The sequence below is a fragment of the Maricaulis alexandrii genome (assembly GCF_005871165.1).
Classification (GTDB): domain Bacteria; phylum Pseudomonadota; class Alphaproteobacteria; order Caulobacterales; family Maricaulaceae; genus Maricaulis; species Maricaulis alexandrii.
In genome coordinates this window covers 163823-218174 of sequence record NZ_SWKP01000005.1, presented here as the reverse complement: position 1 = coordinate 218174, position 54352 = coordinate 163823, and the positions used below count along the sequence as shown (strand labels likewise).

At 63.5% G+C, this 54352-nt stretch carries 60 protein-coding genes (1 of these 60 only partly in view); 25 read left to right on the top strand and 35 right to left on the bottom strand.

Annotated elements, in window-relative coordinates:
* Window positions 1-4: 4 nt before the first annotated feature.
* Entirely contained in the window at window positions 5-829 is an 825-nt protein-coding gene (locus FCS99_RS04475) for a LytTR family DNA-binding domain-containing protein (RefSeq protein ID WP_138510876.1), read from the bottom strand.
* Between the two features lie 118 nt (window positions 830-947).
* Here FCS99_RS04475 and FCS99_RS04470 point away from each other — a divergent pair, with 118 nt between their 5' ends.
* Together FCS99_RS04470 and FCS99_RS04465 are read left to right on the top strand one after the other, a co-directional pair.
* Complete coding sequence (locus FCS99_RS04470) at window positions 948-1490, top strand: YybH family protein (protein WP_138510875.1); 543 nt, start codon at window positions 948-950, stop codon at window positions 1488-1490.
* A gap of 172 nt (window positions 1491-1662) precedes the next feature.
* Window positions 1663-2337: a helix-turn-helix transcriptional regulator gene (locus FCS99_RS04465; RefSeq protein ID WP_138510874.1), complete on the top strand. Its 675-nt coding sequence runs from the start codon at window positions 1663-1665 to the stop codon at window positions 2335-2337.
* A 3-nt stretch (window positions 2338-2340) separates the two neighbouring features.
* Here the strand turns inward: FCS99_RS04465 and FCS99_RS04460 are convergent, their stop codons facing one another.
* The 4 genes from FCS99_RS04460 to FCS99_RS04445 are packed head-to-tail and all read right to left on the bottom strand — an operon-like array spanning window position 2341 to window position 4807.
* Window positions 2341-2799 carry a VOC family protein gene (locus FCS99_RS04460; protein ID WP_138510873.1) on the bottom strand — a complete coding sequence of 153 codons (459 nt, stop codon included), beginning with the start codon at window positions 2797-2799 and terminating at the stop codon, window positions 2341-2343.
* Between the two features lie 10 nt (window positions 2800-2809).
* Window positions 2810-3373 carry a hypothetical protein gene (locus tag FCS99_RS04455; protein WP_138510872.1) on the bottom strand — a complete coding sequence of 188 codons (564 nt, stop codon included), beginning with the start codon at window positions 3371-3373 and terminating at the stop codon, window positions 2810-2812.
* Window positions 3374-3382: 9 nt separating this feature from the next.
* Window positions 3383-4231, bottom strand: coding sequence for a methylated-DNA--[protein]-cysteine S-methyltransferase (locus FCS99_RS04450; RefSeq protein ID WP_138510871.1), 849 nt, complete (start codon window positions 4229-4231; stop codon window positions 3383-3385).
* 9 nt (window positions 4232-4240) lie between these two features.
* Window positions 4241-4807: a DUF2244 domain-containing protein gene (locus tag FCS99_RS04445; RefSeq protein WP_138510870.1), complete on the bottom strand. Its 567-nt coding sequence runs from the start codon at window positions 4805-4807 to the stop codon at window positions 4241-4243.
* A 71-nt stretch (window positions 4808-4878) separates the two neighbouring features.
* On the opposite strand from FCS99_RS04445, the gene FCS99_RS04440 reads away from it, so the two are divergent.
* Window positions 4879-5502 carry a LysE family translocator gene (locus FCS99_RS04440; protein ID WP_138510869.1) on the top strand — a complete coding sequence of 208 codons (624 nt, stop codon included), beginning with the start codon at window positions 4879-4881 and terminating at the stop codon, window positions 5500-5502.
* Window positions 5503-5528: 26 nt separating this feature from the next.
* Entirely contained in the window at window positions 5529-6230 is a 702-nt protein-coding gene (gene nth, locus FCS99_RS04435) for an endonuclease III (RefSeq protein WP_138510868.1), read from the top strand.
* Here nth and FCS99_RS04430 read toward each other — a convergent pair.
* Window positions 6227-7111, bottom strand: a complete 885-nt coding sequence (locus tag FCS99_RS04430; protein ID WP_138510867.1) for an ATP-grasp domain-containing protein — start codon at window positions 7109-7111, stop codon at window positions 6227-6229. The two genes, nth and FCS99_RS04430, sit on opposite strands and share 4 nt — an antisense overlap.
* 110 nt (window positions 7112-7221) lie before the next feature.
* Between FCS99_RS04430 and FCS99_RS04425 the strand changes: the two genes are divergently transcribed.
* The 3 genes from FCS99_RS04425 to hslV all read left to right on the top strand — a co-directional run bounded on the left by FCS99_RS04425 (window position 7222) and on the right by hslV (window position 11157).
* Window positions 7222-8229: an adenosine kinase gene (locus tag FCS99_RS04425; protein ID WP_138510866.1), complete on the top strand. Its 1008-nt coding sequence runs from the start codon at window positions 7222-7224 to the stop codon at window positions 8227-8229.
* Between the two features lie 203 nt (window positions 8230-8432).
* Complete coding sequence (locus FCS99_RS04420; protein WP_233352685.1) at window positions 8433-10502, top strand: putative bifunctional diguanylate cyclase/phosphodiesterase; 2070 nt, start codon at window positions 8433-8435, stop codon at window positions 10500-10502.
* Window positions 10503-10596: 94 nt separating this feature from the next.
* Window positions 10597-11157 carry an ATP-dependent protease subunit HslV gene (gene hslV / locus FCS99_RS04415; protein ID WP_138510864.1) on the top strand — a complete coding sequence of 187 codons (561 nt, stop codon included), beginning with the start codon at window positions 10597-10599 and terminating at the stop codon, window positions 11155-11157.
* A gap of 190 nt (window positions 11158-11347) precedes the next feature.
* Here the strand turns inward: hslV and FCS99_RS04410 are convergent, their stop codons facing one another.
* From FCS99_RS04410 to FCS99_RS04400, 3 genes are all read right to left on the bottom strand, one after another.
* A complete protein-coding gene (locus FCS99_RS04410) occupies window positions 11348-11722 on the bottom strand; it encodes a winged helix-turn-helix domain-containing protein (RefSeq protein ID WP_138510863.1) in 375 nt (124 codons plus the stop codon).
* Window positions 11709-12299, bottom strand: a complete 591-nt coding sequence (locus tag FCS99_RS04405; protein ID WP_138510862.1) for a hypothetical protein — start codon at window positions 12297-12299, stop codon at window positions 11709-11711. Before FCS99_RS04405 ends, FCS99_RS04410 begins: the two co-directional genes overlap by 14 nt.
* Window positions 12300-12486: 187 nt before the next feature.
* Complete coding sequence (locus tag FCS99_RS04400) at window positions 12487-12906, bottom strand: VOC family protein (protein ID WP_138510861.1); 420 nt, start codon at window positions 12904-12906, stop codon at window positions 12487-12489.
* Window positions 12907-12986: 80 nt separating this feature from the next.
* On the opposite strand from FCS99_RS04400, the gene hslU reads away from it, so the two are divergent.
* A complete protein-coding gene (gene hslU / locus FCS99_RS04395) occupies window positions 12987-14294 on the top strand; it encodes an ATP-dependent protease ATPase subunit HslU (protein WP_138510860.1) in 1308 nt (435 codons plus the stop codon).
* On the opposite strand, the gene FCS99_RS04390 is transcribed toward hslU, so the two are convergent.
* Genes FCS99_RS04390 through FCS99_RS04380 form a run of 3 tightly spaced genes read right to left on the bottom strand, consistent with a single transcriptional unit; the run spans window position 14284 to window position 16726 of the window.
* Window positions 14284-14862: a Smr/MutS family protein gene (locus FCS99_RS04390; protein WP_138510859.1), complete on the bottom strand. Its 579-nt coding sequence runs from the start codon at window positions 14860-14862 to the stop codon at window positions 14284-14286. The genes hslU and FCS99_RS04390 overlap by 11 nt on opposite strands.
* Window positions 14863-14868: 6 nt before the next feature.
* Window positions 14869-16113, bottom strand: a complete 1245-nt coding sequence (gene mltA / locus FCS99_RS04385) for a murein transglycosylase A (protein ID WP_233352654.1) — start codon at window positions 16111-16113, stop codon at window positions 14869-14871.
* The gene (locus FCS99_RS04380; protein ID WP_138510858.1) at window positions 16097-16726 is read right to left on the bottom strand and encodes a Tim44/TimA family putative adaptor protein; all 630 of its coding nucleotides are present in this window, start codon (window positions 16724-16726) and stop codon (window positions 16097-16099) included. Before FCS99_RS04380 ends, mltA begins: the two co-directional genes overlap by 17 nt.
* Window positions 16727-16912: 186 nt before the next feature.
* Here FCS99_RS04380 and secB point away from each other — a divergent pair, with 186 nt between their 5' ends.
* Window positions 16913-17440: a protein-export chaperone SecB gene (gene secB / locus FCS99_RS04375; RefSeq protein WP_138510857.1), complete on the top strand. Its 528-nt coding sequence runs from the start codon at window positions 16913-16915 to the stop codon at window positions 17438-17440.
* Between the two features lie 4 nt (window positions 17441-17444).
* Here secB and dnaQ read toward each other — a convergent pair whose 3' ends face one another.
* Genes dnaQ through FCS99_RS04350 form a run of 5 tightly spaced genes read right to left on the bottom strand, consistent with a single transcriptional unit; the run spans window position 17445 to window position 21035 of the window.
* On the bottom strand, window positions 17445-18143 hold the full coding sequence (dnaQ, locus tag FCS99_RS04370; RefSeq protein WP_138510856.1) for a DNA polymerase III subunit epsilon: 699 nt from the start codon (window positions 18141-18143) through the stop codon (window positions 17445-17447).
* Window positions 18144-18179: 36 nt separating this feature from the next.
* A complete protein-coding gene (gene coaE / locus FCS99_RS04365) occupies window positions 18180-18767 on the bottom strand; it encodes a dephospho-CoA kinase (RefSeq protein ID WP_138510855.1) in 588 nt (195 codons plus the stop codon).
* Window positions 18764-19612 carry a shikimate dehydrogenase gene (gene aroE, locus FCS99_RS04360; protein ID WP_138510854.1) on the bottom strand — a complete coding sequence of 283 codons (849 nt, stop codon included), beginning with the start codon at window positions 19610-19612 and terminating at the stop codon, window positions 18764-18766. The genes coaE and aroE overlap by 4 nt, the downstream gene beginning before the upstream one ends.
* A complete protein-coding gene (locus FCS99_RS04355; protein WP_138510853.1) occupies window positions 19609-20199 on the bottom strand; it encodes a Maf family protein in 591 nt (196 codons plus the stop codon). Before FCS99_RS04355 ends, aroE begins: the two co-directional genes overlap by 4 nt.
* Window positions 20196-21035: a pyruvate, water dikinase regulatory protein gene (locus FCS99_RS04350; RefSeq protein WP_138510852.1), complete on the bottom strand. Its 840-nt coding sequence runs from the start codon at window positions 21033-21035 to the stop codon at window positions 20196-20198. The genes FCS99_RS04355 and FCS99_RS04350 overlap by 4 nt, the downstream gene beginning before the upstream one ends.
* 458 nt (window positions 21036-21493) lie before the next feature.
* On the opposite strand from FCS99_RS04350, the gene hemE reads away from it, so the two are divergent.
* From hemE to rho, 4 genes are all read left to right on the top strand, one after another.
* Complete coding sequence (gene hemE / locus FCS99_RS04345; RefSeq protein ID WP_138510851.1) at window positions 21494-22528, top strand: uroporphyrinogen decarboxylase; 1035 nt, start codon at window positions 21494-21496, stop codon at window positions 22526-22528.
* A gap of 15 nt (window positions 22529-22543) precedes the next feature.
* The gene (gene hemH, locus FCS99_RS04340) at window positions 22544-23599 is read left to right on the top strand and encodes a ferrochelatase (RefSeq protein ID WP_138510850.1); all 1056 of its coding nucleotides are present in this window, start codon (window positions 22544-22546) and stop codon (window positions 23597-23599) included.
* Window positions 23596-24051: a CopD family protein gene (locus FCS99_RS04335; protein ID WP_138510849.1), complete on the top strand. Its 456-nt coding sequence runs from the start codon at window positions 23596-23598 to the stop codon at window positions 24049-24051. Before hemH ends, FCS99_RS04335 begins: the two co-directional genes overlap by 4 nt.
* A 233-nt stretch (window positions 24052-24284) precedes the next feature.
* Window positions 24285-25589, top strand: coding sequence for a transcription termination factor Rho (gene rho, locus FCS99_RS04330; protein WP_138510848.1), 1305 nt, complete (start codon window positions 24285-24287; stop codon window positions 25587-25589).
* A 77-nt stretch (window positions 25590-25666) separates the two neighbouring features.
* On the opposite strand, the gene FCS99_RS04325 is transcribed toward rho, so the two are convergent.
* Both FCS99_RS04325 and FCS99_RS04320 read right to left on the bottom strand, forming a co-directional pair.
* Window positions 25667-26641, bottom strand: a complete 975-nt coding sequence (locus FCS99_RS04325; RefSeq protein WP_138510847.1) for a quinone oxidoreductase family protein — start codon at window positions 26639-26641, stop codon at window positions 25667-25669.
* A 3-nt stretch (window positions 26642-26644) separates the two neighbouring features.
* On the bottom strand, window positions 26645-27535 hold the full coding sequence (locus tag FCS99_RS04320; protein WP_138510846.1) for a glycerophosphodiester phosphodiesterase family protein: 891 nt from the start codon (window positions 27533-27535) through the stop codon (window positions 26645-26647).
* 150 nt (window positions 27536-27685) lie between these two features.
* Here FCS99_RS04320 and FCS99_RS04315 point away from each other — a divergent pair, with 150 nt between their 5' ends.
* Window positions 27686-28312, top strand: coding sequence for a glutathione S-transferase family protein (locus tag FCS99_RS04315; RefSeq protein WP_138510845.1), 627 nt, complete (start codon window positions 27686-27688; stop codon window positions 28310-28312).
* A gap of 6 nt (window positions 28313-28318) precedes the next feature.
* Here the strand turns inward: FCS99_RS04315 and FCS99_RS04310 are convergent, their stop codons facing one another.
* Window positions 28319-29017 carry a dienelactone hydrolase family protein gene (locus tag FCS99_RS04310; protein WP_138510844.1) on the bottom strand — a complete coding sequence of 233 codons (699 nt, stop codon included), beginning with the start codon at window positions 29015-29017 and terminating at the stop codon, window positions 28319-28321.
* 53 nt (window positions 29018-29070) lie between these two features.
* Here FCS99_RS04310 and FCS99_RS04305 point away from each other — a divergent pair, with 53 nt between their 5' ends.
* The 6 genes from FCS99_RS04305 (at window position 29071) to FCS99_RS04280 (ending at window position 35016) form a co-directional block, all read left to right on the top strand.
* Entirely contained in the window at window positions 29071-29322 is a 252-nt protein-coding gene (locus FCS99_RS04305) for a DUF6489 family protein (RefSeq protein WP_138510843.1), read from the top strand.
* Between the two features lie 13 nt (window positions 29323-29335).
* On the top strand, window positions 29336-30652 hold the full coding sequence (gene mnmE / locus FCS99_RS04300; RefSeq protein ID WP_138510842.1) for a tRNA uridine-5-carboxymethylaminomethyl(34) synthesis GTPase MnmE: 1317 nt from the start codon (window positions 29336-29338) through the stop codon (window positions 30650-30652).
* A 134-nt stretch (window positions 30653-30786) separates the two neighbouring features.
* Window positions 30787-32646, top strand: coding sequence for a tRNA uridine-5-carboxymethylaminomethyl(34) synthesis enzyme MnmG (mnmG, locus tag FCS99_RS04295; RefSeq protein ID WP_138510841.1), 1860 nt, complete (start codon window positions 30787-30789; stop codon window positions 32644-32646).
* A complete protein-coding gene (gene rsmG, locus FCS99_RS04290) occupies window positions 32647-33270 on the top strand; it encodes a 16S rRNA (guanine(527)-N(7))-methyltransferase RsmG (protein ID WP_138510840.1) in 624 nt (207 codons plus the stop codon). It abuts the gene before it with no gap.
* Entirely contained in the window at window positions 33260-34099 is an 840-nt protein-coding gene (locus tag FCS99_RS04285) for a ParA family protein (RefSeq protein WP_138510839.1), read from the top strand. The genes rsmG and FCS99_RS04285 overlap by 11 nt, the downstream gene beginning before the upstream one ends.
* Window positions 34096-35016 (top strand): ParB/RepB/Spo0J family partition protein, encoded by a 921-nt coding sequence (locus tag FCS99_RS04280; RefSeq protein WP_138510838.1) that lies wholly within the window; start codon window positions 34096-34098, stop codon window positions 35014-35016. The genes FCS99_RS04285 and FCS99_RS04280 overlap by 4 nt, the downstream gene beginning before the upstream one ends.
* Here the strand turns inward: FCS99_RS04280 and holA are convergent.
* The 4 genes from holA to FCS99_RS04260 are packed head-to-tail and all read right to left on the bottom strand — an operon-like array spanning window position 35013 to window position 39696.
* The gene (gene holA, locus FCS99_RS04275) at window positions 35013-36065 is read right to left on the bottom strand and encodes a DNA polymerase III subunit delta (protein WP_138510837.1); all 1053 of its coding nucleotides are present in this window, start codon (window positions 36063-36065) and stop codon (window positions 35013-35015) included. The two genes, FCS99_RS04280 and holA, sit on opposite strands and share 4 nt — an antisense overlap.
* Window positions 36062-36562 (bottom strand): LPS assembly lipoprotein LptE, encoded by a 501-nt coding sequence (gene lptE / locus FCS99_RS04270; RefSeq protein ID WP_138510836.1) that lies wholly within the window; start codon window positions 36560-36562, stop codon window positions 36062-36064. The genes holA and lptE overlap by 4 nt, the downstream gene beginning before the upstream one ends.
* 5 nt (window positions 36563-36567) lie before the next feature.
* A complete protein-coding gene (leuS, locus tag FCS99_RS04265) occupies window positions 36568-39165 on the bottom strand; it encodes a leucine--tRNA ligase (protein ID WP_138510835.1) in 2598 nt (865 codons plus the stop codon).
* 33 nt (window positions 39166-39198) lie between these two features.
* Window positions 39199-39696 carry a DUF3576 domain-containing protein gene (locus FCS99_RS04260; RefSeq protein ID WP_138510834.1) on the bottom strand — a complete coding sequence of 166 codons (498 nt, stop codon included), beginning with the start codon at window positions 39694-39696 and terminating at the stop codon, window positions 39199-39201.
* 266 nt (window positions 39697-39962) lie between these two features.
* Between FCS99_RS04260 and FCS99_RS04255 the strand changes: the two genes are divergently transcribed.
* Together FCS99_RS04255 and FCS99_RS04250 are read left to right on the top strand one after the other, a co-directional pair.
* Window positions 39963-41186: a porin family protein gene (locus FCS99_RS04255; RefSeq protein WP_138510833.1), complete on the top strand. Its 1224-nt coding sequence runs from the start codon at window positions 39963-39965 to the stop codon at window positions 41184-41186.
* 104 nt (window positions 41187-41290) lie between these two features.
* Window positions 41291-41734 (top strand): NtrZ family periplasmic regulatory protein, encoded by a 444-nt coding sequence (locus tag FCS99_RS04250; protein WP_138510832.1) that lies wholly within the window; start codon window positions 41291-41293, stop codon window positions 41732-41734.
* Window positions 41735-41742: 8 nt separating this feature from the next.
* On the opposite strand, the gene FCS99_RS04245 is transcribed toward FCS99_RS04250, so the two are convergent.
* Window positions 41743-42330: a thiamine phosphate synthase gene (locus tag FCS99_RS04245; protein ID WP_171036235.1), complete on the bottom strand. Its 588-nt coding sequence runs from the start codon at window positions 42328-42330 to the stop codon at window positions 41743-41745.
* A 28-nt stretch (window positions 42331-42358) separates the two neighbouring features.
* Here FCS99_RS04245 and FCS99_RS04240 point away from each other — a divergent pair, with 28 nt between their 5' ends.
* Window positions 42359-43036 carry a YggS family pyridoxal phosphate-dependent enzyme gene (locus FCS99_RS04240; RefSeq protein WP_138510830.1) on the top strand — a complete coding sequence of 226 codons (678 nt, stop codon included), beginning with the start codon at window positions 42359-42361 and terminating at the stop codon, window positions 43034-43036.
* Here the strand turns inward: FCS99_RS04240 and FCS99_RS04235 are convergent.
* A complete protein-coding gene (locus FCS99_RS04235) occupies window positions 43033-43533 on the bottom strand; it encodes a L,D-transpeptidase family protein (protein ID WP_138510829.1) in 501 nt (166 codons plus the stop codon). The genes FCS99_RS04240 and FCS99_RS04235 overlap by 4 nt on opposite strands.
* A 254-nt stretch (window positions 43534-43787) precedes the next feature.
* Between FCS99_RS04235 and FCS99_RS04230 the strand changes: the two genes are divergently transcribed.
* On the top strand, window positions 43788-44474 hold the full coding sequence (locus tag FCS99_RS04230) for a response regulator transcription factor (protein ID WP_138510828.1): 687 nt from the start codon (window positions 43788-43790) through the stop codon (window positions 44472-44474).
* A 5-nt stretch (window positions 44475-44479) separates the two neighbouring features.
* Here FCS99_RS04230 and xth read toward each other — a convergent pair whose 3' ends face one another.
* The 6 genes from xth to FCS99_RS04200 all read right to left on the bottom strand — a co-directional run bounded on the left by xth (window position 44480) and on the right by FCS99_RS04200 (window position 51260).
* Window positions 44480-45292, bottom strand: a complete 813-nt coding sequence (xth, locus tag FCS99_RS04225; protein ID WP_138510827.1) for an exodeoxyribonuclease III — start codon at window positions 45290-45292, stop codon at window positions 44480-44482.
* A gap of 23 nt (window positions 45293-45315) precedes the next feature.
* Window positions 45316-45924: a hypothetical protein gene (locus FCS99_RS04220; protein ID WP_138510826.1), complete on the bottom strand. Its 609-nt coding sequence runs from the start codon at window positions 45922-45924 to the stop codon at window positions 45316-45318.
* A gap of 334 nt (window positions 45925-46258) precedes the next feature.
* Complete coding sequence (locus tag FCS99_RS04215) at window positions 46259-46948, bottom strand: LolA family protein (RefSeq protein ID WP_138510825.1); 690 nt, start codon at window positions 46946-46948, stop codon at window positions 46259-46261.
* 57 nt (window positions 46949-47005) lie between these two features.
* Entirely contained in the window at window positions 47006-47848 is an 843-nt protein-coding gene (locus FCS99_RS04210; protein WP_138510824.1) for an NHL repeat-containing protein, read from the bottom strand.
* Between the two features lie 62 nt (window positions 47849-47910).
* Entirely contained in the window at window positions 47911-48837 is a 927-nt protein-coding gene (locus FCS99_RS04205; RefSeq protein WP_138510823.1) for a DMT family transporter, read from the bottom strand.
* Window positions 48837-51260 (bottom strand): FtsK/SpoIIIE family DNA translocase, encoded by a 2424-nt coding sequence (locus FCS99_RS04200; protein WP_138510822.1) that lies wholly within the window; start codon window positions 51258-51260, stop codon window positions 48837-48839. The genes FCS99_RS04205 and FCS99_RS04200 overlap by 1 nt, the downstream gene beginning before the upstream one ends.
* Window positions 51261-51372: 112 nt before the next feature.
* On the opposite strand from FCS99_RS04200, the gene FCS99_RS04195 reads away from it, so the two are divergent.
* A complete protein-coding gene (locus FCS99_RS04195) occupies window positions 51373-52647 on the top strand; it encodes a UbiH/UbiF/VisC/COQ6 family ubiquinone biosynthesis hydroxylase (protein ID WP_138510821.1) in 1275 nt (424 codons plus the stop codon).
* Window positions 52648-52660: 13 nt separating this feature from the next.
* On the opposite strand, the gene FCS99_RS04190 is transcribed toward FCS99_RS04195, so the two are convergent.
* The 3 genes in view from FCS99_RS04190 to FCS99_RS04180 are tightly spaced (at most 35 nt apart) and all read right to left on the bottom strand, a layout consistent with a single transcriptional unit that may run on beyond the window.
* On the bottom strand, window positions 52661-53188 hold the full coding sequence (locus FCS99_RS04190) for a DsrE family protein (protein WP_138510820.1): 528 nt from the start codon (window positions 53186-53188) through the stop codon (window positions 52661-52663).
* A gap of 35 nt (window positions 53189-53223) precedes the next feature.
* Window positions 53224-54219 carry a Gfo/Idh/MocA family protein gene (locus FCS99_RS04185; protein ID WP_233352652.1) on the bottom strand — a complete coding sequence of 332 codons (996 nt, stop codon included), beginning with the start codon at window positions 54217-54219 and terminating at the stop codon, window positions 53224-53226.
* Window positions 54216-54352, bottom strand: partial view of a gamma-butyrobetaine hydroxylase-like domain-containing protein gene (locus FCS99_RS04180; RefSeq protein WP_138510819.1) — the final stretch only. It continues 166 nt past the right edge of the window; 137 of the gene's 303 nt are visible here — the last part of the coding sequence; the start codon falls outside the window, past its right edge — the gene reads right to left on this strand; it ends in the stop codon at window positions 54216-54218. Before FCS99_RS04180 ends, FCS99_RS04185 begins: the two co-directional genes overlap by 4 nt.

The window sequence follows — 54352 nt, the reverse complement described above, 5'->3', positions numbered from 1 at the left end:
GGCCTCATTCCGGACTGCGCGCCAGCCAGCCGCGCGCCCGGACCGCCTCGGTCCGCGACCGGCTGACCGGGACGGTTTCCCCGCTTGTCAGGGTGAGCTTGATGTCCCGGTTCTGGCGGCGGGCCTGGGCCACGGCGCGATCTGCGACCCACCAGGACCGGTGAACCTGTTCGCCATCCTGGCCGTGCAGTTTTTCAAGGGCATCGGAGAGGCGGCCGCGGACATAGTGGCGGGTCCGGGCCGTCCGGATTTCCAGATAATGGTCCTCGGCCCGCACGAAGAGCAGATCCTTCGCTTCCCAGCCCGTCTGCCAATCCCCCAGGCCGGGTGAGACCAGCAGTCCCGGCGCCCCGTCTTCCGGCGGTGCCAGGACGACGCGTCCGGCAAAGCCCCGTTTCAGGAGCAGAACCAGAAGCGCGATCGGCATGACAACCGGAGCGAGGAAGACAAAGAAATCGACCAGCGGATCATTGGCCTTGGGCAGAAGCGGCGTCGATTTCAGAGCGTGCAGTTCCAGGGTCAGGGCCAGATTGCACAACAGAACCGCAAAAATGAGGCTCGCCCACCGCCAGGTCCGGGTCCGGGGCACGAGCCGGGACAGACCGTATTCGATCAGCCAAGGCTGGGTCAGCATCAGGAAGGCCACGACAGTCCAGAGCGCCAGCCGGTGCGGCACGCCCAGCTCGTCCGTATCGAACGCGCCGGCGGTGGAAAACGCGAAGGCGAGCACCGCCACGCCCAGGCCGAGATAGCCCAGCTGCTGCCAGAGCGGGAGGGGCCGAACACGGCCTTCCGCCATTGGCGGACCCTTCGCGACATATCCGGACACTTCACGACTCCCGGGGCGAAACCGCCCGGGCACGCACGCTAGGTCCGGGCATCGCTGTCCCGGCCTGGATGTGCCGGGATGCTGTTCAAAGACCTATCGGACTTACCAGGAGTTTTCCATGCAGCTTTACCGCCTTTACCTCATTCCACTCACCCTGCTCACCCTTGCCTGCCTGGCCAGCGTGCCGACAGACGCCCTGGCGCAGGAGCGCCGCCAAGTGCCGGAGTTCACCCTGCATGGCGAGCCGGCCCGGCCCGGCGACGAGGCCGAGTTGCGCGCCTTCCTCGAAACATTCCGGGACCGCTGGGCCGACCAGGACACGGCGGGACTGATGGCGATGCACACGCCGGATACGGAATGGATCAATGCCTATGCCCGCATGTTCCAGGGTCGCGATACGCTGGGCAATTTCCTGGAAGAGCGCCTGTTTCCGGCTTTTGATCCGGACGTATCGCGGGACGAGTCCGCCCTGATGCAACTCATCTCCATCCGTTTCCTCGGACAGGACGGGGCCGTCCTCCACCTGTACACGGACAGCCAGCGCGGCGTGTCCCGCAATGGCGGGGAAAGCGCACGTCGGACGCATTTCCACCTCGTCCTGCAGCGGGAGGGCACGGACTGGCGGATCGCCCATACCGCCATCATGGATGCCCGCAGCTGACGGGCACAGACCGGGACCGGGCCGGGCGTCCGGGACGTTCGGCCCCGCTCCTGTCAAGTCCTGACATTCGAGCCGTTGTTGCACGTGAAACACAGACGGACGGGCCAGACTTGCCAGTCCAGCCAGAAGCTGACATCTTCCCGACACGAACAAATGGTTTCAGGGGGTGTCAGTGCGTCGTGCCGAACGTCTCATCCGGATCGTCCAGGCCTTGCGCGAAGCCGCGCCGGGCGCGGTGACAGCCCATGAGCTGGGCCACAAGTTCGAAGTCTCCGAACGGACCATTTATCGCGATATCGCGCACCTGATCGGATCCGGCGCGCCGATCGATGGCGAGGCCGGGGTCGGCTATGTGCTGCGACCCGGTTTCGACCTGCCGCCCCTGACCTTCTCCTATGAGCAATTGGACGCGCTGGCCCTGGGCGCCCGCCTGGTCAAGGCGACCGGCGACAAGGATCTGGCCGCTGCGGCGGCAGAGGCCCTCGCCAAGATCGAACGTGCCCTGCCGGACACGCATCGCCAGCGCCTGCGCTCGACCCCGCTCTTTGCCAGCTTCCTGGACGAGACCGTTCGCCCGGAAGCCTTCGGCCCGGTGCGCAATGCCATCGCCAACAAGCGAAAGCTGCGCGTGGTCTACAAATCCCTGTCGGACGAGCTGAGCAAGCGGGTCATCCGTCCGCTCGCCCTGACCTGTTTCGGCCGCGTCTGGCTGCTCTCGGCCTGGTGCGAGCTGCGCCAGGACTTCCGCCATTTCCGCACCGACCGCATTGAGCGGCTCACCGTGCTGGCGGAAAGCTTCGAGGATGAACCGGGCAAGCGGTTCGAGGACATGCGGGACGCGGCCTGAGGCCTACCAGCTGCCGGTATTCTCCATCGACGCCCAGGGTTCCTGCGGCGGCAGGGCACCATTGCGCTGGAGGAGTTCCACGGAAATCCCGTCCGGCGAGCGCACGAAGGCCATGTGGCCGTCGCGGGGCGGGCGGTTGATCGTGTAGCCCATGTCCATCAGGCGCTGGCAGGTCTCATAGACATTGTCCATGCGGTAGGCGAGATGACCGAAATTGCGGCCGCCCGAATACTCTTCCGGGTCCCAATTATGGGTGAGTTCGACACAGGGCAGGCCTTCCGGCAGCGGACCGCCTTCATACCCGGCCGCGGCGACATCTTCCGGTGTGGCCAGGAAGACCAGGGTGAAACGGCCGGCCTCGATATCCTTGCGGCTGACCTCGGTCAGGCCGAGGCCTTCGCAATAGAAGCGCAGGCTGGCGTCCAGATCCGAAACACGGACCATGGTGTGCAGGTAACGCATGATGTGTCCCCTATTCGCTGTCGGGTTTTGACGACCGCGTATCCGGTCGTGCCTTCACCGCCCATTTGGGGCGTTTGCGCGGAATGGCAACATCGTCGAGCGGTTCGCCGCGCGCGCGGGCCAGGGCCGGATTGAAGGGTTCCGGGCGCCGCGCATGGTGCAGGCGGGCCATCAGGAACCCGCACAGGGCCCAGATGCCGCAGAAACCGAAGAACATGTAGAACATCCAGGGATAATAGCCCTCATCATACCAGGGCCCGGCCTCCAGCCCGAGCACGAGAATGGGCCAGAGCGCGACCAGACCGAGCGCGGCCGGCGGCGTCACCAGGATGGCCAGCACCAGAGCGCCGGCAATGTAGAGCGCCCAGCGCGGCTCATAAGCGGCGACATAGAGGCGCTCGAACGTGGCGGCATCCACGCCTTTCACCGTTTTCGGCTTGGTGTCACAGCGTTCGGCATATTCGATCCGCGCATCCTCCATGAGGCGGCGGCGCGAGGCGACCCAACGGATGAGGAAGGCAGCGGCGGCCAGAAGACCGATGACCGCAGCCAGGAAGAGCGGATGATCCATCATCCGGGCAATCTAACTTGCTGCGGCCTCATAGGCGAGCATGGCGCGCTTGCGTTTCACACCCCAGTGATAGCCGGTCAGCCGGCCATTGCTGGCCAAGACGCGGTGACAGGGTATGAGCCAGGAAATCGGATTGGCCCCGACAGCCGCCCCGACGGCCCGCGAGGCCTTCGCGGTGCAGACCGTCTCGGCGATCGCCTTGTAACTGGTTGTGGCCCCGGCCGGAATGTCCAGAAGGGCGCGCCAGACCTGTCGCTGCCAGGGCGTGCCATAGAGCGCCAGCGGGATCGGATCGCTGTCCCGGGGCGTAAAGATCCGCTCCGCCCATTGCCGGGCCAGATCATCATCCCGGGCATAGTCGGCAGCGGGATAGCGGCTGCGCAAATCCTCGAACCCGGCCTCCACATCCGGATCGGCAAAGGCGAGGGCGGACAGGCCGCGCGGCGATATCAGGAAGACCGCATCCCCGAACGGGCTGGGCGCCACGCCCCAGACAAAGCTGAGACCGGCCCCGCGCCGTTTCGCATCGCCCGGCGTGACGGCTTCATGCGCGATGAAGAGATCATGCAGCCGGCCAGGGCCCGACAGGCCCGCATCGAACGCGGCATCCAGAAGATTGGCCCCGTCATCCAGCGCCGAACGCGCCGCCTGATGGGCCAGGGCCCCGACATATTTCTTGGGACTCATCCCGACCCAGCGCGTGAAGACCCGCTGGAAATGGTGCGGGGAGAGGCCGGCAGAGCGGGCCGCCGCATCCAGATCGGGATGGGACTGCCAGTTCTCGCCGAGGAATTCGAGCGCGTCGGCAATCCGGTCAAAATCGCGGCTCGACTCATCGAGCGTGTAGGACATCGTGTTCATGCCGCCAATTTACGCCCCCGGCACACCGGCTCCACCCGTTTCTTGCGGCCGCTCCGACAGGGATTGCCGGGCCGCGAGAATGGCCTTTTCAAGCGCCTTGGCGAAACTGCCGCGCTCGGGCGGGCTGAGAAACTGGCCCAGGATGAGCGCGCGGCCATGGGCGGTCAGGGCGATCTGGGACTGGTGGGCCTTCGGATTGATCAGGCGCAGTGTCACCCAGGCCGTAGGCAGGCGATAGCGGCGCCGGTGCCCGGTCGGCAATTGGCGCACCACTTCGATATCACGCGCATCGACGCGGACATATTCCCGGGCGCGGCCGTCGCGATAGGAGATTTTGAAGGCCAGCCAGACCAGGAAGACGTCCAGCCCGAAAAAGGGCAGGACCGGCCAAGCCCCCATCATCATGTAGAACAGGCCCGCACTGAAGGAGATCACACTGATCGCGACCATGAGCGCGATGAAGGCGGGATTGGCCAGGGAGCGGTTGGGCGCGATTTCGGCGTCCATGAAAACCGGTCCATCATGCCGGGTGACGCTTTCGGCCTCGGCCGGCCAGGTTTCGATGATCGTCTTCATGGGCTTCAGGATAGGCCGCTGGCTGAAAAATGCCACGTGACGGGGACGGCAATTCTGCCTAAGCGTCAGACATGGGGGATCTCCTGGCAACACTGGCCGCGTTTTCACTCACCGTGCTGGTGATCGAGCTGACGCCTGGCCCCAACATGGCCTGGCTGGCCGTGTTGAGCGCGGATCGCGGTCGCAAGGCCGGATTCGCCGCCGTTCTCGGCGTCATGCTGGGCCTCAGCCTGATCGGGGGGCTGGCTGCGCTGGGACTGGCGGCCATCGTCACGCAGACGCCCTGGCTGTTCGCCCTCTTGCGCCATGCCGGCACGCTCTTCCTGCTCTATTTGGCCATTGAAGGCTGGCGCCATGCCGGGGAAAGCTCACCCATTCACCTGTCGGAGACCCTGGGCAAGCATTTCCGCCACGGGCTGATCATCAATCTGCTCAACCCCAAGGCAGCGCTCTTCTTCCTGGTCGTCCTGCCCGAATACATCCTCGCCGACCGGCCGGCCCTGCCGCAGGCGCTGGGCCTGACCGCGATCACGGTTCTCGTCGCCACCGGCATCCATGTTGTGATCGTGCTTCTGGCCGCCCGGGCCGCGGCCTTCCTGCAAACACCGCAGAGCACACTCTGGTTCCGGCGGGTTCTGGCTGTATTACTGGCGGGGATCGCGATCTGGCTCTTTCTCGACACAGCCCCCGTCTGACCGGACCCCGTTTTCTGGAGATCCCCATGCCGCCCGCTGCCAAGCCCCGGAAAAAGCCCGCCAAACGCCTGCCCCGTGGTCTCAACCGGGAACAGGCCCATGACCTGATGGCGCGTCTGGCCCAGGACCGGCCGGCCCCGCGTACCGAACTGGACTATACCAATCCCTACACGCTGCTCGTCGCGGTCGCCCTGTCAGCCCAGGCCACGGATGTCGGTGTGAACAAGGCCACCAAGCTCCTGTTCCAGGAAGCCGACACGCCGGAGAAGATGGTCGCGCTGGGCGAGGATCATGTGCGCGACCGGATCAAGACGATCGGCCTGTTCCGCAACAAGGCCAAGAATGTCATCGCCGTGTCCCAGCTGCTGATCGAACGCCATGGCGGCGAGGTCCCCGCCGATCAGGCCGCCCTGGAAGCATTGCCGGGCGTCGGCCGCAAGACCGCCAATGTGGTGATGAATGAGGCCTTCGGCGTCCCCACCATTGCCGTGGACACCCATATCTTCCGCGTCTCCAACCGCACCAAGCTGGCACCGGGCAAAGATCCGCTGGCCGTGGAGCTGCGCCTGGAGAAGATCGTGCCGGACGAGTTCAAGCAGGGCGCCCATCACTGGCTGATCCTGCACGGCCGCTATGTCTGCAAGGCGAGAAAGCCGGAATGCTGGCGCTGCCCGATCGAGGATTTGTGCGCCTTCAAGGACAAGACGCCGGCGCCGAAAGGGGTCTAGCCCAGCATCCGCCCCAGCGCCCGGGCAAAGACCTCACCCATTTGCGGGCCCTGTTCGGGATAGAGATAGGGTTCGATCAGTTCGCACTCGATGAGGGCCAGCTCGCCATCCAGGCCGCGCAGCATGTCGACGCGGGCATAGAGCGGCTTGCCGGGCAGGCAATCCAGCACGGCGCGGGCCAGCTCCAGCTCATGCTCGGACGGATGGTGGATCTCTTCATGCCCGCCATATTCCGACTGGACGCGATAATCGCCCTTCGCCGGGATTTTCCGGGCACAGTGCGAGAATTCCCCACCAAAGAAGAGGAAGGCGAACTCCCCCTCTTCGGACACGGCCGGCAGGAAGGGCTGGATCATGCAGTCTGCGGGCGGCAGCGTGTCCGCCTGCGGCAGGGCCTCGCCCTTACGGACCCGCGCCTGACGCCAGGCGCCAGCCCCCAGAACCGGTTTCACGACGATGTCGTCCGCTGCCAGTTCATCAAAGGCGGCTTCGATCGTCGCCGCATCCGCCTTGTCCGCCCAGACCGTCGGGATCATCGGTGCACCGCGTTCCGCCAAATCCTTGAGATAGATTTTCCGCATGTTCCAGCGCATCAGATCGAGCGGGTTGAGCAGGCACGTGGCCGCATCCGTCCGCTCGAGCATGGCCATGAAGGCGTCCGGCTTTTCCATATAGTCCCAGCACGTACCCACCATGACCGCGTCGAAGGCTGACGGGTCATAATCGGGTGCATCCCAGATCGCCGGTACAAGGTCGATCCCGGCTGCACGGCAAGCCGGCTGCAGGGCGCCGATTTCATGCTCGTATTCGAAATAGTCCAGGCGCGCGTCCGGGTGGTCACGGAACATGCAGGCTGCGGTGAGAAAGGCGACTTTTTTCATGCCCCAGCGCTTAGCCAGCGCCCGCCATGGCGGCAAGCCTTGTTATTCCCCGGCGCTGCGTTTACCCATCGGGACAAGACTTTCCCCATTGGCAACAGAACGGATGTTTCATGTCCCAAGCCCGCTTTGATGTGCTCGCCGTCGGCAATGCCATTGTCGATGTCCTCTCGCCTACCACGGACGATTTTCTGGCCGCCGAGGGCATTGCCAAGGACGCCATGACGCTGATCGACGAGGATCGCGCCCGCACGCTCTACAAGGCGATGCAACCGGGCACGGAAGCCTCGGGCGGGTCTGCGGCCAACACGGTGGCGGGAATTGCCTCCCTGGGTGGCAAGGCGGCCTATATCGGCAAGGTGGCCGACGACCAGCTGGGCGACATTTTCACCCACGATATCCGCGCCATCGGCGTGCATTTCGATACGCCTTCCCTGAAGGACGGACCGGCGACGGCCCGTTGCCTGATCAATGTCACGCCGGACGCCAGCCGTTCCATGTCGACCTTCCTGGGCGCCGCTGCCCTGGTGACGGAAGAGGATGTGGAAGCCGGAGCCGAAGACCTGAAAGCCGCCGAGATCGTCTATCTGGAAGGCTATCTCTTCGACCGGGAAGAAGCGAAGCGCGCCTATGTCGCCGCGGCTGAAATGGCTGCTGCCGCCAAGCGCAAAACCGCCCTGACCCTGTCGGATGTGTTCTGCGTGGAGCGTCACAAGGCCGCCTTCCGCCACCTGGTCGCTAACCATATCGACATTCTCCTGTCGAATGAGGCCGAACTCCTGGCTCTCTATGACACCGATGACTTCGACACGGCACTGGCCGCTGTTCGCAAGGATGTCGCCATCGCGGCCGTGACCCGGTCGGAGAAGGGCGCGGTCATCACGGCCGGTGATGAGACCACCACGGTTCCCGCTGCTCCTGTCACGCAACTTGTTGATACTACTGGGGCTGGCGATCTTTTTGCCGCCGGCTTCCTGCTCGGGATTGCCCAAGGCCGGAGCCTGGAAGATGCGGGTAAAATGGGGGCGATTTCGGCCGCTGAAATCATCTCCCACTATGGTGCCCGTCCGGAAAAGAGCCTGAAATTGCTCGCCGAACAGTCCGGAATTGCCTTTGATTAAAGGGCAATCCGGCATTTGGCTAAAAACTTAATGAAACAACTCCGGCATTTTAACCACAATTCAAGTGCTTGCTGTCACTGTGCACCCTGAGATCGGGTGAGAAGAACCTCTCACCCATGTTTTTGGTGGTAAAGCGCGCTCCTTGGGGGGACGCGTGCTCAGGGGTAGACATGGCACCCATCCGCAAAGCGGTGTCGCGAGTGATGCGTTCCTTGGTGATGAAGTTCACGCTTCTCACCGGTGCCTTGATCTTCGCGACCACACTCATGCTGATGACGCTGGAGAATGTTTCGGCCCAGCGTGAAACGCGCAACCTGCTGGTTGATCGCTCACTGGCTTCATTGCAAGCCACGGCGACCCGCTTGGCCGGAGCCGTTTCCGTCAACAATTCCAACTATATCGACCTGTATGTCGACGAGCTGATTTCCAGCGTCGGCGCCAATGAAATGTATGTCCTCAACAATCGTCGGGAAGTGCTGGGCGAGGCCTATTCCGACGGCCGTTCCGAGGGCCAGCTGCGCGCCGCCGATCTGGCCGTGATGGCCTTGGGCGCCGGGGACCTGCGCTATTCCCTGACGGATGGCGTGCTGGAAATGGCTGCGCCGGTCTATACCGAGGAGCGCCGCCTGGTCGGCATCGTCTACGCCAAGCGGGAACTGGTCGAACTGGTCGCTTCGCGCAATGCCGCCCTGCGCCGCCAGACCCTGATCGCGCTTTTCGCCCTGGGCATTTTCCTGCCGCTCGCCGCCCTGATCGTGGGCCGGGCCCTGAAACCGGTCCAGACTCTCACGGATGCTGCCCGTCTCGCCTCATCCAAGACGCTGGACATGCGCATTGATGTGAAGACCGGTGATGAGCTGGAAGTGCTGGCGAATGCCTTCAACCGCATGTTTGCGCGCCTCGACGGCAATCTGAAGCGGATCCACCGCCTTGCCTATGTCGACATGGTCACCGAATTGCCAAACCGCGAACGCTTCCGCAAGGAAACCGAGCGCGTGGCCCGCAAGGCCCTGGAAGACGGGTCCTCCGGTGCCGTGCTTTTCCTCGACCTCGACCGCTTCAAGCGCGTGAATGACAGTCTGGGTATCGGCGAGGGCGACCGCCTGCTGGAAATGGTCGGCCGGCGCCTGTCCGAAGTGACCCGCGGCTGCGACATGGCCATGGGTCTGGAAGAACCCTCCATGGTGGCCCGTCTGGGCGGCGATGAGTTCACCGTGCTTCTGCCGTCCATCCAGGACAGTGCCGATGCAGCCCGCGTCGCCAACAAACTGGTCGATGCCATCCGCCTGCCTTTCGAAATTTCCGGCCACCAGGTTTTCCTGGGCGTGTCCGTCGGTGTTGCCGTCTTCCCGCAGGACGGGGCCGATCCGGAAACCCTGATGCGCCACGCCGACCTCGCCATGGCCCACGCCAAGCGTGCCGGCGGGTCTGCAGCCCAATTCTTCGAACCGACCATGAACCAGTCCGCTTTCGAGCGTCTGGTGCTGGAAAACGAGCTGCGTGATGCGGTCAACCAGGACCAGCTGGTCGTCTTCTACCAGCCCAAGGTGCTGATGAAGGACGGAACCTGCGCCGGGGCCGAAGCGCTCGTGCGCTGGCAGCACCCGACTGCCGGACTGCTCTCGCCGGGCGCCTTTATCGAAGCCGCCGAAGAATGCGGCCTGATCGGGGAGATCGGCGACTGGGTCCTGCGCCGGGCCTGCCTGCAAGCCGCCGAATGGCGCAAGCAGGGCCTGGAAATTCCGGTGGCCGTGAATGTTTCCGCCATGCAGTTCGAGCGCGACGGCTTCGCCGACTCCGTGCTGGAAGCGCTGGAAGCCGCCCATCTGCCGCCGCACCTGCTGGAACTGGAATTGACCGAATCCATCGCCATGGAGAACCCGGAACGGGTGATCGAACAGGTCCAGCCGCTGCGTGATCGCGGTGTGAACTTCGCCATTGATGATTTCGGGACCGGTCACTCCTCCCTGTCCTATCTGACGCGCATGCCGTTCGACGTGTTCAAGATCGACCAGTCCTTCGTGCGCGACATGACGACCGACCCGCATGCCCGCATCGTGGTCGAGACCATTCTGGCCATGGCCAAGTCGCTGAAGCTGGAAACCGTTGCCGAAGGCGTGGAGACCACCGAGCAGATGCAGATGCTGCGCCTGCAGGGGGCGACGCTGGCCCAGGGCTTCCTGTTCGGACGCCCCATGCCGTCAGCCGACTTCGTCGAGTTTGCGACCGACAGCCGTGAGGCTCCGGGCAAGGACCGTGCGGTCAACGAATAGGTCCGCTTTCAGCGTCGGGACTTGATCCCTACCGCGCACTCGGCCACATGCTGGACAGGTATCCCTGTGATCAGAGGCCGAGATGACGCAATCCATGACCCCCGACTACGCCGATGCCACTCAATGGCGCGGCACCACGATCATCGCCGTGCGCAAGGGCGGCCGCCTCGTGGTCGCCGGTGACGGACAGGTCTCGATCGGCCCGACCGTGATGAAGGGCAATGCCCGCAAGGTCCGCCGCCTTTCCAGTGGTCAGGTGATTGCCGGCTTCGCCGGGGCCACGGCCGATGCGTTCGCTCTTTTCGAACGCCTGGAAGGCAAGCTGGAACAATATCCCGGTCAGCTCGCAAGGGCCTGTGTCGAGCTCGCCAAGGACTGGCGGACCGACCGTTATCTGCGCCGCCTGGAAGCCATGCTCATCGTCGGCGACAGGACGGAAACTTTTCTCCTGACCGGTGCCGGCGATGTCCTGGAACCGGAGGACGGCGTCGTCGCAGTCGGATCCGGCGGCAATTACGCCCTCTCCGCCGCCCGCGCCATTTTCGAATACGAGGAAGACCCGGAAGTCATCGCCCGCAAATCCATGGAGATTGCAGCGCGGATCTGCGTCTACACGAACGAAAACCTGACGGTGGAAATGCTGGGCGCAGACTAGCGGCGGACCCGTCGGAATAGTCTGAATGCCAAGACGCCACCGCTGAAGAGCGCCACTGCGACCCAGAGCCCGAAGATAATCGCAGTGCGCATCGCGGTATCCGGTTGATGGACCAGGGGCCAGTACAACAAGGTCACAAGGGCAGACACCGCAGCCAGTACGGCATTGAAGATGATCGAACGGGGGCGGATCATGGTCGGAAGTCCTTGTTTTTGTCGCGCGGCCGGGCGGGCCGGTGAGCGATGAGGGCCAGAAACCGGCGCAGGGTTTCGGCCTGTGTGGTCAGGCGCGCCGCGCCCTCCTCGGAAATGCGCAGTGTGGTTTTCGGACGCTTGCCCTGGAAGCCTTTCTCGATACTGACCAGGCCCGCCTGGTCGAGTTTGGTCAGATGAGTGGAAAGATTGCCTTGGGTCAGGCCCGTCTGATGCATCAGCCAGGTGAAATCAGCGCTTTCAACGGATGACAGGAGCGCCAGGACGGCCAGTCGGGCAGGCTCGTGGACGAGCTTGTCCGATGACAGGACGTCCCGGATCTCCGGCAGGATCGACGTCTCAGACCGCTTCATCCGTCACCTCGGGAAAGTCTCTGAAAAATCGAACCAGCAGAACGAGACCAGCGATCAACACGGGAAGGCCAGCCAGGACCAGAAGCCAGCCGGGCTGTTCCACACCCGCCCAGCTCCCACCCAGTGCGGTTCCGATGGCGAGCAGGCCGTAGACGAGAAAGCGTCTCGCTCCAATGATCAGGCCGCTGAACAATCCGGTGCCGACCAGTATGGCCGGTATCGCAACGGCGAAATCCGTGGACCCACCCGCTGTACTCCCTGTCGTTTTCACGAAGACGACAAAAGCCAGTTCGGTCAGGGCGACTCCGGCCCCGAACAGGACCCAGCCGGTCAGGGCGCGCCGGGTCTGCGCCGTTTGCGACACCCCGAAGTTCGGCGCAGCCAGGCGCGGCTCGACCAGTTTTTGCCGCCCGATCTTCCAGAAAGGGAACAGAACGGCCGGAACGAGCGCGCCCAGCACGACCTGGTCAATGAGCCAGAAACATCCGATCAGGGTCAAACCGACACCCACCAGGACATCCAGCCAGCCATCGTCAAAAGAGCGCCGGTAAAGGGCGCGGGTCAGGGGAGTCGTCATGGTCACCTCCTTGGATGGAGGATTATGTTTGTATTACAAACCAAATTGCAAGGCAGACTTTATGTCGCAGGCGATAAATGTTGATTTATTCAAGATAAAGCAATGAGTTAGAGACAGAAAATCGACAGCCTTGTACCGGACGACCCGCCTGATAGGCCGGAAGTCCGGTCAAAAAGGGGTTCGTCCGTCAGCGTGCAAAGATCTGCGCCTCATCCCGGAAGCTCTTGAACTCCAGCGCATTGCCGGCCGGGTCGCGGACGAAGAAAGTGCCCTGCTCGCCGGCCTCACCCTTGAAACGGACATAGGGTTCGATGATGAAGTCCGTGCCGGCGGCCTCGAAACGGGCGGCGAGGGCTTCCCAGTCGGCCCAGTCCAGCAGAAGGCCGAAATGCCGGACCGGGACCTGTTTGCCATCAACCGCACCGGCCTTCACCGAGGCACATTCCTCAGGAGCGAGATGCGCCACGATTTGGTGGTCGAACAGGTCGAAATCGACCCAGTTCTCACTGGACCGGCCCTCCGCGCACCCCATGAGATCACCGTAGAAAGCGCGGGCGGCGGTCAGATCATCAACCGGAAAGGCGAGGTGGAAACGCGGACGGGCCATGCTTTTAATGCCTTTCGGGGCTGGTTTCGGGACGCCCTCCTGATTACATCAAGACAAACCTCAGGCGATATAATTTCCTCATGACCGACTTTACTCCCCGCGAAATCGTTTCCGAACTCGACCGTCACATCGTCGGTCAGGCCGATGCCAAGAAGGCGGTCGCCATTGCCCTGCGCAATCGCTGGCGGCGGCGTCAGCTGGAAGAGACGCTGGCCGAAGAGGTCACACCAAAGAATATCCTGATGATCGGACCGACCGGTGTCGGCAAGACCGAGATCTCCCGCCGTCTGGCCAAGCTGGCCGGTGCGCCCTTCATCAAGGTGGAAGCGACCAAGTTCACCGAGGTCGGTTATGTCGGTCGTGATGTGGACCAGATCGCCCGGGATTTGGTGGAAGTCGCCATCACCATTGTCCGCGAGAAAAAGCGCGAAGAAGTGAAGGCCAAGGCCCATACGGCTGCGGAAAACCGCGTCCTGGAAGCCCTGGTCGGACCGGGCGCGAGCGAGAGCACGAAGGACAGTTTCCGCAAACGCCTGCGGGCCGGTGAACTGGACGACAAGGATGTCGAGATCCAGCTGTCGGAAACCTCCTCGCCGATGCAGATGCTGGACATTCCCGGCATGCCGTCCGGCGGCGCCGGCGTGATCAATCTGGGCGATATTTTCGGCAAGGGCTTCCCCAAGAAGACCAAGTCGGTCCGGATGAAGGTCAAGGACGCCTATGAGCCGCTGATCGAGGAGGAAGCCGACAATCTGCTCGATGATGCGCAGATCACGGCTGATGCGATCAAGCTGGCGGAGAATGACGGCATCGTCTTCCTGGACGAGATCGACAAGATCGCCGCCCGCTCCGATGCCCGCGGCGGGGACGTCTCCCGCGAAGGGGTGCAGCGCGATCTCCTGCCCCTGATCGAGGGCACGACCGTGGCAACCAAGCATGGCGCGATCAAGACGGACCATATCCTCTTCATCGCCTCGGGCGCCTTCCACGTCGCCAAGCCCTCGGACATGCTCCCGGAGTTGCAGGGCCGCCTGCCGATCCGTGTCGAACTGAACGCGCTGACCGAAGCCGATTTCATCCGCATTCTGTCGGAACCGGAAGCCAATCTGGTGACCCAGTACACGGCCCTGATGGGCACGGAAGGCATGACGCTGGACTTCACCGAGGATGCGATCAAGGCGCTGGCCAAGCTGGCCGCCGACGTCAATTCAACGGTGGAGAATATCGGCGCCCGCCGCCTGCAGACCGTTATGGAGAAGCTGGTGGAGGAAATCTCATACACCGCGTCGGACCGGTCCGGGGAAAGCGTGACGATCGACGAGGCCTATGTTGCCGCACATGTCGGCGAGCTGGCCAAGAATGCCGACTTGTCCAAATTCATTCTTTAGGCCGCACCCGCAAGGTCACGTAATACGCGCCACTACCGCCATGGCGGACATGCGCCGGCGCGCATCCTGACACTTGCTGACGAAATTCCGGAAGGCCCAGCCATTCCGGCAGTTTGCGCCTGAGGACACCGGGCTCGTCCGGGTAGTCCCAGGGCTCGCTTTCCCGCTCCCGGGCCTTCAGCCCCTTGCCAGTGATGACCAGCACGGTGCGATAACCACCGGCATAGGCCATGGCGATGAAATGACGCAGGGAGGACAGGGCCTGGGCCTGTGTCAGGCCGTGCAGATCGATCCGCGCATCAATGTCCACACGCCCGCGCCGGACCCGCTTTTCGGTGCTGCGGTCATGCGGGACGGGCGGATGATGGATGGCTGCTTCCTGCGGCTTGTGCGGCCGGGGCAGGCGCGTGCGGATGGGCGTTTCATCGGGCGTGGGTTCTGGCGCTGGCTGGACAGGCTCGTCCTTGTCCAGCTGCTCCATCCGGTCTGCGGACAGAGGTGTCACCGAACGGGCCACTTTCTTCCAGAGGGCTTTCTCCTCCGGTCGTATGGTCCGCTTGCGGGCCATGCCGGGTCAGACCGGGTCCTGCGCCGCGAACAGGCGCGCCACAACCGTGTGCGGCAGAAGGAGGATCCAGCCTGCATCGCTGCGCGTGCTGCCGGCCCGGCGTTCAGCCGTTTCGCCCCAACCCCAGAAGAAGTCGGCCCGAAGCGGACCGGTGATCGCACCGCCGGCATCCTGGGTCACGACCAGGCCCGACCAGTCACCCAGCTCCGGCAGGGCCGAGGCTTCCAGCCAGACCGGAACGCCATGGGCATGGTGCGCCGGATCCACCGCAATGGAGGCCATCGGCGTCAGGGCAACACCGGATGACCCGTTCGGACCCAGGTCCGGATCGTCCAGCATCTGGGTCTGGAAAAAGACGTAGCGCGGATTGACCGCGAAAAGTTCCGCCGTGGCCTCGGGACCGTTCTCATTCAGCCAGGCTTCGATCCCAGACTTGGAGGCCGCATGGGCTTCCAGCTCGCCGCGTTGGATCAGTTCCCGTCCGATCGAGCGGTAGGGCAGACCATTATGGGCGGCAAAGGCGGCGCGTTCCTGGTGACCATCGGGAAAGACCAGCCGGCCCGACCCCTGGATCTGCAGGAAGAAGACATCGATCGGCCGGCCCCAGGCGAAGACTTCGCCGGCATTCTCGGCTTCGATCTCGGCGCGATCCTTGTAGAGCACAAGGCGCCCGTCCTCGACCTCGCCCACAATCCGGCGCCCGGACAGATCCGGATCAAACAGGCCCAGATCCACGGTGACCAGATCATCCGGCCGGCGCCGCAGGGGCTGGGTGAATTCACCGCCCGCCTGCTCGCGCACTTCCACAAAGGGTTCGTAATAGCCGGTCAGCCGGCCGGTCAGCGCGGTTTCACCCGTATCCGGATCGACGGCGCGGGCCCGGGCCGGTGTGAAATGGGTTTCAAAGAAGGCCCGGATCGACTCCGGTGCGTCCGGCACACTGTCAGCCGCGCCGCAGGCCGGACGCCATTCGCCGACCGTGCCTGCCCAGGCGGCCCGCGCGCTCAGCGGGTCGGCATCATCCCGGCGCGTGATCCGGGCACAGCTGCGACGGAAGGCCGACAGGGCCGGTGCCAGATCGCTTTGCGACCAGGACGACATCGCCGCCCAGTCCACGGGCAGAAAGTCCATCGCTTGCGGGGTGAAGACCGGTTCGTCCGGCTGTTCCGGCTCGGGTTCCGGACGGGGTTGGCAAGCAGCCAGAAGGAGCGCGGCGCCGGCCGCCAGGACGAATTCAGGCCGTCGCAACACGGACCAGGACCCAGTTCGGATTGGCAGTATCGGTGCGGCGCTCGAACACCCAGTCCTCGTGAACCGTGGCCAGGCGGGAAAAATCACCGGCGATGGCCTTGCCGTCAGCATCGAGGGTTTCCGTGGCGATCTCGGCATCGAAATGCACCTTGATCGTGGCGGTGTGATCCGCATGGCCTGCTTCGATGATCTCGGCCTTGCGGATGCGTTCAATGTCCGTGCGGACGGTCTCGCCCTTGACCTCACGCTGGGCGATGGCCGCCTCGTAGCGATCATAGACTTTCGGGGCGAGCAGGCCCTTGAGGGCCTCGCGATCCCCCTTGGCAAAGGCCATGACAATCATCTCATAGGCCTTGCGGGCGCCATCGAGGAAGAGTTCCGGATCAAAGCTCTGGTCGGCCTGGGCAATGGCTTCCAGGCCCGCGGCGGCCGGTCCTTCGAAAGCCGGGCGCAAATGTCCCGACGCGTCCGGTTTGGACGGGTTGGCCCCGTCCAGATCCCGCGATGCCGGTGCTTCCATATGCCCTTCGCGTCGGCCCAGGACGGAGTAGAGCCGAATGGCAAAAAACACCGCCACAGCACCAAAAAGCACAGTTGAAAAGAGCTCGAACATCGGGTCCGCCTGTCAGGGGTTGCTTGATTGCCCCTGAATATAGGGCGGATTGCCGGTCACGTCAGCCACCCGGGTGCGGTGCTCCTGCCTTGCCGCAACGGGGTCTGCGTGCTAACCGCCCGGGCTAGTTTTGTTCAGCCCGCTTGCGGGTTGTTGCCGTTTCACATGACCCATCCGGGGATCCACATGACCGACGCACCGTCCACGCCCGCCGACAATCAAGCTCCGACCCAGCCGCAACTGCGCGTCCTGGCCCAGTATGTGAAGGATTTGTCCTTCGAGAATCCGGGCGCGCCCGACACGCTGCGTCCGGGCCAGCCGGCTCCGGGCATTGACCTGTCGATCGACGTGAAAGCCCGGTCGCTGGGTGAGGATACGTTCGAAGTGGCCCTGTCCATCTCGGCCCGCGCCTCGCGCGACCAGGAAAGCAAGGACGTCGTCTTCATCGCCGAGCTGACCTATGCCGGCCTGTTCCAGATGGCGAATGTGTCGGACCAGGAACGCGAGCCGCTTCTGCTGATCGAATGCCCGCGCCTGATCTTCCCGTATGCGCGCCGCGTTCTCGCTGACGCCACCCGCGACGGCAATTTCCCGCCGCTCATGCTTGAGCCGGTGGATTTCTCGCAGCTCTACCGCCAGCAGCTGGCCCAGCGTGCCGCCGCCGCTCCGGGTTCCGAGCCGAACGGCAATGGCGACCCGGCGGCTGCCAACTAGGCCGTCAGTTCAACGTCAGGACTTTCCAGAGCGCGTTTTCGCCCATTTCGTCGACAAAGGCGGAATGGGCGGCGCGCTCTTCGTCTTTCAGGCGGGACGCCAGCGCCCGCGGACGGGCCGGGCGGGCCGGAAAACTGACCTTGCCCTCGCCGGATGATTCCGCGCCCTTGCCGGACAGGTCGAGCACCTGGGTGCGGCCGCCGGTCAGTTCCAGATAGACTTCCGCCAGCAATTTGGCGTCGATCAGGGCACCGTGAACATTCCGGGTTTCCAGGGAAATGTCGAAACGCTTGCAGAGCGCATCCAGCGAGACATAGGAGCCGGGAAATTTGGCGCGGGCGATCCGCGCCGTGTCCTTGAACCGGTCATCGGGATAGATGTCGATTCCCAGCCGGGCGAGCTCCATATTGATGAAGCCACGGTCGAAGGGCGCATTGTGCGCCACCATGACCGCATCCCCGACAAACTCGACAAAGTCCTGGGCGATCTCTTCGAAAAGCGGCTTGTCCTTGAGGAATTCCGTGGTCAGGCCGGTGATCTTCACCACTTCGTCCGGCACGTCGCGCTGCGGATTGACCCAGGTGTGGAAGGTGCGCCCCGTCGGGATGCAGTCGATCACTTCGACACAGCCCAGTTCGGTGATCCGGTCGCCGGTCTTCGGGTCCAGGCCCGTGGTCTCGGTATCGAAAACGATTTCCCGCATATCCACCCCGTTTATCGCCGGCGGACCGGGAGCACCCTATCCTGCCAACTTCTTGACAATTGCGCTCACCTGTCGGCGAGCATCGTCAAAACCGCCCGAAGTTTCAACGATATAGTCTGCCTGGTCCAGTTTGACCGAATCAGGTGTCTGACGCGCGATTATGGCGTCCAGCTTCTCATCCGTCATGCCCGGACGCTGCAGGACACGCGCCCGGCGCTCATCCTGCGGCGCATGGACAACAACCACGGCATCAACATGCTCATGCCCGCCCGTTTCGAACAGGAGCGGCACATCCAGGATGACAAAGGGGGCGCCGGCCTTTTCCGCCTGGGTCAGGAAATGCTGCCGGGCCCGGCCAACCAGCGGATGGACAATGGCTTCCAGGGTTTCAAACCCGGACGGGTCCTCCCGCAAGCGGGCCGACAATATCTCCCGGTCCACCGCGCCTTCATGAACCACGCCTGGAAACGCCGCTCCGACCGGTTTCACGGCCGCACCGCCCACATCATAGAGTTCATGCACGATGGCGTCGGAGTCGAAGACCGGTACGCCCTGTTCGCGAAAGAGCTTGGCGGTCGCGGACTTGCCCATCCCGATGGAGCCGGTAAGGCCGACAATCTTCACGCCTCGTCCCCCAATTGCGCGACCAGGGCCGGCCGGACCGGTGGCAGGATCGGGGCTTCGCGACCAAAAAAGGCCCGGAAGCTCGGCCGCGCCTGACCGATCAGCATGTCGAGCCCGTCCACACCGGTCAGTCCTCTCTGGCGGGCCCCCTTCAGAAACTCGGTTTCCAGCGGTGTGTAGACACTGTCAAAGGCGACCGATCCGGGCTTGGCCCGTTTCCAGTCCAATTGAAGCGGATCCACTCCCTTGAGTCCCAGCGAAGTGGCATTGATGACCAGATCGGCTTCGGCGAGGACATTGTCCTTCTGGTCCCAGTCCACGACGGCCGCCATGGGCGCGATTTCATCAACCAGGCGCTCGGCCCGTGATTTCGACCGGTTGGACAGGATCAGGCGCGAGATCCCGGATGTCAGGAGCGCATAGACCAGCGCCCGGGATGCGCCGCCAGCCCCCAGCACCAGGGCGGTGGACTGCCGGTACTTTATTTTGGCAGGTTTCAGGGCTGCCAGGAAACCGGCCGCATCCGTGTTGTCCGCATGGATTTTGCCATCCGCGAATGTCAGGAGATTGGCCGCTCCGATTTCGCGGGCCGCCTTGCTCGCCGTGTCCGACAGGGCCAGGGCCGCTTCCTTGTGCGGAAGGGTCACATTCAACCCGGCGATATGGGATTCGGCGATACCCTCGACGAAGCTATCAAACCCGGCGGCCGGAACCGCAAAAGGGGCATAGAGGGCATTCAGATCCAGCGCCTCGATCCAGAAGCGCATCAGGGCGGGCGACAGGGAATGGGCGATCGGGTCCCCGACCACACCCGCCAGCCGGGCCGATCCGCTGATCCGGCTCATGAGGGCAGCACCCCTTCCTCCCGCAGCACGGCCAGAAGGGGAAGAAGCGGCAGACCGATAATGGCGTAATAATCACCCTCGACCCGCTCGAATAATTGGGCGCCCAGGCCTTCATAGGCATAGGCGCCGACACTGGCGGTCAGGGCCCAGCCGGCCTTTTCCAGATAGGACTCCAGGAATTCATCCGAAAAATCACGGACATGAAGCGCGGACGTTTGCTGCCAGGTCCAGACTTTCCGGCCATTCCGGAACAGGGCGAGACCGGAATGGAGATGATGCGGTTTGCCGCGCATCGCTTTCAGCCGGTCGCGCGCCAGGCCGGCATCCGGCAATTTGTCCAGCAATTGGCCATCCAGTTCCATGGTCTGGTCCGCGCCGAGAACCAGCGCGTCCGGATGCTGGCGCGACACGGCTTCGGACTTGGCCTCGCCCAGCACCAGCGCCATTTCAGCCGGCGTCAGATCGGCCCGCTCCGCCTTGATCACAGCCTCGTCCACATCCGGCTTGATGATCTCGAACGGGATTTCGGCATTTTCCAGGACCTGGCGCCGGATCTGGCTGCCGGAGGCGAGGACAAAACGCGTCATTTGGACTGGTTCCGCTTTTCGGTGAGAAGATTGATGATTTTGGCGGCCGTTTCCTCGATCGAGCGGCGGGTCACATCGATCGTCGGCCATTTGTATTTGGCGTAGAGACGCTTGGCATGAAGGATTTCGTCCTTCACCGCGAAATCATCAATGTAATCGGTATCCCGGTCTTCATTCAGGGACAAAAGCCGGTTCCGCCGGATCTGGACGATCCGCTCCGGCGACGCGGTCAGGCCGACCACAAGCGGGTTTCGCAGGGAATAGATCGCTTCCGGGATCGGCACGCCTTTCACCAGCGGAATGTTCGCCGCCCGGAAACCGCGATGGGCGAGATAAATGCTGGTCGGCGTCTTGGAGGTCCGGCTGACACCCAGAAGCACGATGTCCGCCGCTTCATAATCATCGCCCTGGCCATCATCATGGGCCATGGCGAAATTGAGCGCGTCGATCCGCTTGTAATACTCCGCATCCAGGGAACGCTGGGCGCCGGCGCGGCTGGCCACGGGGCGACCGAGATAGGCAGACAGGGTGGCCAGCATGGGATCGAGCACGGCAATCGCCGGAATGCCCAGCTCGACACACTTGGTTTCCAGCTCGCGGCGCAGATCCGGATTGACCACGGTATACATGACGATGCCCGGATAGGCCGCGATCTCGTCGAAAACGCGCTCCATCTGCCGGGATGAGCGCACCAAGGCATACAAATGCTCAAGCGGGCTCGTCCCTTCGAACTGGGCCACCGAGGCGCGCATGACTTCCATCAGGGTTTCCCCCGTGGAGTCGGACACCATGTGGATATGGAAACAGGTTTCGATGCTCTTGGTCGGCACACTCATCCGGCTTGCGTCCCCTGTTTCGCGTTTACGCTCTGTTAACAAGTTGGGAAAACTCCGGACAAATCCGGCGCCCTCCCAGACCCCTGTGAGTATTACCGGGTCTTACCCGCGGCAACCAACAAGACTTTCCACATGGTGCGGGCCTGTTGGCAAGCCTGTGGACGCATAAACCCAATTCACCGCCATTTTCGCTTTTCACACTGATAATTCACACCCGACAACACGATCAAGATTTTGAATTTTCGTAGATAAATCTGGTTTTCCAAACCCTGTTGGAAACAGGCTGTGGATGCCTTTTCCGGCAAAGCGAATATGTCGATTACGGTATGACCGTGTCTGCCAACACCTTCCACGCCCCCAACAAACACAACAATTAAAATCTATAAGATTGAGGGATTAAATGTGGGTGGTGAAAACACCGCATTGATCCTTCGACCACTGATGCCTAATCAGACGGGATGACACATTCGAACAAACCCCTTTTGAAGGTTCTCGCCGGCGAGACGGTTTCACCGCCCCCGGTCTGGCTCATGCGCCAAGCCGGCCGATATCTGGCCGAATACCGGGAAGTCAGGGCCCGAGCCGGTGACTTCATCAAATTCTGCTTCTCACCGGATCTGGCCGCTGAAGTCACGCTCCAGCCCATCCGGCGGTTCGGTTTTGATGCGGCCATCCTGTTCGCCGACATCCTGCTCATCCCGATCGCCCTGGGCCGCAAGGTCTGGTTCGTGGCCGGTGAGGGACCGAGGCTGGAACCGTTCGATGTGCGCCAGTTCGAAGACCTGACCACCGATACGGTTCGCAGCGTGCTCGGACCGGTTGGTGAAACCCTGACCCGTGTGAAGCCTGAACTGCCCGACGAAACCACGCTGATCGGCTTTGCCGGAGCGCCCTGGACCGTCGCGACCTACATGGTCGAGGGCGGCGGGTCGAAGGACCGGTTCTCGGCCCGTGTGGCAGCCTGGCAGCACCCTGAAGCCTTTGACGGCATGCTGGAACGGATTGCCGACGCGACCGCGGAATATCTCGTCATGCAGGCTGAGAGCGGTGCCGAGGTTCTCAAGATTTTCGACAGCTGGGCGGAAGGCCTGCCGGAACCCCTGTTCGAGCGGGTCGTGATCAATCCGACCAAACGGATCGTCGACCGCGTTCGGGCGGCGGGCGTGACGGTGCCGATCATCGGCTTTCCGCGCGGTGCCGGCTCCATGTATGCGCGCTATGCCCGGGAAACCGGTGTGAATGCCGTGGCCCTGGATACCGGGATGGATCCGGCGTATGCCCAGTCCATCCTGCCGGACGGCATGCCGGTGCAGGGGCATCTTGATCCGGCGGCGCTGCGGGCCGGCGGGGATGCGCTGGACCGGGAAACAGATCGTATTCTGGATAGTTGGGCGGGCCGGCCCCATATCTTCAACCTGGGTCATGGAATTACGCCCGACGTCCCGGTTGATCATGTGCACCAATTGCTGCGCCGGATCCGGGAACGGGGCTGAAAGACGGAGTGAGACGTGGATAAGCCTCGCCGAAAACTGGCTGTCATCCTGTTCAATCTGGGCGGTCCGGATGGCCAGAAGGATGTCCGGCCCTTCCTGCGCAATCTGTTCCGCGACCCGGCGATCATCCGGGCGCCAGGTCTGATCCGGGAAGCCCTGGCCCTGCTGATCTCCACAACCCGCGCCAAGGAAGCCAAGGCCAATTACGCCAAGATGGGAGGCGGTTCTCCGCTTCTTCCCGAAACCCGCAAGCAGGCCGAGGCGTTGAAGACGGTCCTGGAAGCGGAAATGCCCGATTGGGAGATCGGTGTGTTTCCGGCGATGCGCTACTGGCATCCCCTGACCGAGGATGTGGCGGCCGATGTGACGGCCTGGGACCCGGATGAATGCGTGCTGCTGCCGCTTTATCCGCAGTATTCCACGACGACGACGGCTTCGTCCTTCAAGCGCTGGCGCGAAAGTGGTGGTCCGGAAACCCGGACCGTGTGCTGCTATCCCACCGAACCGGCGTTCCTGGATGCCCATGCAGCCCTGATCCGCAAGACCTGGGAAAAGGCCGGACGGCCGGAGAATGTGCGTCTGCTCTTCTCCGCTCATGGCCTGCCGAAGAAGGTCATCGAGGACGGCGACCCCTATCAGTGGCAGGTCGAGGAGACCGTGCGCGCCCTGATGCCGCAATTGCCAGAGTTTCCGGACTGGGAAATCTGCTACCAGTCCCGTGTCGGTCCGCTGGAATGGATCGGCCCGGCCACGGATGACGCGATCCGCAAGACCGTGGCTGACGGCAAGGACGGGATTATCTTGGTCCCGATCGCCTTTGTCTCCGAGCATATCGAGACCCTGGTCGAGCTCGACGAGGAATATGCCGAGATCGCCCATGAGGAAGGCCTTTCGACCTATGTCCGCGTGCCGGCGCTGGGTCAGGACCCGGTCTATATCGAATCCCTGGCGAGCATGGTCAAAACGGCCCTGGGCCGGGACGCCTCTGTCCAACCCGATTGCGGTCAGCGTATCTGTCCGGCTGAATGGGGTGAGTGTCCCTGCCGGAAGATGGAATTGGAAACCACATGATCCTCGAAGCCTATGATTGGCTCCGCGCCCTGCACATTCTCGCGATCATCGCCTGGATGGCCGGCCTGCTCTATCTGCCGCGGCTCTATGTCTATCATTGCGGGGCGACGCCGGGCGGCGAACTGGATGAAACCCTGAAAATCCAGGAACGCCGCCTGCTCAAGGGGATCATGAATCCGTCCATGATCGCGGCCTGGATATTTGGTGCCTTGCTGATCTGGTCCAATGCGGAACGCGCCGGCGGATGGGAAGTTTTCGGGCATTGGGCCTGGACGGTGAAATTTCTCGCCGTCATTGCGATGACGGGTCTGCATCACGTCTATGCCCTGCGTTTCAAGCGCTTCCAGGCGGGGACGAATGACTGGTCGGACAAGCGCTATCGCATTCTCAACGAAATGCCCTTCGTGCTGGCTCTGATCATCGTACCGATCGTGGTGGTGGTCCTGAAATAGGGACGTGAAGGCCAGCAGTGCTTGACCTTCTGCATCGGGCGTGGCAAGGCTTCGGTCAACTCCTTTCCAGGATCCCTTCTTTGCGTGACCCGGGACATTTCCCACGGCGCGCCAGCCCATTCCACAGATCACGGGTCGTCCGATACCAAACGGCGCCCGTTTTGCTTGATCGCGATGATTCCCAACGGTTTTCCACCGGGAATCCCGCCCTTTCTGGCCGATAGATAGACACCATGACCGAAGAAACCACGTCGCACCCCCTGCTCGACGGTATCGAGCGGATGACGCTGCAGGACCTCAAGGAAAAGAAACCGACTGAACTCCTGCAGTTCGCGGAAGCCCTGGAGATCGAAAACGCGTCGGCCCTGCGCAAACAGGGCATGATGTTCGCCATTCTCAAGGCGCTCGCCGAACGGGATGTCGAAATCCATGGCGGTGGTGTGATGGAAGTGCTGCAGGACGGTTTCGGCTTCCTGCGCTCACCGGAATCCAACTATCTGGCCGGGCCGGACGACATTTATGTTTCGCCGACCCAGATCCGCAAATTCGGTCTGCGCACCGGTGATACGGTGGAAGGCGAGATCCGCAGCCCGCGCGACGGCGAACGCTATTTCGCGCTGCTGAAAGTCTCGCAGATCAATTTCCAGGACCCGGAAAGCGCTCGCCACAAGGTCCATTTCGACAATCTGACGCCGCTTTATCCCGAGAGCCGCTTCATCATGGAGTCCCAGGACCCCACGGTGAAGGATCGTTCCGGCCGCGTGATCGATATCGTGGCCCCGCTCGGCAAGGGCCAGCGTGGCCTGATCGTGGCGCCGCCGCGGACTGGTAAGACGGTTCTGCTGCAGAACATCGCCCATTCCATCGAGAGCAATCACCCCGATTGCTATCTCATGGTTCTGCTGATCGATGAACGACCGGAAGAAGTGACGGACATGCAGCGTACGGTGAAGGGTGAGGTGATTGCCTCGACCTTTGACGAGCCGGCGACGCGTCACGTCCAGGTCTCCGAAATGGTGATCGAGAAGGCCAAGCGCCTGGTCGAGCATGGTCGTGATGTCGTGATCCTTCTGGACTCGATCACCCGTCTGGGCCGGGCCTACAACACGGTGGTGCCGTCTTCGGGCAAGGTGCTGACCGGTGGTGTGGACGCGAATGCGCTGCAACGCCCCAAGCGCTTCTTCGGGGCGGCGCGGAATATCGAGAATGGTGGCTCTCTGTCGATCATTGCTACCGCGCTGATCGATACCGGTTCGCGCATGGACGAAGTCATCTTCGAGGAATTCAAGGGCACGGGTAACTCGGAGATCGTGCTCGACCGGAAAGTGGCCGACAAGCGCGTCTTCCCGGCGATCGACATCCTCAAGTCCGGTACGCGGAAGGAAGAACTCCTCGTGGACCGCAGCCAGCTGCAAAAAATGTATGTGCTGCGCCGCATCCTCAACCCGATGGGCGCCCAGGATGCAATCGAGTTCCTGCTCGACAAGCTGCGCCAGACCAAGACCAATGATGAATTCTTCGATTCAATGAATACGTGATCGGTCTGCCAGATCAAAAAAGAACCCCCGGCGCCTGGCACCGGGGGTTTTTTCTTTGCCGGATCAAAGGCCTGTGATTACGGAAGAAGAATGCTCGCACCGATCGTCTTGCGGGCTTCCAGGTCTTCATGGGCCTGCCGCGCATCCGCGAGCGCATAGCGCTGCCCGATAGAGCTGGTCACGGCGCCGCGCTTCACGGCATCGAAGACATCCGCCGTATTGGCGGCCAGATCCTCATCCTTGGCGATATAGTGCATCAGGGTGGGCCGGGTGACATAGAGCGAGCCCTTGGCGGCCAGCAGGCCCAGATTGACGCCGGTGACCGGACCGGAGGCATTGCCAAAGCTGACCATGAGACCGCGTGGCTGGAGACAGTCCAGCGAGGCCTCGAATGTGTCGGCGCCAACGCCGTCATAGACCACCGGGACACCCTTGCCTTCAGTCAGGGAGCGGACGCTTTCGGCGATGTTCTCGCGGCGGTAATTGACCACGTGGGCCGCGCCCATCTCCTTGGCAATACGGCATTTTTCGTCCGAACCGGCAGTCCCGATCAGGGTGACGCCCATATCCTTCGCCCATTGGCAGGCGATCTGGCCGACCCCGCCGGCGGCGGCGTGGAAGAGAATGGTGTCACCGGGTTTGACGGCGAAGCAATCCTTGAACAGGAAGCGCACCGTCATGCCTTTGAGCATCAACGTGGCCGCTTGCTCGTCCGTGACTCCGTCCGGGATCAAAGCGACCCGGTTGGCCGGCAGATTGGCCGCTTGCGAATAGGCGCCGATGGGACCGCCGCCATAGGCGATCCGGTCGCCGGGTTTGAGATGGGTGACATCCGACCCCACGGCGTCGACCACACCGGCGGCTTCCAGACCGATCCCGGCCGGCAGGGGCAGCGGGTAGAGGCCGGAGCGATGATAGGTGTCGATGAAATTCACGCCGATGGCCGCATGGCGGACGCGGATTTCCCCGGGGCCCGGATCCGGCAGGTCGATCTCAACCATCTGAAGAACCGAAGGATTCCCGAACTCGGAAATGCGAATGGCTTGGGTCATGGCTCAGTTCTCCACGGGGGTGACAGCGCAGGCATCGATCTGGGCGTGCAGGACAGTCGGCCCGCCCAGGGCGGTCACGGCATCCTCGACATGATCAATGGACAGGAGTTCCACACCGGCATCACGGGCCCCGGTGTAAAGCGAGGTCGGGCCGGGTTCATGGCGAAACAGACCGATGGAAGTCTCAATCCCGTCATCGGAAAAGCGGGCATCCCGGTGAGCCTCGGATGGGTCGGTGCCCAGCCAGAGATAGGTGGCGTCCAGATTGACGCCCGCGCGGGCCAGCGCCTCCGGATCATCGGGCGCGGACAGGACCAGGCCCGGATCGAGGGCATGAACTGCCGCGGCATCCTCGACGGAATAGGCGATGATGGCGACGTGATGGCGGGCGTCGGCGGTGTGGATGGCATCCACAATGGTGTCGGGACCGATCGATTTCAGGTCCAGATTGAGGACAAGACCGGTCTGCCGGGTGATCGCAAAGGCATCAGACAGGGTCGGAATCCGGTCTTCCAGGATGACACCGTCGGGATCCCGCAGGTTCAGAACCGAGAGTTCGGACCAGTCCAGCGTTTCCGCGGGACCGCGTCCGGTCGTGGTCCGGTCAAGCGTCTCGTCATGCAGCAGAAAGAGCGTGCCGTCAGCGCTGCGACGGACATCGATCTCCGCGTAAAGCACGCCGAGTTCCGCCAGGCGCTCCAGGCTCGACAGTGCGTTCTCGGCATAGCCGGAGGCCGGACCGGCGCGGTGGGCGGCCAGCATGGCGGTGCCGTTCTCCCGGAAGCAATCCAGGGCCAGGGCCGGCGCGGCGAGCTCAACGGCCGGCGCTGGGGACTCCGGGGAACAGGCCGTTAGGAGACCGGCGAGCAGGAAGAGGGCAGGCGAATGTTTCATGTGAAACAATCCTCGATCTGGACGGGAGGGCGTGTGTCGATTGCGCGGTCACAAGACTGCATCTTGCCGATGCGATCAATACGGGTTTCATTTCGCGCCGAGCCGGGGCTCAATCCGGCCATAAGGGAATAATCGAGGGAGGTCGAATTCATGTCGGACACGTTGAAACTCTATCACGCGCCGCGCACCCGGTCGGTGCGGGTACGCTGGTTGCTCGAGGAAATGGGGCTGGACCATGAAGTGGTTCCGGTCGCGTTCGACAAGCGGCCGGCCGGCGATGAGGCCTATGCCAAGATCAATCCGATGCGGAAGGTTCCGGCCTTCGAGGCCAATGGCGAGATCATCGTGGAATCGCTGGCCATCATGGAATTCATCCTCAACCGTTATGGGCCCACGGAGCTTCTGCCGGCGGTGGATGACCCGTCCTATGGACGCTATCTGCAATGGTTCCATTTCGGCGAGGCCGGCATGGCGACCAATGTGAACATGCTGCTCGCCCACACCTTCCTCCTGCCGGAAAAGGCGCGGAATGCGGGAATTGCGGCCTGGGCCTGGGATGAAACGGCCAAAGGTCTGGATTTTATCGGGAAATTCGGTCTGGCGGAGAGTGAGTATCTGGCCGGTGACCGGTTCACAGCGGCCGATATCTCTGTTGGGTATATGCTCTATATACTGAAATTGATTGGGAAATTTGACGGCGCACCGGAGAATGTGCAGGCCTATTTCAAGCGCATCACCAGCCGTGACGCCTGGGTCACGGCCAGTGCGGTGGATTGATCGCGCCTATCCCAGATGGGTCTTGAGAAAATCGCGCGTGCGCTGGTTCGCCAGGGCCGCGCTTTTTTCATTGTAGTGCTCGCCTTCCGGACGTGCGAAGGCGTGATCATCTTCCGGATAGTCATACAGCGTCACCTGGGGATGATCATCGAGACCGGCATGCATGGCGGATTGGGCTTCTGGCGGCACGAACTGGTCCTTGCCGGCGATGTGCAGCATGAGCGGCTTGGTGATGTTTTTCGCTTCGTCGAGCCGGTCCGAGATCGACACGCCGTAATAGCCGACCGAAGCATCACTGTCGGTGCGCGTGGCGGTGAGGTAGGCCAGCAGGCCGCCGAGGCAATAACCCATGGCGCCGACCTTTCCGGTACAGGCGTCCATCCCGCGCAGATGCGTGATCGTGGCGGCGATGTCCTCGACGCCGGTCTCCGGATTGAAAGCCTGCATCAGGGAAAAGGCCTTGTCCCATTCTTCCTTCGTCTTGTCGGTGATATCGACACCCGGTTCGATGCGCCAGAACAGGTCCGGGCAGAGGGCCACGAAACCCTGTTCGGCCAGGGCATCGCAGCGGTCGCGCATGACCTGGTTCACGCCAAAGATCTCCTGCAACACGACAATGCCGGGACCCTTGCCGCTGGCCGGTGTGGCGAGATAGGCAGAAAAGTCTCCGGCGGGACCGGTGATCCGGATATCTTGACCTGACATGTCGGGCTCCTGTTGAGTGCTGGGATGAACGGTCACCATCAATCGAGGCGGGCATGAAGGTCAATATCGAGATAGACTGCACCCCGGAAGAAGCCCGGGCGTTTCTGGGCTTGCCGGATGTGAAGGCCTTCAACCAGATGATGATGGATGAAATGGTCAAACGGGCCGAAGCCAATATGGATCAGATGGACCCTGAGGTCCTGATGAAACAATGGTCGGCCTTCGGCGGGCAAATGACCAACCAGTTCATGGATCTGATGCGGACCGCTGCAGGCGGAAGTTCCGGCTCGTCCAAGGATCGATAGAAGGACGCCCAGCGTGGACACCACGATCTATGCGCTTTCCACGCCGCCCGGGCGGTCCGGCGTGGCAGTGGTCCGCCTTTCCGGGATTGGTTCGGGCGGCATTCTGGATGCGTTGGCCGGCTTGCCGCGGCCGGCAGCCCGCCAGGCGGCGCTGCGAACCCTGCGTTCGCCGGATGGACAGCTGATTGATCGGGCCCTGGTGCTCTGGTTTCCGGGTCCGGCGAGTTTTACGGGTGAGGATTGCGCGGAGCTGCATCTTCATGGTGGACCGGCCGTGATCGAGGCCGCTTTGGCGGCGTTGGATGAGTCCGGCGCCATTCCGGCCGAGCCGGGTGAATTCACGCGGCGCGCTTTTGAGAATGATAAGCTGGACCTCACCGAAGCGGAAGGCCTGGCCGATCTCATCGAGGCGGAGACGGAGGGCCAGCGTATCCAGGCTCTGGCCCAGATGTCCGGTTCCCTGAAAGCGCTCTATGAGGGCTGGCGCGAAGACCTGATCAACGCCATGGCCTCGATTGAGGGCGAGATTGATTTCCCGGATGAGGAGGATGTGCCTGATGCCCTCTCGCATCGCGCCTACGCGCCCCTGTCCGATCTCATCCAGTCCATGCAGGACCATCTCGATGATGGACGGCGTGGAGAGCGTGTGCGGACCGGTTTCTCGATTGCCCTGATCGGGGCACCGAATGCGGGCAAGTCCAGCCTGCTCAACAAGCTGGCGCGCCGGGAAGCGGCAATCGTGACCGATATTCCTGGCACGACGCGGGACATTGTCGAAGTTCGGATCACCATGGCCGGCTTTCCGGTCATCATTTCAGACACGGCGGGCTTGCGCGAAGCGGTGGATGCGATCGAGGCCGAAGGGGTCCGTCGGGCTCTGGACCGGGCCGACAATGCGGATCTGAGGATCGGGGTGGTGGATGCGCGGTCCGATGCCGATCTGCTCGATCTGAGGGGTCGCCTGAAGGATGATGATCTTCTCGTTCTCAACAAGCTGGATCTGGCGCCGGAGAAGTCGGCCGATGGCGCCTATCGTCTCAGCGCCAAGTCGGGGCAGGGCGTGGATGCGCTGGAAGCGCGGATCGAGGCCATTGTCCGGGACCGTCTGAGCGCGCGGGAATTGCCGGCCCTGTCGCGGGCGCGTCATCGCCGGGCCGTGGAGACGGCTTTGCACGCTTTGGAGCGTTGCCGGGACCAGCTCGCTCTTGCGCCGGAATTGTCCGGGGAAGATGCCCGTCTGGCCGTGCGGGCCCTGGAGAGCCTCACCGGTCGCGTCGATGTGGAGGATATCCTGGATCGGGTGTTCAGCCAGTTCTGCATCGGAAAGTAGGATCGGCTTCACTGTTTCACGTGAAACACCGGGCTTTCCCCTCGACTCAGACCCTCACGGGCATTATGTAAGCCGACCTTTCCGCAGCCCCGTTAGGCGAGGGCGCGGCACTCGGTTTTCAGGGATATCGGCTCATGCAGTCCTGGGATGTCATCATCATTGGCGGCGGACACGCCGGCTGTGACGCAGCCGCAGCTTCGGCGCGCCTGGGCGCCAAAATCCTGCTCTTGACCCACAAGCTCGAAACGATTGGCGAGATGTCCTGCAATCCGGCCATTGGCGGGCTGGGCAAGGGGCATCTGGTTCGCGAGATCGATGCGCTGGATGGCGTGATGGGGCGGATTGCCGATGCGTCGGGCATCCAGTTCCGTTTGCTCAACCGGTCCAAGGGCCCGGCCGTGCGGGGCCCGCGCACCCAATCAGATCGTGCGCTTTATCGCCAGGCGATGCAGGACGAGCTTCACGGTATGGTCAATCTGGAGATCCGGGCAGCCGCCGTGGAAGATCTGATCCTCGATGGCGAGCGCTGCGTGGGTGTGGTGGACGAGTCCGGTGTGGAATATCATGCGGGGTCCGTGGTGCTGACCACCGGGACCTTCCTGCGCGGGATCATTCACCGCGGCGCCGAACGCATTCCGGCAGGCCGCTTTGGTGAGAAGCCGGCCATGGGTCTGGGCGAGCGTCTCTACGGGCTCAAGCTTCAGATGGGCCGTTTGAAGACCGGGACGCCGGCGCGCTTGCGTCAGTCCTCCATCCACTGGGACAGTCTGGAGAAGCAGGATGCGGATGAGACACCGGTCCCGTTTTCCTTCCTGACGGACCGGATCGACGTGCCTCAGATCGCGTGTGCCATTACCCGGACCACGGAAGCGACGCACAAGATCATCGGCGACAATCTGGAACAGTCGGCGGTCTATAGCGGGGCGATTGCCGGCCGCGGGCCGCGCTATTGCCCGTCCATCGAGGACAAGGTCGTGCGCTTCGCGGACCGGACCCAGCACCAGGTCTTCCTGGAGCCGGAGGGTCTGGACGACGACACGGTCTATCCGAACGGGATTTCGACCTCCCTGCCGGATGAGGTTCAGGATCGCTTCCTGCGGACCATTCCGGGTCTCGAACAGGTCGAGGTGAAGCGCTACGGCTATGCCATCGAGTACGACTACGTCGATCCGCGCGAACTTGATGCAACACTTCAAGTCCGGGCCATTCCGGGCTTGTGGCTGGCGGGTCAGATCAATGGCACGACGGGCTATGAAGAGGCCGCGGCCCAGGGGCTGATGGCCGGCCTCAATGCCGCTTTGTCGGCTCAGGATCGGGATGCCTTCATCCTCAGCCGGTCGGATGCCTATATCGGTGTGATGATCGACGATCTGATCACGCGGGGCGTCAGCGAGCCCTATCGCATGTTCACCTCGCGGGCCGAATATCGCCTGACGCTGCGGGCCGATAATGCGGACCAGCGTCTCACGGAAAAGGCGATCGAGCTCGGCGCCGCGTCTGTTTCACGTGAAACACGCTATCGCGAGAAGATGACGGAGCTGGGCCAGGCGCGCGAGACCGTTGCGTCTCTGAGCCTGACACCGAATGAAGCCCGGGCGCAGGGCTTGTCCGTCAATTCCGATGGCAAGCGCCGGACCGTGTCCGAGCTTCTGGCCTATCCGGATATCGACTGGGCGGATGTCTGCCGGGTCTGGCCGGATTTGGAGACCATCTCACCGGCGGTCGCCGAGCAGGTCGAGATCGATGCGCTCTATGCCGGCTATATCGATCGTCAGCAGGCCGACATCCTGGCATTCCGCCGGGATGAGGCAGTCCGCCTGCCGCGGGATCTGGACTATGCCCGCGTAGGCGGTCTCTCGAACGAGGCCCGTGAGAAGCTGGAGCGGGCCCGTCCGGAGACGCTGGGGCAGGCGGCGCGCATTGAAGGTGTCACGCCGGGCGCGCTGACGGCCGTTCTGGCCCATGTCAAACGGCTCAATAAAGAGGCGAGCTAGGTGAACCGCGACGATTTTGCCAAGGCGACTGGTGTTTCACGTGAAACACTCGACGCCTTCGACCGCTGGCGAGAGCTTCTGGTGGAAACCAGCGCCCACACCAATCTGGTCAGCCGCAATACGCTGGACAGTTTCTGGGAGCGGCATGCGCTCGACAGTTATCAGCTCATGGCTCATGTGCCGAGCGATGTGCGTCTGATCGCGGATCTGGGCGCCGGTGCCGGCTTTCCCGGGATTGCTCTGGCCCTGGGCCTGCGCGAACGGGGCCAGAAAGCCCGTGTCGTGATGGTCGACAGTGTGGGCAAGAAGGTCGCTTTCCTGCGCAAGGTCATCGCGGAACTGGAACTGGACGCGGAGGCGCGCTCCGTGCGGGTCGAGACGCTGGATCCGGCGGAAGGCTTTGATCTGGTGACCGCCCGGGCCTTCGCCCCCCTGAATAAATTATTGGGCTATACCGCGCCCCTGTTGAAAAACGGGGCTGAGGGTCTGTTCTTCAAGGGCCGTCAGTACCGCGATGAATTGACCGAGGCCGGTAAAAGCTGGACAGTTGAATATGATGTCATCCCCAGCCAGACCAGTGACGGGGTGATCCTGCATATAAGAGAGGTCGAGCGTGTCCGATGAAGTCGAGCGCCGCAGAGCGCCCCGTGTCATTGCCATAGCCAACCAGAAGGGCGGAGTTGGCAAGACCACCACCGCCATCAATCTGGGAACGGCCCTCGCTGCGATCCGTCAGAAAGTCGCGATTATCGACCTGGACCCTCAGGGCAATGCCTCGACCGGTCTGGGTGTGCCGCCGCAAGAGCGCAAGCTGACCGCCTATGATGTCCTGATCGAGGGCGACCCCCTGCATGCCGCCATGGTGAAAACCGTGGTGCCGGGCCTGTCCATCGTGCCGTCGGACCAGCTTCTCTCCGGGGTCGAACTGGAATTGGCCGATGACCAGCGCCGCTCCTACCGGCTCAAGCGCGCCATCGACAAGAGCCTGACCGAACTGTCCGGCGAGGCGCTGGATTATATCCTGATTGACTGCCCGCCCTCGCTGAATGTGCTGACCGTGAATTCGCTGACGGCGGCGGACTCCATCCTGGTGCCGCTGCAGTGTGAATTCTTCGCCCTGGAAGGCCTGTCCCAGCTTCTTCGCACCGTGGATCGTGTGCGCGGGCATCTCAATTCCCGTCTCGATATCCAGGGCGTGGTCCTGACCATGTATGACGGGCGCAATAATCTCTCCGCCGAGGTCGCAGCCGATGTGCGCGAGCATTTCGGGGACAAGGTCTACAAGACCATGATCCCGCGCAATGTCCGGGTTTCTGAAGCGCCCTCCGTGGGCAAGCCGGTCCTGCTCTATGACCTGCAGTGTTCCGGTTCCCAGGCCTATATCAGCCTGGCCAAGGAAATCGTCCAGCAAGAGCGCAAGCGCCGCCGTGAAGAGCAGGGTGAAGTGGCATGACATCGACCGAAAAGAACCGTCGTCTGGGCCGGGGCCTGTCCGCCCTGCTCGGGGAATCCGAGACGGAAGGCTATTCCGCACCACCGGCCGAGCCGGGCGAGGAGCGTCCCAAAGGCCGTGACGGGGTTCGCACCATCCCGATCGAACTGATCCGCCCCAATCCGGACCAGCCGCGCAAGACCATGACCGAGACCGAGCTCCAGGCCCTGTCGGACTCGATTGCCGAGAAGGGCATTGTTCAGCCCATCCTGGTGCGTCCGGTCGGCGAGGATGCCTATGAGATCGTGGCCGGTGAACGCCGCTGGCGCGCCGCCCAGAAGGCCCGCCTGCATGAGGTTCCGGCCCTGGTCCGGGAGCTGACGGACCGCGAAACGCTGGAAATCGGCATTGTCGAGAACGTCCAGCGCGCCGATCTGAATCCGGTCGAAGAGGCCCAGGCCTACAAACAGCTGATCGAACGCTTCGGACATACCCAGGAAGACGTCGCCCAGGCGGTTTCCAAGAGCCGCAGCCACGTCGCCAACATGGTCCGCTTGCTGGCCCTGCCGGACACCGTGCTGACATATCTTGCCAATGGTCAGATTTCCGCCGGTCATGCCCGGGCGATCGCGAATGCGCCGGGCCCGGCCGCCCTGGCGGTTCTCATTGTCGAGAAAGGGCTTTCCGTTCGTGAGGCGGAAAAGCTGGCCCGTGACGCCCAGACTGGTGGCGTGGAGACCAAGTCCGCCGGAAAACCGGCCGCCAGTGGTGACAAGGATGCTGACACGCGCGCCCTGGAGGCCGATATCACCTCGCGCCTGGGTTTGAGTGTCGATATCCGGCATGGCGCCAAGGGCGGGGAAATCCGGGTCCAGTACAAGACGCTGGAGCAATTGGATGATGTCTGCCGCCGGCTCAGCGGCCAGTCCGGCGGCTAGCGCCGCATCTGCGCGGCCCCGCGGGCCAGCCTCAGCAAAAGCTCACTGACCAGGCTTTCTGCCGGCGATCCTGATCGTTTGACCTGACGTTCTGCGTCGAAGGCCAGCTGCCGCGCATGGTCCAGGCGGCGGCCGCGCCAGACCGACATTTGTTGTTTGAAGGCGTTGGCGGGCGGGCCAAAGCGCGGGACCCCGGCTTTTGCCATCGCGGCATCACTACCGCCGGCGGCCTGTACGGCTCCAAGCTGGTCCAGCCGGCGCTGCAGGCTGCGCAGGATGGCGACCGGACTACCCCCGGCACTGATCGAGCGGATATAGGCCTTGTCGGCTTCTGCCAGCCGGCCGAGCAGGGCGGGTTCCAGAACGGCATCCATCTGGGCCTCGCCCTGGTCGGCGGCGACGGCCTCGATATCGGCAAGGCAGATCTCGTTGTCGTTCGGATCGCGCTGGCCGGCGAGGCCCTTGTAGAGAATCAGCTTCTCGATCTCGCCGCGGGCCAGCGCCCGGTCGCCTTCCAGACGCGGAAGCCAATTCATGCGCGCATCAGGCGCAATCGTCAGATTTTCGCCTTTAAGTAGGTCATCAACGAGGTTTCCGAGTGATTGGGCATTGTCGGCGTAACAAGCTATAGAATAAGCATTTTTCGCCGGTTCGAAGGTTTTTCGAAGCTTCCCTCGCGGCGTTAGATCGCCGGACTCGACCACCAGGACGGTTTGCGGCGCCACAGAGCCGCTTTCGAGGTCGGAAATGAAGTCGATAATCGGCCCGCTTCCGGTCTCGCCTGACAAACGCACCCGGACCAGGCGTTGACCACCCGTCAGCGACATGGCCGCCATCGCATCGGCCAGAGCCGCGGGATCGGATTTCAGATCCTCTTCGGTGAGCTGGGTGAGTGCGAAAGGGTCGTCCGGATCCTCGAGCACGGATTTGACGAGCGTGCTGGCCCGCTCATGGGCGAGACCCCGGTCCGGTCCGTAAATCAGATACGCCTTGATCGACGGGTCAGGAGTTTTGACCCGGGCATCGGCGTCACGAGCCTGGACCTTCACGCGCCTTCCATGGAATTGATCGCACGCAGGAGCTGCGCCGTGATCCGGTCCGCGGCCATCCGGGCCGCGCGCTCCTCGGCGTCCTGTTCGGAGACCAGCGCCGCATAGGGCGAGTTGGACAGATCATAGGAGGCCGAGCCGCGGGCCGAGCCGGACATGACCGGATCCACCGCGCCGGTGCGGAACACTTCATAGTTCACGGTCAGCTCGATCGTGTAGCGGCGGACAACGGCATCAGCCCCGATCCCGAGCGGAATGGAGCTTTGCCGGGTTTCCGCGCGCAGCTCATACGTGCCATCGCCATCACGGGCGCCCATGGAATCCTGCAAGGCCTGTTGCAGCAGGAAGTCCACCCGCTCTTCGCCGGTCACGATGGTGAAGTCGGACAGGGTCGCAGCGGTGCCGTTATTGGCATACATGGGCGAAAAACCGCACGCCCCCAGTCCGAGCGTGGCAGACAGGGCCAGACAGGCCAGAAGGGTACGGCGCGTGCGCATAGGGCTTATCCCACGACGATATTGACGATCCGGTTCGGCACCACGATCACTTTGCGCACTGTAAGCCCTTCCGTGGCGCGTACCACCCCGTCCTGGGCCAGGGCGATGGATTTTACCTCGTCCTCGGGAAGGTCCTTGGCGATCTCGATCTCGGCGCGGCGCTTGCCATTGATCTGGATCGGCATTGTCACCGTGTCCTCGACCAGCAGGGCCGGATCGACCTCCGGCCAGGCCGCATCGATGACCAGGCCCTCGCCACCCAGCTTCTCCCAGCACTCCTCGGCCAGGTGGGGGATGAAAGGCGCGATCATGCGGACCAGAATGCCCAGGGCCTCGGCCTTGGCGGCAATCCCGTCTGCATCGGTCGGCTCATACTTGCGCAGCCCGTTGACCAGGTCGTGCACCTGGGCGACAGCCGAGTTGAAGCGGAAGCCTTCAATGGCGTCGGTGACGGTGTGCAGCGCCTTGTGGGCGGCTTTGCGGATGTCCAGGGCAGCGCCCGTGGCGCCGCTGGCGACATGGCTCGGCCCCGGCGCACCCTCCGGCAGGGAGGTCACTGTGGTCCACAGACGTTGGACGAAACGCCAGACGCCTTCCACACCACTGTCCGTGTACTCGACATCGCGCTCCGGCGGGCTGTCCGACAGGACGAACCAGCGGGCCGCGTCGGCACCGTAATCATCCACGAACGCGTCCAGATCCACGACGTTTTTCTTGGACTTGGACATTTTCTCGATGGCACCGACCGTGACCGGCTTGCCGGTGGCGATCTCGACCAGCTGGCCGTCCTTGTGATCGACCTCGGTCGGCAGAAGCCATTTGCCCTCGGTGGACTTGTAGGTCTCGTGCGTCACCATGCCCTGGGTGAACAGGCCGGCGAAGGGTTCGCCGCCCGGCAGGTTCATCAGGCCGCAATCATTCAGGGCGCGCGTGAAGAAGCGCGCATAGAGCAGGTGCAGGATGGCGTGCTCGATCCCGCCCACATACTGGTCGACCGGCAGCCAGTGTTCGGCATCCTTGGCCTCGAAGGGGGCCGTTTCCGACCAGGGCGAGGCAAAGCGCAGGAAATACCAGGACGAGCAGACAAAGGTGTCCAGCGTGTCCGTTTCCCGGCGCGCCGGCTTGCCGCATTTCGGGCAGTCCGTGTGCTTCCAGGTGGGATGGCGCTCCAGCGGATTGCTGGGATGATCGAAAGTGACATCGTCCGGGAGTTTGACCGGCAGCTGGTCTTCGGGAACGCCAACCGTGCCGCAATCCTCGCAATGGATCACCGGAATCGGGCAACCCCAATAGCGCTGGCGCGAGACCAGCCAGTCGCGCAGGCGATAGCTGGTGGCACCCTTGCCCAGGCCAACCTTTTCCAGTTCCTCAATGGCGCGTTCGATCGCCTCGGGCGTTTTCAGCCCGTCCAGGAAGCGGGAATTATAGATCGTGCCGTGCGCCGTATAGGCTTCGTCTTCGATCTTGTGATCCGCCGGATCGGTGTTCGGCGGCAGTACGACCGGTTGGACCGGCAGATCATATTTACGGGCGAAATCCAGGTCGCGCTGGTCGCCGGCCGGCGAACCGAAAATGGCGCCGGTGCCGTAGCCGGACAGCACGAAATTCGCTGACCAGACCGGGATTTCCCAATTGGGATCAAGCGGATGGGTGACCTTGATGCCCAGGTCGACACCCCGCTTGGGGGCTTTCTCGATCTCTTCCTCTGTCGTGCCCATGCGGGCGCATTCATGACAGAAGCGGTCAATCTCCGGATCGTCTTCGGCCAGGGCCTTCACGATCGGATGATCGGGGGCGAGCGCCAGGAAGCTGGCGCCGAACAGCGTGTCCGGACGGGTGGTGAAGACGTCGATCGTCTTTCCGAAACGCTCGGCCAGCTCGGCATCGGCGAGCGGCCAGGAGACTTCCGCGCCCCGCGACCGGCCGATCCAGTTGGACTGCATGGTGCGGACTTTTTCCGGCCAGCGATCCAGATCGCCGATGGCGTCGGTCAGCTGGTCAGCATAGTCGGTGATCTTGAAGAACCACTGGTCCAGCTCGCGCTGCACGACCAGGGCGCCGGACCGCCAGCCGCGTCCGTCAATCACCTGCTCATTGGCCAGTACGGTCTGGTCGACCGGGTCCCAATTGACCTTGGCCGTCTTTCGATAGGCCAGTCCTTTTTCCAACAGTTTCAGGAAGATGGCCTGCTGGTGACGATAATAGGACGGGTCACAGGTCGCGATCTCGCGATCCCAGTCCAGCGCCAGGCCGAGGCGCTGCAATTGCGCCCGCATGACGCGGATATTCTCATAGGTCCATTCACCCGGGTGGACGCCCCGCTCGCGGGCGGCATTCTCCGCCGGCAGGCCGAACGCGTCCCAGCCCATCGGGTGAAGCACGTCAAAGCCGCGGGCGCGCTTGTAGCGCGCGACCACGTCGCCCATGGCGTAATTGCGGGAATGGCCGACATGGATGCGCCCCGACGGGTAGGGAAACATCTCCAGCACATAGTATTTCGGTTTTTGGGTTTCGGCGTCCGGCCCACCGGCCTTGAACGCATCACGCGCCGCCCAGGCCGACTGCCATTTGGGTTCGGCCTCGCGGGGATTGTATCGGCTCATGGTCTTGTCTCGCGGCGATGCCGGCGCGCGGGCTTAGTCTTCCAGCTGGGAAATGCGCAGCTGGCGGGCCCGGGTCAGGATCGCGTTTTCGATTTCATAGGCGGTTTCGGAACCGGTCTGGGCATCCGTCCACTCACCCGTCTCGCTCCGCACCTGGCGGAAGACGTTGACGGCCAGGGCGTCGGCACGCAGGCGCGTATCCAGAATGTAGACCGTCAGCTTGAAACGCTCGGTCGGCATTTGCGGATTGGAATACCAGTCCGTGATGATCACGCCACCGAACGGATCCACTTCAGCCAGCGGCATGAAGGAGATCGTGTCCAGGCTGGCGCGCCAGAGATAGCCATTCACCCCGATGCCTTCGACCTCGTAATTGTCCGAGCCGCGCGAGAGCGGGTTGGGCAGGGAGGGAAGGCGCAGTCCGGAACGCTGTTCGGAACCGGAATCCCCGGCGGCATCATTGGATGCGCAGGCCGGAACGAAAAGGATGGCGGCGGAGAGGATAGCTCCGAGAATCCGACGGTCAGGCATAAGCCGAGACTCCTTCGACACTGAACAGCGGTTACACACGGGAAAACCGAGAACGCGGATGCGCTCTTTTCTTTGAAAGGTTTGTATAGCACGCGATACACGCTGTGCCAGCGGTGAAAGGCACCCGATGTGACCGTGACACGAAGGCAACAGATTTGAGGGAACACGTGATCAAACGAGCACGCATGCTTGACCGGAACCCGGCCTTGACCTCCTGTAAGGCGCGACGTCCGGGGGGACGGGGCCGATCGGCGGGACCGCAAGTCATGAAGCGGACATTTGGCGCGATATCCATCGCAGCGTTGTCCGGGGCTATTGCGGGCCCGCCGGCATTCCCCCAGGACGCTTTTTCCGATCCCTATGCCGATTTTGACACCGAGACGGTCACGCTCGACCTGCGCGCGGGCAGTGTGGTGCGCGCCGGCGAGGGCGCATCCGATATCCTGTTCGACGTGGATGGCGATCTCACCTTCGAGCGTTTCACCGAGGCGGGCCGCCAGCAGGGCCTGGTCCTGGGCGGACGGCTGCAAAGTGAAAACGGGCATCGGGGTTTTGGCGGTCTGACGGGGGCTTGTCCGCCCGGAACCGGTGATTGCGCGAGTGTGCAGGGTCCGGTTTCCGGCTTGCGCACCCTTGGCGCGCCGGATGGCGAGACCGTCCGGGCCCGGCTGGATACGCTCTACGGATTCCATGAGACCGGCTGGGGCGAGGTGCGGATTGGCCGGACGTCCGGGGCAGCCCGGCAGGATGCAGTGGGCGGTCCGCAGGCCTTCCGGCTCAGCCGGGCCGATGGCGGACGCGTGAATACGGGCGGTCTCTGGGGCGCCCGGACGACGAATTTCAGTTCCGGCGAAGATGCGAAAATCCTGTTCCGGTCCATTGCCCTGGGTCAGGAAATCTCGGTCGGCACGCTACGGGCTTCGGTCTCCTGGACGCCCTCGGTGCGTGATTGCGGTCTGGACCAGTGTGCCCGGGAATATGGTCCGGCCGGACTGATCAGCCCGGTGTTTGACGATGTCGTGGAGGTCGCCGTGCATTACGCCGTGCGCCGCGGCGAGCATGAGTTCGAACTGTCCGGCGGCTATTCCCGCGGGGATGATGCCACCGGCCGGGCCGGCTTTACCGGTCTGCGGACCCATGATCTTGGTATCAGCTGGAAAAATGGGGCCTGGTCGGCGGGCGCCCGCACCCTGGTGTCCGACAATGGTTTGGCGGGCGAGGCCGGCTATCAGGCCTGGTCCGCGTCGGCCGGCTATGAAGCCGGACCCTGGCTCTGGACACTGGAATATGCCGGATTTTCCGACAATAGCGTCCATGTCGACGGGGAAAGCTGGCAAGCGGGCGGCTCGCGCCTGATCGGCGAGCGCTGGGTGGCCGGTTTCGGTGTCATTGCGCAAAGCCGCGACGCGCCCGAGGTCACGCCGACAGGCCGGCGCCAGAATGCGCAGAATGGCGTGACGGGTTTTCTGGAGCTCGGCTGGCAGTTTTGACAATTCCGCCACAGCCGAAGGGATTCTGTATGAGCGACCGCAGAATCCGCTTGGGGTGTGTCTGGCCCCTGCGTTAGAACAGACTTGTGTGAGGGAGAAGTTCCATGCGTCGGCGGGGTTATCCGTTTGACATTGCTGGAAAAGCTGCGTCCGTAGCCGTCATGGCCACGGCGCTTTGCCTGTGTGCGCCCTCCGCCATGGCCCAGGATCTGGTGACGCCGGAAAGCGAAACGCCTTGGTATGAAGCCTTCACGCTCTCCATGAATGAGAGCCCCCATCCGGAACTGGCCGAGATCGAGACCTTCGATTGGGAATCCGCCGGCGGCCGCTGGGGGATCACGCTGGGCATTGACGACCATTCCGACACGCGCATTGCCCGTGAGGATCTGTCGGCCGGCGCTTTCGTCAATCTGGGCGACCGTTTCCGTCTCGGCGGTGAGCTGCGCTTCGCTTCGCCGGACAGCGAATACTTCACCCTGCGTGGTGATGACGCCCTGGAAGATCGCCGCGAGCCGGAAATCAAGTTCGAGTCCGCGCTGCGCTTCTGATCTCCGGATCAGCCCTTGATACCGCCGATTGCGGCAATCCCTGAAAATCCGCACCCTTTGAGCCGACGCACGGTGTCTGCATTGATACCACCGAGCGCATAGACCGGCAGTCCTGCTTCAAAGACCCAGCTGCGCGCCCGCATCAGACCGAGCGGTCGCACCGCGCTGGGGCTGGCGCTGGGCAGGATGGGCGAGAGGAGTGCGGCGTCCAGGCCCGCCTCTGCGGCGCGCGTCAGGGCAGACCGGGAATGGCAGGCTGCCGTGAACAGGCCTGTATCGCCGCGCTGCCGGGCCCGGGCGGCCTCCGGCAATCGGCTTTCCGGGAAGTGCTGGCCATCGGCAGTGCAGGCCCGGGCCAGGCCGGTATCGGCGGAGACGAGGAAGACGAGATCCCGCTCACGCGCGACCCGGGCCAGATGACGGGCGATGTCGAAGCGGTTCTTCGCGCCGTAGTGCCGATAGATCAGGCCGCAGCCGCGCGGCAGGCGGGCGGCGAAGGCGACCGGATCGGGCGTGCGCTGCGGGTCGGTGAGGGCCAGCAGGGGCGGCAGTGATCCGTGTGCGGCCCCATCCAGGCGCGCGGCCTGTCTTGCCAAGCTTCGTCCCGCATCATATGGCGGCATGATGACCTCTCAATCCGATATCGCCAGCCGCCGCCAAGCCCTGCTCGACACGATCTGCCAGACTGCCCGGGAGACTGGACGCGAGGCTTCGGATATCACGCTTGTCGCCGTCTCGAAACGCCAGAGCGAGGCCCGGCTGGACGCCGCCCTCGCCGCCGGTCATCGTGTCTTCGGCGAGAACCGCGTCCAGGAAGCCCAGGCCCACTGGGCCGACCGCCGCGACCAAGTCCCGGACCTGGAATTGCGCCTGATCGGCCCCTTGCAGACCAACAAGGCGGCCGATGCCGTCGCCCTGTTTGACGTCATCGAGACCCTGGACCGGGAAAAACTCGCCAAGGCCCTGCGCAAGGCGATGGATGAGAGTGGCCGTACGCCGCGCCTCTATGTCCAGGTGAATACCGGCGAGGAAGCGCAGAAAGCCGGGATCGCCCCCGCCGATCTGCCCGATTTCCTGGCCCGGATGCGCTCGGATTATGGGTTCCAGATCGAGGGGTTGATGTGCATCCCCCCGGTGGAGGAACCGGCCGGGCTTCATTTCGCCCTCCTGGCCAAGCTGGCGCGCGAGAATGACGTGCCGCGCCTGTCCATGGGGATGAGTTCGGATTATGAGACCGCCATCCGTCTCGGGGCGACCTCCGTTCGGGTCGGCACAGCCTTCTTCGGCGAACGGGAAAGCTAGTCGATCACGAGGTAATCGCCGGGTCGGGCCTCGGCCAGGAAGGCGCGGACATCATCCGGGTCCAGGGCGACACAGCCTTCGGTCGGCTCATAATCGCCGCGCTTGCAGTGCAGGAAGATCGCCGAGCCCAGGCCGGGCACGGGCGGGTCATCATTATGACCGATCACGAGAATGATGTCGTACAGCCCGTCCTCGCGCCACAGCGCTTCATGAGAGGCGGCATAGGGGCGGCGGACCGGGCGGTTATAGCCCGCATCATCGGGCTCATCACACCAGCCATCATCTTCACGGATCTCACGCACGGGCAGGGCTGTGACCGGCCGTTCCACCCGGTCGGCCCGATACATCACGCGGCGCAGGGGATAACGGCCCAGCGGCGTGGCGCCATCGCCCTCGCGCTTTTCTGACGCAAGCGTGATTCCGCCTTTACCGAGTGCACAGCGTAGCTTGCGCGCGCCAAGGGCCAAATGGCCAGTGCGGGAGACCTGCCAATCCATAATGCCAGTCTGACGGAAAACGCGGTGGTCGGCGAGGGACAAGCTGCGCAGCTCATGCTGTGCGTCGTCCGTCTCGCCTCCCCCACCACGGAGTTGTGTCCGGTATCGGACTCGGGTCTTACACAGCAAAATCGAGACCACATATTAAGCATGAGAAACACAGGACTTATCGGGGCGATGACGCAATATTTGCCGGGTAAAATCTGCCGATCGGCAGGAATTGCCTTGTTCGCTGAAATGGGCATGATCAAACAATGAGCGCACAAAAGACGATCCTGATCGTGGATGACGATGAAGACCTGCGCGAGGCGCTGGTCGAACAATTCGCGCTCCACGAGGAATTCCGCACCCTGTCGGCGGAGACCGCCAGCCAGGGCATGGCGATTGCCAAGGACGAGCGGGCCGATGTCGTTCTGCTCGATGTCGATCTGCCGGACATGGATGGCCGCGAAGCTTGCCGCCTGATGCGCAAGAACGGCCTGTCAGCGCCCATCGTAATGCTGACGGCGCAGGACACGGATGCGGACCAGATCCTGGGCCTGGAATCCGGGGCCAATGACTATGTCACCAAGCCCTTCAAATTCTCCGTCCTTTTGGCGCGCGTGCGCGCCCACATGCGCAGTCATGAGCAGAGCGAGGATGCGGTCTTCCAGATCGGGCCGTACGAATTCCGTCCGGCCATGAAGCTTCTCCTCGTCGGCGAGGACCGCAAGGTCCGCCTGACCGAGAAAGAGACCAATATTCTCAAGTATCTCTACCGCGCCGGCGGCAAGCCGGTGCCGCGGGACGAGCTGCTGCACGAGGTCTGGGGCTATAATCCGGCGGTGACGACCCACACGCTGGAAACCCATGTCTACCGCCTGCGCCAGAAGATCGAGCCCGACCCCGGTCAGGCCCGCCTTCTGGTCACTGAAAGCGGTGGCTACCGGCTGCAGAACTAGGAGAGTTAGCCGCCGATTTCCAGCACCACCGGCGCGTGGTCGGAGGGTTTTTCCCAGCTGCGCGTGTCTTCCCAGATGCGGAACGCGTCCCGGCCGCCGGCCAGGGCGCGCTCCCGCACGGCGGGGGCGGCCCAGATATGGTCCAGGCGGCGGCCGCGATTGGCCTTGCGCCAGTCGCGGGCGCGATAGCTCCACCAGGAATAGATCTTCTCGTCCATCGGGATGAGTTCGCGGGCCACATCGGCGAAATCGCAGGTCTGGCGGATGCGCTCCAGGGCCTCGGTCTCCACCGGCGTGTGGGAGATCACCTTGAGCAATTGCTTGTGCGACCAGACATCATTTTCATAAGGCGCGATATTGAAGTCCCCGACCAGGACGAGCGGCGGATTTTCTGCGGCGCGGCCGGCGAAATACGCCTCGATCCGCTCCAGGAAGGCCAGTTTGTGGGCAAAGCGCGGATTGATCGCCGGGTCCGGCTCGTCACCGCCGGCGGGGATGTAGAAATTGTGCAGCTCGATACCTTCCACCATGACCCGCTGATGGCGCGCCTCGGCTTTTGGGCAAAGGTCTTCATCGGGCAGGTCTTGCAGCGGCAGTTTCGAGGCGATGGCCACGCCATGCATGCCCTTTTGCCCGCGCACATGGAAATGACGGAAGCCCATTTCCCGGAAGGCCTCTTCGGGGAATTGCTCGGCCAGGCACTTGATCTCCTGCAGGCACAGAACATCCGGATCGGCCTGGCGGACCCATTCCGCCACCATGGGCGCGCGCAGTCGCACGGAATTGATGTTCCAGCTGGCAAGCGTGAAGGCGGTCATGGCGGGTCCTGTCGTCTGTCGGTCTAGAGAATGTTGTAGGAGGCGCCGGCCAGGCCGACGGGCCAGCGGCCGCGGGCGAACAGGCGCCAGCGCGCGAGGAAGGGATGCGGCGGCTCGTCATCCTCGGCTTCGGCCAGGACAACCAGGGCGGCGCCATTGGCCGCCTGGGCGAGGGCGCCAGCGGCGGCATGGACAAGCTCCATGTCTTCCACATCATCGATGGCGGCGGCGTCCTCGATGGCGTCATTGGCGGTGTCGCCGGTCTTCTGGGCGACCAGGGCCAGGGCCATGGAGACGGCTTCCTCGTCGAGGCGCTCCAGCGCCCGCGAAACCAGGCCGGTGCGCAGCATTTCCTCGGTTTCCCAGCCGATCGGGTCGCGATCCAGCGCTTCGGCTGCGCCGGCCGCTTCTTCCCAATCCGTCAGCAGGGCGGGTTCGGCTTCCGGGAAGCCCAGACCGTCCAGATAAATGCGGGCCAGGTATTGCTCACGCTCATCCAGCGGCTCGCCCAGGCGGGAGAACCAGGTATTGGCGTTCAGGCTCTCGGCAAAGGCCTTGGCCTTGTAGAGCAGCGGAATCTCTTCGAGCAGACGCGGGATGTCCGCGCCGTCGGCGTCATCATGGAAATCCATGCAGCCTATTTAGCGATCCGCGAAGCCGGTGCACAGGGCCAAGACTGTAGAGAGGGGCCAAAAGAAGCGACATTCGATGGCGGAGGCCAAACAGCAAGGCGCCCGGTCTCGAGGGGGAGGAGACCGGGCGCGGAGCCGTGCGCGTGTATTTCTGACAGCGCAGCGCCGGGAGGGGATCAATCCGGCGCGACCGAGATGAAGGATCCGCTAGCGGGGGGACGACGCCGATCCATTTGCCTCTCAGTCAGCGTTACAATAACGACACAGCACCCGGCTTTCTGCAAATAAAAAATGAGAAAGGATTTGCGAGTGGCGAAAAAACCACAGCGGTTTCTTAACGCCCGCGCCGGGAATCGCGGCGGTCTTCCGGTTCCGGGATGCGGAACAGGCGCGGGTCCAGCCGCATGCCGGTCTCCACATCGCTCAGCGAGACGCGGGTGATCTCACCCAGCGCGTCTGTGACATACCATTCGCGCAGTTCCAGGCTGGGTTCGGCAAAGACGAACATGATCTCGCCTTCCATCTCCCCGCTGGGGTCCCGCAGGGTCAGGTAGAAGAAGCCGTATTCGCGCGCCATGCCGACAATTTCGGCATCCTCGGCGATATTGATCTCATCCTTCAGGAGCCACCAGACCGGGGTCGAGCGCAGCGGAATCCGGTCGACCGTTTCCAGGGCCTGGTCCTCGATCGCCACAGTGGTGCCGTCGGCAATGACCCGGATCGGGCTGGGATCATCATACTGGAAGCGCAGACGTCCCGGCCGCTGCAGCGACAGGACACCCGTGGCCAGAGACCCGTCCGGTGCCACCTGGCTGAAGCGGGCGCGCAGCGTGCCGATATCATTGAGATAGGCGTTGAGTTCCGCGATCATCGCCTCGCGATCAATATCCGCAGCCGGCGGCTCGCCGACCGGTTCGGCCCCGGGATCGGACACGGGAGCGGTTTCAGCCGCCGCATCCGGTTGGACGGGCGGGTCTTCGGCGGTCTGGGCGAACAGCGCCAGAGAGATCAGCAAACTCATCATGGCGCCAAGCTGACCCGGGATTGCGGCATGAGCAAGACTGCGATGTTCATCTTGCTGTCAGTCCGCTGCGACGGGGCCGGACGGGCACTCCACCTGCCAGGCTGACAGGGCGCCGGGCTGCCAGTGCGGGATGAGTACGCGATCACCCTCGGTGAGCAGGTCATTCATGAAGACCGGCGTCTCTGTTTCGTCGAAAATGAGGGTGGTTTCATTAAATTGCGCGCTGTCTTCACGCCAGAAGGAGACCAATCCCGGCCATTGGCTGATCAGATATCCCCCGGCGATGGCCCCGATCCCGTCGGCATTATCCAGCCCGGTCAGGAGACGCGTGATCGACCGCTCGGCTCCCGTCACGGCCAGGATATCCCCCGCTGACATGGTGGTGACCAGAAGCCGGCTATCCTCCACCAGCAATCCGTTTATCCCCGCCAGTACCTCATTCTCCAGCCAGATGGAGATCTGACCGTCCTGCAGCGCATAAATGCGGCTGTTGGCGCTGTCCGAGACCAGGATCGTGTCTCCCAAAACCGCGACATCATTCAGGAATCCGGCACCGGGCATGACGTGCGTGGCCTCTATCGTGCCCGCAGACAGATCGATCTCGACCAGTCGGTCGATATCGCTGACAAACAAGCGCCCCGCATGGATCGCCAGCCCCTTGGGCGCATTCAATCCGGTGACCCAGTGGCGTTCGGTCAGCACGCCGTCAGCCGAGACCCGCGCCAGATAGCCCAGCCCATTCGCCTCGGCGGCTTCGCCATGAATGTTGGAGACGATATAGCCACCTTGGCCGTCCGCGATCACGCTTTCGGGCGAATCCAGCCCGTCCAGCTGCCACAGGCGATTCAATTCCGGTGTCTGGCCCGCAAGGCACAGGCTGGCGGCAAGCGATAGCAGCATCCTGGTCTCCCCGTTTCAGCGCAGACTGGCATGCCTGCGGGCGGAAACGACCTGAATTCCTGTTAAGATTGGAACACTGCGGCCTTCGGTGTCCTGGTGGTCAGGAAGACACCGGCCAGCACCATGATCGCGCCCGGTACGGCGATCAGGCTGGGCCAGTCGCCCAGAATGGCGCCGCTATAGAGGCTGGCGAAGATCGGCGAGAGCAGCATCAGGCTGGCCGTGATCACACCGGCCAGGCGGCTTGAGGCGACCCCGAAGGTCAGGGTGGGCAGGGCCGTGGCCAACAAGCCGAGCAGGACCAGCTCCATCCCGTCTCCCCAATTCATCTCGGGCAGGGCCAGCGGTCCCAGAAGCCCGCCGGAGACCGGCCAGAGCAGCAGCGCGATGACGGCGCCATAGAGGCAGGCCAGACCGGTGAAGACGGCCGGGTCGCTCTTGCGTCCCGTCGTATGGTGGCGGCGCAATCCGGTGGCGTAGATGGCCGACATGAGGCCGGCGCCGGCGCCCCCTGCATGACCCAGCCATTCGCGCGGCGAGATTTCCTGTGGGCCCAGAAACACGGCCAGTCCGGCAATGGCGACGGCGACGCCCAGCCATTGCAGCCGGCCCGGCCGGATCCCGGTGAAGCGGTCGATGATCAGGGCAATGGCGGGCGACAGCCCGATCAAAAGGGCGACATTGACGATCGGGGCGCGGATGAAGCCCGCCGTCGCCAGGATGTAATAGGCCGCCATGGCCAGAGGCAGGGCGGTCCGCAAGGCGTCGCGACGGGCTGCATGCCGCAGGATCAGGGCCGGTACGAAGATCGCGCCGGCAATCATCAATCGGCCGGACATGATGAGCGCGCCTGGCCAGCCTTCCAGCAAGCGGATGAAAATGCCCGCCAGACCCCAGCCGGCCGGAGCCGAGAGGCCGATGGCAAAACCGGTCCAGTCGATACCGTGAGGAGATCCGTGATGCGGCCGGGAGGGCAGATTGCCCGCCATTACTCGCCGTGTTCCGGCAGGAAGATTTCGCGTCGCCCGGCATGGTCGGCGGGACCGATCATGCCCTCCTCCTCGAGCCGTTCGATCAGGGTGGCGGCGCGGTTATAGCCGATCTGCAGGCGGCGCTGGATATAGGAGGTCGACGCCTTGCGGTCACGGGCCACAACGGCCACGGCCTGGTCGAACAGGGCGTCGCCCGACCCTTCATCCATACCGTCCAGGCCCGGAATGCCGCCTTCTTCATCATCCCCGCCTGCGGTGACCGCTTCGAGATATTCCGGTGCGCCCTGACGCTTCAGGAAAGCGGCGACATCCTCGACCTCGCGGTCGGACACGAAGGGGCCATGCAGGCGACGCAGGCGTCCGCCGGAAGCCATGTAGAGCAGGTCACCCATGCCCAGAAGCTGTTCGGCGCCCTGCTCACCCAGAATGGTGCGGCTGTCGATCTTGGAGGTGACCGAATAGGAGATCCGGGTCGGGAAGTTGGCCTTGATCGTACCGGTGATGACATCGACCGAGGGGCGCTGGGTGGCGGTGACCAGATGGATGCCGGCGGCGCGGGCCATTTGGGCCAGCCGCTGTACGGCGGCCTCGATCTCCTTGCCCGCGACCATCATCAAATCGGCCATCTCGTCGATGACGACGACGATATAGGGCATTTTCTCCGCTTCGATCCGCTCGGTCTCGAAGATGGGTTCGCCCGTCTCCTTGTCATAACCGGTCTGGACCGTGCGCGAGAGTTCCTCGCCGGTCCGTTGCGCCTCGGCAACCTTCTCATTGAAGCCGGACACATTGCGCACGCCGATCTTGGACATGCGCAGATAGCGGCTTTCCATCTCGCGCACGGCCCATTTCAGGGCGACAACGGCCTTCTTCGGATCGGTCACGACCGGCGTCAGAAGATGCGGAATGCCGTCATAGACGGACAATTCCAGCATTTTCGGGTCGATCATGATCATCCGGCATTCCGACGGGGGCAGCCGGTAGAGCAGGGACAGGATCATGGCATTGATCCCGACCGACTTGCCCGAACCGGTGGTCCCGGCGATCAGCAGGTGCGGCATGCGGGCCAGGTCGGCGACGAAGGGTTCGCCACCAATCGTCTCACCCAGGGCAAAGGGTAGTTCCGCCTTGGCGTCCTCGAAGGCCTTGGAATTGAACAGGGCACGCAGGAAGACGGTTTCCCGCTTGGCATTGGGCAGTTCGATCCCGATCGCATTCCGGCCCGGAACCACGGCCACGCGGGCCGCCAGGGTCGACATGGAGCGGGCGATGTCATCGGCCAGATTGATGACCCGGGAAGATTTCACGCCCGGGGCCGGTTCGAATTCGTACAGGGTCACGACCGGTCCAGGACGGACCTGGACGATCTCGCCCTTCACACCGAAATCGGAGAGCACGCCTTGCAGCAGCTCGGCATTCTGGCGCAGGGCCTGCTCATCCACCGCGTCATTGCGTACGGCCGGCTTGGTCAGCAGGTCGAGCCGCGGCAGTTTGAAACCTTCGGCCTTGGCAAAGGGAAGCGCGCCCTGGGCTTCGCGGGCATCGCGGCCGGAATCCTTGGGCTTGCGGCTGGCGGCGACTTTCACATTGGCGCCGGCTGCCGGGTCGTCCGTGACCGGTTCGGCGGCCGGTTGGGTGCGGGCCAGGGCGATGCCGTCCGTGTCGGCGGCGCGCATGGCGCGGCGAAGGACGGGTTCCTCGCGCTCCGGCGCGTCGCTGTCATCGATCTCGTGATCCCGCTTGCCGCCCAGCGCGAGGGCGCGTCCGCGGATGGCGTCGGCCCAGACCCGGACCGTGGCCCAGATCAGTCCGGCCGCATCGACAGCGGCGGTCAGGTCGCGCGAGCGCAGTCCGAAGGTGAAGAAAATCCCGCCAATGGCGACCAGCAGGCCGAAACCGGCGGCCAGGCCCTGGGCGGCGGGCAGGTCGAACCTTGCCGGCAGGGCGGCCAGCGCGTTGAGGAAGATATCGCCCAGCGCCCCACCCAGACCGGAGGCATAGGGCCAGGCATTGGGAACCGGCAGGGCGCTGACCGCTGCGGCGAAGGCGGCGGTGGCAATGGCTGCAAAGAACCAGCGGAAACCGGCGACCGAACGGGTGCGCACGCGCGGCAGGCGCCAGATCAGGATTCCGCCCCAGATCAGCAGGGCAATGGCCGGACCTCCCGCGGCCCAGCCCAGGGCTTGCAGGAGACCGTCCGACAGGGCAGCGCCCCAGGGTCCCATCCAGTTGGCCACACGGCCCTCTGCCGCGACATTCCAGGACGGGTCCAGCACATTGTGTGACAGCAGGGCGGCCAGCAGAAAACCGCCGCTGACCAGCATCAGGCAGCCGAAAAACACATCAAACAGGCGCAGGCGCCAGCGCGGCTTGGCCGTGTGCCCACTATCCCCGGCGTCGGTCTTGGAAATCCCACTCATGGAACCCTTCTAAGCCCTCAAGTCTTCCCGCAGGGTAAACAAAACCGTAACAGGCTCGCCTGCGGCGCACTGTCCGCTTTTATCCCGCTGCGAAAGTCGTATGTTCCCATCCATGGCAAGCAAACCCCTATTTGATGGCGATATCGTGATCGCCGGCGGCGGATTGGCCGGCATGACGCTGGCCCTCGCCCTAGAGCAGGCCGGACTGACCGTGGCAGTCGTGGATGCGCTGGAAATGTCGGACCAGCTGGCGCCCGAATTCGACGGCCGCGCCTCGGCGCTCGCCTATACATCCTGGCGCATGTTTGAGGCGCTGGGGGTGGCCGAGCACCTGTCCGAACACGCCCAGCGCATCGAGCATATCCTGGTCTGTGATGGTCGCCCCTATGGCGGGACACGGCCAGGCGGGCCGGGTCCGCACAGCCTGCACTTCGACCGTGAGGAAATCTCGCCCGGCCCGGACGGGAAACCGCTCGGCTGGATGGCGGAGAACCGGCATTCGCGCCAGGCTCTGGTCAAGGCGCTGAAAGCCAAGCCGGGCATCACGATCATCGCGCCGGCCCGCGCCGATCATTATGAACACCGCACGGGCGGGATCGACCTCGTGCTGGACGACGGGCGGCGCCTGTGCGGCAAGCTTCTGGTGGCGTGTGACGGCAAATTCTCCCGCGTCCGCAAACAGGCGAAAATCCGCACGGCGGGCTGGCGGTACGGCCAGAAGGGCCTGGTCGCCACGGTGCGCCACACCGAGCCGCACAACGGTACGGCTTATGAGTATTTCCTGCCGTCTGGGCCCTTTGCCATCCTGCCACTTCCTGACAATCGCGCCTCACTTGTCTGGACCGAACCGGACCGGGTGGCTGATGCGCTGAAGGATGCGTCGGACCCGGTCTTCCAGGAAGAGCTGGAGGCGCGCTTCGGGGATTTCCTGGGCGAAGTGAAACCGGAATGCCCGCGTTTCACCTATCCGCTCAGCCTGTCCTTTTCGGAACGCTTCTTGGATGACCGGATTGCCTTTGTCGGCGATGCGGCGCGGGGAATCCATCCGCTGGCCGGACAGGGTTTCAATCTGGGGATCCGGGATGCTGCCGCCCTGGCGGAAGTGTGCGGTGAGGCGAAACGGGTCGGGCTGGATATCGGCGCGCCGACCACGCTGCAGCGCTATGCCGACTGGCGCCGTTTCGACAGCGCCACGCTGGCCCTCGGGACGGATGTGTTCAACCGCCTGTTCTCGAACGATATCGAGCCCTTGCGGCAAATCCGGGGCCTGGGCCTGTCGCTGGTCGACAAGATTCCGCCGGCCCGGCGCTTCTTCATGCGTCAGGCGGGCGGAGAGACGGGCGATCCGCCGCGTCTGCTCAAGGGCGAGCGTCTCGACGCAGCCTGACGGCCCCCGGCGATCAGAACGGGTTGAGCGTATAGCCCTCGGACTGCAGCAAGGCATGGGCGGTCATGGCCGACAGGGCCATTTCCACGCCCGGCAGCAGGTCGTCACCCGTGACATCATACCAAGCGGCACTCTGGCCGCAGATCTGGATCCGGACGCCGTTCTCGATCAGGGCGGCAACCAGTTCGGCATTGGGTCCGGCCCGGTGCAGCGAGACGTCGTGAACAGCCCCGCCATGAATGATGATGGCGAGATGGATGTTCTCCACGGGAACACCGGCCGCCGCATGCATGTTGATGAAGCGGGCGGCGCTGGTCAGGGTCGAGTTGAGACCATCATCCTGTGCACCCGTCGACGTGTCGAAGCTCACCCGGAAAACAGTGCCTTCCGGGATTTCCAGATGATCTTCGATATTGGCGATCGGGCCAAATCCGGGAATGACGGGGCCGGGTCCGAAACTGTCCGGGCCGGCCAGGGCGGTGGACGGGATCAAACTGGCCAGAAGGCCCGTGGCGAGGGCGGTCATCAGGGCGCGGGTCATGACAGACTCTCCTGTGGTTTGACGAAAGCCTAAATCTATTTTCCGGCCCTGTCTCCCGCGAGTATCCGGTCGCAGACCCGGGCGGTCCGTAGGGCGCTTGCCGCCAGGGACGGGTGCGGGGCACCGCCCTTCAAGTGCCGGATCATGGCCTCGACATGCGGCAATTGCACCGGATCCGGGTGGGCGATGTCGTGGCTCTCCACACCGTTGGCGGTTTCCAGCCGGACCGGTTCGTCCTCGAACACGGCCGTGGTGATGCGGCCCTTGTCACCCATGATGTCCAGCCGGTCGGTCCGGTCAAAGCCGGCAAAATTCCAGAAGCCGGTTCCGGTCACGCCGTTTTCATGCTGCCAGCAGGCGGAAAATGTGTCGGGTACCGGATGCTGGCCAGCCAGATTGGCGGTGCGGCCCTCGACGGAGCGGATGGGGCCGAGCCAGTGATCGAACAAGTCCAGACCATGACCGGCCAGATCATCGAAATATCCGCCGGGCGCTTCCCCTGGCGTGACACGCCAGGGGCGGTTTTCCCGGATGTTGAGGGGATCGACCGGTCGGGTCAGCGCCCAGTGAATCTGACGGACATTCCCGATACGCCCAGCCTCAAGCCAGTGACGGATGGTTTCGAACCGGGGAAGGCAGCGACGGTAATAGGCGACGAAGAGGGGCTGTCCCGCTGCGTCGAACGCCGATTTCATCTGATTGGCTTCAGCTTCGCTGAGTGCCATGGGCTTCTCGACACAGCAGGGCTTGCCGGCGGCCGCGGTCGTTAGGGCGTAGCTGGCATGGCTGGACGGCGGTGTCGCAATGTAGACCGCGTCGATGTCGGGATCGTGGATCAGGGCGTCTGCGGTCTGGAAGATGCGTGGTACGCCATGGCGTCGGGCGTAATCCTCAGCCTGCGCCGGGCGTCGGGTGAAGACACCGGCGAGCTCGGACCCGTCGGCCAGACGGTAGGCCGGTCCGCTTTTTCGTTCGGTCACATCACCACAGCCGATCATGCCCCAGCGAATGGGCCGGGTCCTTGCGCTCACGCGGCGCTGTCTCCCAGGGCGTAGAGATAGTCCCAGGTGAAGATGCCGCTGTCATGACCGTCATCGAAGACCAGGCGAACGGCATAGCGCCCCACCGGTTCTGCCGCGGTCACCAGAACGTTTTCCTTGCCGG

Excerpts from the sequence above, each read along its gene's own strand:
- FCS99_RS04310 (WP_138510844.1), bottom strand. The coding sequence starts at position 29,017 with ATGTCAGGTCAAGATATCCGGATCACCGGTCCCGCCGGAGACTTTTCT.
- nth (WP_138510868.1), top strand. The coding sequence starts at position 5,529 with ATGCCGCCCGCTGCCAAGCCCCGGAAAAAGCCCGCCAAACGCCTGCCC.
- FCS99_RS04195 (WP_138510821.1), top strand. The coding sequence starts at position 51,373 with ATGGCAAGCAAACCCCTATTTGATGGCGATATCGTGATCGCCGGCGGC.
- FCS99_RS04255 (WP_138510833.1), top strand. The coding sequence starts at position 39,963 with ATGAAGCGGACATTTGGCGCGATATCCATCGCAGCGTTGTCCGGGGCT.
- FCS99_RS04455 (WP_138510872.1), bottom strand. The coding sequence starts at position 3,373 with ATGATGGATCATCCGCTCTTCCTGGCTGCGGTCATCGGTCTTCTGGCC.
- FCS99_RS04260 (WP_138510834.1), bottom strand. The coding sequence starts at position 39,696 with ATGCCTGACCGTCGGATTCTCGGAGCTATCCTCTCCGCCGCCATCCTT.
- leuS (WP_138510835.1), bottom strand. The coding sequence starts at position 39,165 with ATGAGCCGATACAATCCCCGCGAGGCCGAACCCAAATGGCAGTCGGCC.
- dnaQ (WP_138510856.1), bottom strand. The coding sequence starts at position 18,143 with ATGCGGGAAATCGTTTTCGATACCGAGACCACGGGCCTGGACCCGAAG.
- FCS99_RS04445 (WP_138510870.1), bottom strand. The coding sequence starts at position 4,807 with ATGAAGACGATCATCGAAACCTGGCCGGCCGAGGCCGAAAGCGTCACC.
- FCS99_RS04325 (WP_138510847.1), bottom strand. The coding sequence starts at position 26,641 with ATGACCCAAGCCATTCGCATTTCCGAGTTCGGGAATCCTTCGGTTCTT.
- FCS99_RS04205 (WP_138510823.1), bottom strand. The coding sequence starts at position 48,837 with ATGGCGGGCAATCTGCCCTCCCGGCCGCATCACGGATCTCCTCACGGT.
- FCS99_RS04425 (WP_138510866.1), top strand. The coding sequence starts at position 7,222 with ATGTCCCAAGCCCGCTTTGATGTGCTCGCCGTCGGCAATGCCATTGTC.
- FCS99_RS04235 (WP_138510829.1), bottom strand. The coding sequence starts at position 43,533 with ATGGATTGGCAGGTCTCCCGCACTGGCCATTTGGCCCTTGGCGCGCGC.
- FCS99_RS04250 (WP_138510832.1), top strand. The coding sequence starts at position 41,291 with ATGCGTCGGCGGGGTTATCCGTTTGACATTGCTGGAAAAGCTGCGTCC.
- xth (WP_138510827.1), bottom strand. The coding sequence starts at position 45,292 with ATGACCGCCTTCACGCTTGCCAGCTGGAACATCAATTCCGTGCGACTG.
- FCS99_RS04305 (WP_138510843.1), top strand. The coding sequence starts at position 29,071 with ATGAAGGTCAATATCGAGATAGACTGCACCCCGGAAGAAGCCCGGGCG.
- FCS99_RS04450 (WP_138510871.1), bottom strand. The coding sequence starts at position 4,231 with ATGAACACGATGTCCTACACGCTCGATGAGTCGAGCCGCGATTTTGAC.
- FCS99_RS04355 (WP_138510853.1), bottom strand. The coding sequence starts at position 20,199 with ATGACGCGTTTTGTCCTCGCCTCCGGCAGCCAGATCCGGCGCCAGGTC.
- hemE (WP_138510851.1), top strand. The coding sequence starts at position 21,494 with ATGACACATTCGAACAAACCCCTTTTGAAGGTTCTCGCCGGCGAGACG.
- FCS99_RS04335 (WP_138510849.1), top strand. The coding sequence starts at position 23,596 with ATGATCCTCGAAGCCTATGATTGGCTCCGCGCCCTGCACATTCTCGCG.
- FCS99_RS04215 (WP_138510825.1), bottom strand. The coding sequence starts at position 46,948 with ATGATGAGTTTGCTGATCTCTCTGGCGCTGTTCGCCCAGACCGCCGAA.
- FCS99_RS04200 (WP_138510822.1), bottom strand. The coding sequence starts at position 51,260 with ATGAGTGGGATTTCCAAGACCGACGCCGGGGATAGTGGGCACACGGCC.
- FCS99_RS04405 (WP_138510862.1), bottom strand. The coding sequence starts at position 12,299 with ATGACGACTCCCCTGACCCGCGCCCTTTACCGGCGCTCTTTTGACGAT.
- hslU (WP_138510860.1), top strand. The coding sequence starts at position 12,987 with ATGACCGACTTTACTCCCCGCGAAATCGTTTCCGAACTCGACCGTCAC.
- FCS99_RS04440 (WP_138510869.1), top strand. The coding sequence starts at position 4,879 with ATGGGGGATCTCCTGGCAACACTGGCCGCGTTTTCACTCACCGTGCTG.
- FCS99_RS04230 (WP_138510828.1), top strand. The coding sequence starts at position 43,788 with ATGAGCGCACAAAAGACGATCCTGATCGTGGATGACGATGAAGACCTG.
- FCS99_RS04430 (WP_138510867.1), bottom strand. The coding sequence starts at position 7,111 with ATGAAAAAAGTCGCCTTTCTCACCGCAGCCTGCATGTTCCGTGACCAC.
- FCS99_RS04190 (WP_138510820.1), bottom strand. The coding sequence starts at position 53,188 with ATGACCCGCGCCCTGATGACCGCCCTCGCCACGGGCCTTCTGGCCAGT.
- rho (WP_138510848.1), top strand. The coding sequence starts at position 24,285 with ATGACCGAAGAAACCACGTCGCACCCCCTGCTCGACGGTATCGAGCGG.
- FCS99_RS04320 (WP_138510846.1), bottom strand. The coding sequence starts at position 27,535 with ATGAAACATTCGCCTGCCCTCTTCCTGCTCGCCGGTCTCCTAACGGCC.
- aroE (WP_138510854.1), bottom strand. The coding sequence starts at position 19,612 with ATGAGCCGGATCAGCGGATCGGCCCGGCTGGCGGGTGTGGTCGGGGAC.
- mnmG (WP_138510841.1), top strand. The coding sequence starts at position 30,787 with ATGCAGTCCTGGGATGTCATCATCATTGGCGGCGGACACGCCGGCTGT.
- FCS99_RS04410 (WP_138510863.1), bottom strand. The coding sequence starts at position 11,722 with ATGAAGCGGTCTGAGACGTCGATCCTGCCGGAGATCCGGGACGTCCTG.
- FCS99_RS04380 (WP_138510858.1), bottom strand. The coding sequence starts at position 16,726 with ATGTTCGAGCTCTTTTCAACTGTGCTTTTTGGTGCTGTGGCGGTGTTT.
- FCS99_RS04470 (WP_138510875.1), top strand. The coding sequence starts at position 948 with ATGCAGCTTTACCGCCTTTACCTCATTCCACTCACCCTGCTCACCCTT.
- FCS99_RS04400 (WP_138510861.1), bottom strand. The coding sequence starts at position 12,906 with ATGGCCCGTCCGCGTTTCCACCTCGCCTTTCCGGTTGATGATCTGACC.
- FCS99_RS04240 (WP_138510830.1), top strand. The coding sequence starts at position 42,359 with ATGACCTCTCAATCCGATATCGCCAGCCGCCGCCAAGCCCTGCTCGAC.
- FCS99_RS04460 (WP_138510873.1), bottom strand. The coding sequence starts at position 2,799 with ATGCGTTACCTGCACACCATGGTCCGTGTTTCGGATCTGGACGCCAGC.
- FCS99_RS04350 (WP_138510852.1), bottom strand. The coding sequence starts at position 21,035 with ATGAGTGTGCCGACCAAGAGCATCGAAACCTGTTTCCATATCCACATG.
- FCS99_RS04280 (WP_138510838.1), top strand. The coding sequence starts at position 34,096 with ATGACATCGACCGAAAAGAACCGTCGTCTGGGCCGGGGCCTGTCCGCC.
- FCS99_RS04420 (WP_233352685.1), top strand. The coding sequence starts at position 8,433 with ATGCGTTCCTTGGTGATGAAGTTCACGCTTCTCACCGGTGCCTTGATC.
- FCS99_RS04210 (WP_138510824.1), bottom strand. The coding sequence starts at position 47,848 with ATGCTGCTATCGCTTGCCGCCAGCCTGTGCCTTGCGGGCCAGACACCG.
- FCS99_RS04315 (WP_138510845.1), top strand. The coding sequence starts at position 27,686 with ATGTCGGACACGTTGAAACTCTATCACGCGCCGCGCACCCGGTCGGTG.
- secB (WP_138510857.1), top strand. The coding sequence starts at position 16,913 with ATGACCGACGCACCGTCCACGCCCGCCGACAATCAAGCTCCGACCCAG.
- FCS99_RS04220 (WP_138510826.1), bottom strand. The coding sequence starts at position 45,924 with ATGGATTTCCATGATGACGCCGACGGCGCGGACATCCCGCGTCTGCTC.
- hslV (WP_138510864.1), top strand. The coding sequence starts at position 10,597 with ATGACCCCCGACTACGCCGATGCCACTCAATGGCGCGGCACCACGATC.
- lptE (WP_138510836.1), bottom strand. The coding sequence starts at position 36,562 with ATGCGCACGCGCCGTACCCTTCTGGCCTGTCTGGCCCTGTCTGCCACG.
- FCS99_RS04390 (WP_138510859.1), bottom strand. The coding sequence starts at position 14,862 with ATGGCCCGCAAGCGGACCATACGACCGGAGGAGAAAGCCCTCTGGAAG.